This is a genomic window from Nonomuraea sp. B1E8 (genome assembly GCF_039871515.1).
Lineage (GTDB): Bacteria > Actinomycetota > Actinomycetes > Streptosporangiales > Streptosporangiaceae > Nonomuraea.
In genome coordinates, this window is sequence record NZ_JBDPLS010000019.1 from 55,403 (window position 1) to 112,073 (window position 56,671).

At 71.6% G+C, this 56,671-nt stretch carries 50 protein-coding genes and 1 pseudogene (2 of these 51 cut by a window edge); 31 read left to right on the forward strand and 20 right to left on the reverse strand.

From position 1 onward, the window contains the following. Nucleotides 1-1,297, forward strand: partial view of a cobyric acid synthase gene (locus ABGA98_RS40920; protein ID WP_347623864.1) — the 3' portion only. Its footprint begins 185 nt before the window's first position; the window shows 1,297 of its 1,482 coding nt (coding positions 186-1,482); its start codon lies off the left edge, out of view; its stop codon occupies nucleotides 1,295-1,297. Nucleotides 1,298-1,391: 94 nt separating this feature from the next. Here ABGA98_RS40920 and ABGA98_RS40925 read toward each other — a convergent pair whose 3' ends face one another. From ABGA98_RS40925 to ABGA98_RS40935, 3 genes are read right to left on the reverse strand one after another with little or no spacing between them, the layout of a single operon-like run. After that, nucleotides 1,392-2,339: a quinone oxidoreductase gene (locus ABGA98_RS40925; protein ID WP_347623865.1), complete on the reverse strand. Its 948-nt coding sequence runs from the start codon at nucleotides 2,337-2,339 to the stop codon at nucleotides 1,392-1,394. 4 nt (nucleotides 2,340-2,343) lie between these two features. Then, nucleotides 2,344-3,336 (reverse strand): virginiamycin B lyase, encoded by a 993-nt coding sequence (locus ABGA98_RS40930; protein WP_347623866.1) that lies wholly within the window; start codon nucleotides 3,334-3,336, stop codon nucleotides 2,344-2,346. Then, nucleotides 3,330-4,934 carry an ABC-F family ATP-binding cassette domain-containing protein gene (locus ABGA98_RS40935; RefSeq protein WP_347623867.1) on the reverse strand — a complete coding sequence of 535 codons (1,605 nt, stop codon included), beginning with the start codon at nucleotides 4,932-4,934 and terminating at the stop codon, nucleotides 3,330-3,332. Before ABGA98_RS40935 ends, ABGA98_RS40930 begins: the two co-directional genes overlap by 7 nt. 176 nt (nucleotides 4,935-5,110) lie before the next feature. Here ABGA98_RS40935 and ABGA98_RS40940 point away from each other — a divergent pair, with 176 nt between their 5' ends. Then, nucleotides 5,111-5,659: a TetR/AcrR family transcriptional regulator gene (locus ABGA98_RS40940; protein ID WP_347623868.1), complete on the forward strand. Its 549-nt coding sequence runs from the start codon at nucleotides 5,111-5,113 to the stop codon at nucleotides 5,657-5,659. 30 nt (nucleotides 5,660-5,689) lie between these two features. Here ABGA98_RS40940 and ABGA98_RS40945 read toward each other — a convergent pair whose 3' ends face one another. Next, complete coding sequence (locus tag ABGA98_RS40945) at nucleotides 5,690-7,318, reverse strand: protein kinase (protein WP_347623869.1); 1,629 nt, start codon at nucleotides 7,316-7,318, stop codon at nucleotides 5,690-5,692. 235 nt (nucleotides 7,319-7,553) lie between these two features. Between ABGA98_RS40945 and ABGA98_RS40950 the strand changes: the two genes are divergently transcribed. Together ABGA98_RS40950 and dnaE are read left to right on the forward strand one after the other, a co-directional pair. Next, entirely contained in the window at nucleotides 7,554-7,820 is a 267-nt protein-coding gene (locus ABGA98_RS40950; protein ID WP_347623870.1) for a DUF6504 family protein, read from the forward strand. Then, nucleotides 7,820-11,449, forward strand: a complete 3,630-nt coding sequence (dnaE, locus tag ABGA98_RS40955) for a DNA polymerase III subunit alpha (RefSeq protein WP_347623871.1) — start codon at nucleotides 7,820-7,822, stop codon at nucleotides 11,447-11,449. Before ABGA98_RS40950 ends, dnaE begins: the two co-directional genes overlap by 1 nt. A gap of 52 nt (nucleotides 11,450-11,501) precedes the next feature. Here the strand turns inward: dnaE and ABGA98_RS40960 are convergent, their stop codons facing one another. From ABGA98_RS40960 to ABGA98_RS40970, 3 genes are all read right to left on the reverse strand, one after another. Next, nucleotides 11,502-11,675 carry a hypothetical protein gene (locus ABGA98_RS40960; protein ID WP_347623872.1) on the reverse strand — a complete coding sequence of 58 codons (174 nt, stop codon included), beginning with the start codon at nucleotides 11,673-11,675 and terminating at the stop codon, nucleotides 11,502-11,504. Nucleotides 11,676-11,805: 130 nt separating this feature from the next. Further along, nucleotides 11,806-12,528, reverse strand: a complete 723-nt coding sequence (locus tag ABGA98_RS40965; RefSeq protein WP_347623873.1) for a DUF4328 domain-containing protein — start codon at nucleotides 12,526-12,528, stop codon at nucleotides 11,806-11,808. Nucleotides 12,529-12,574: 46 nt separating this feature from the next. Next, nucleotides 12,575-13,222 carry a response regulator transcription factor gene (locus tag ABGA98_RS40970; protein ID WP_347623874.1) on the reverse strand — a complete coding sequence of 216 codons (648 nt, stop codon included), beginning with the start codon at nucleotides 13,220-13,222 and terminating at the stop codon, nucleotides 12,575-12,577. A gap of 91 nt (nucleotides 13,223-13,313) precedes the next feature. Between ABGA98_RS40970 and ABGA98_RS40975 the strand changes: the two genes are divergently transcribed. Both ABGA98_RS40975 and ABGA98_RS40980 read left to right on the forward strand, forming a co-directional pair. Next, entirely contained in the window at nucleotides 13,314-13,991 is a 678-nt protein-coding gene (locus tag ABGA98_RS40975) for an ABC transporter ATP-binding protein (RefSeq protein ID WP_347623875.1), read from the forward strand. Beyond that, complete coding sequence (locus ABGA98_RS40980; protein WP_347623876.1) at nucleotides 13,988-15,919, forward strand: FtsX-like permease family protein; 1,932 nt, start codon at nucleotides 13,988-13,990, stop codon at nucleotides 15,917-15,919. The genes ABGA98_RS40975 and ABGA98_RS40980 overlap by 4 nt, the downstream gene beginning before the upstream one ends. Nucleotides 15,920-15,939: 20 nt before the next feature. Here ABGA98_RS40980 and ABGA98_RS40985 read toward each other — a convergent pair whose 3' ends face one another. After that, complete coding sequence (locus ABGA98_RS40985) at nucleotides 15,940-16,941, reverse strand: LLM class F420-dependent oxidoreductase (protein WP_347623877.1); 1,002 nt, start codon at nucleotides 16,939-16,941, stop codon at nucleotides 15,940-15,942. Between the two features lie 80 nt (nucleotides 16,942-17,021). On the opposite strand from ABGA98_RS40985, the gene ABGA98_RS40990 reads away from it, so the two are divergent. Beyond that, nucleotides 17,022-18,449 carry a sulfatase gene (locus ABGA98_RS40990; RefSeq protein ID WP_347623878.1) on the forward strand — a complete coding sequence of 476 codons (1,428 nt, stop codon included), beginning with the start codon at nucleotides 17,022-17,024 and terminating at the stop codon, nucleotides 18,447-18,449. Here ABGA98_RS40990 and ABGA98_RS40995 read toward each other — a convergent pair. Further along, entirely contained in the window at nucleotides 18,443-19,144 is a 702-nt protein-coding gene (locus ABGA98_RS40995; protein WP_347623879.1) for an FCD domain-containing protein, read from the reverse strand. The two genes, ABGA98_RS40990 and ABGA98_RS40995, sit on opposite strands and share 7 nt — an antisense overlap. An 86-nt stretch (nucleotides 19,145-19,230) precedes the next feature. Between ABGA98_RS40995 and ABGA98_RS41000 the strand changes: the two genes are divergently transcribed. From ABGA98_RS41000 to ABGA98_RS41010, 3 genes are read left to right on the forward strand one after another with little or no spacing between them, the layout of a single operon-like run. Then, complete coding sequence (locus ABGA98_RS41000) at nucleotides 19,231-19,962, forward strand: (Fe-S)-binding protein (RefSeq protein WP_347623880.1); 732 nt, start codon at nucleotides 19,231-19,233, stop codon at nucleotides 19,960-19,962. Further along, nucleotides 19,959-21,359: a lactate utilization protein B gene (locus tag ABGA98_RS41005; protein ID WP_347623881.1), complete on the forward strand. Its 1,401-nt coding sequence runs from the start codon at nucleotides 19,959-19,961 to the stop codon at nucleotides 21,357-21,359. The genes ABGA98_RS41000 and ABGA98_RS41005 overlap by 4 nt, the downstream gene beginning before the upstream one ends. Beyond that, nucleotides 21,346-21,903: an LUD domain-containing protein gene (locus ABGA98_RS41010; RefSeq protein ID WP_347623882.1), complete on the forward strand. Its 558-nt coding sequence runs from the start codon at nucleotides 21,346-21,348 to the stop codon at nucleotides 21,901-21,903. Before ABGA98_RS41005 ends, ABGA98_RS41010 begins: the two co-directional genes overlap by 14 nt. Here ABGA98_RS41010 and ABGA98_RS41015 read toward each other — a convergent pair. Continuing rightward, the gene (locus ABGA98_RS41015) at nucleotides 21,893-22,912 is read right to left on the reverse strand and encodes a Vms1/Ankzf1 family peptidyl-tRNA hydrolase (protein ID WP_347623883.1); all 1,020 of its coding nucleotides are present in this window, start codon (nucleotides 22,910-22,912) and stop codon (nucleotides 21,893-21,895) included. The genes ABGA98_RS41010 and ABGA98_RS41015 overlap by 11 nt on opposite strands. A 1-nt stretch (nucleotide 22,913) precedes the next feature. Continuing rightward, nucleotides 22,914-23,321: a DUF2795 domain-containing protein gene (locus ABGA98_RS41020; RefSeq protein WP_347623884.1), complete on the reverse strand. Its 408-nt coding sequence runs from the start codon at nucleotides 23,319-23,321 to the stop codon at nucleotides 22,914-22,916. A 77-nt stretch (nucleotides 23,322-23,398) separates the two neighbouring features. Between ABGA98_RS41020 and ABGA98_RS41025 the strand changes: the two genes are divergently transcribed. The 14 genes from ABGA98_RS41025 to ABGA98_RS41090 all read left to right on the forward strand — a co-directional run bounded on the left by ABGA98_RS41025 (nucleotide 23,399) and on the right by ABGA98_RS41090 (nucleotide 41,839). Next, on the forward strand, nucleotides 23,399-24,478 hold the full coding sequence (locus ABGA98_RS41025; protein ID WP_347623885.1) for a GNAT family N-acetyltransferase: 1,080 nt from the start codon (nucleotides 23,399-23,401) through the stop codon (nucleotides 24,476-24,478). An 81-nt stretch (nucleotides 24,479-24,559) separates the two neighbouring features. Then, on the forward strand, nucleotides 24,560-25,735 hold the full coding sequence (cbiE, locus tag ABGA98_RS41030; protein ID WP_347623886.1) for a precorrin-6y C5,15-methyltransferase (decarboxylating) subunit CbiE: 1,176 nt from the start codon (nucleotides 24,560-24,562) through the stop codon (nucleotides 25,733-25,735). A gap of 70 nt (nucleotides 25,736-25,805) precedes the next feature. Further along, nucleotides 25,806-26,651: a sirohydrochlorin chelatase gene (locus tag ABGA98_RS41035; protein ID WP_347623887.1), complete on the forward strand. Its 846-nt coding sequence runs from the start codon at nucleotides 25,806-25,808 to the stop codon at nucleotides 26,649-26,651. Between the two features lie 97 nt (nucleotides 26,652-26,748). Continuing rightward, nucleotides 26,749-27,837 (forward strand): nicotinate-nucleotide--dimethylbenzimidazole phosphoribosyltransferase, encoded by a 1,089-nt coding sequence (gene cobT, locus ABGA98_RS41040; RefSeq protein ID WP_347623888.1) that lies wholly within the window; start codon nucleotides 26,749-26,751, stop codon nucleotides 27,835-27,837. A 17-nt stretch (nucleotides 27,838-27,854) separates the two neighbouring features. Beyond that, nucleotides 27,855-28,868 carry an agmatinase gene (speB, locus tag ABGA98_RS41045; RefSeq protein ID WP_347623889.1) on the forward strand — a complete coding sequence of 338 codons (1,014 nt, stop codon included), beginning with the start codon at nucleotides 27,855-27,857 and terminating at the stop codon, nucleotides 28,866-28,868. An 81-nt stretch (nucleotides 28,869-28,949) separates the two neighbouring features. Further along, nucleotides 28,950-30,182 (forward strand): uroporphyrinogen-III C-methyltransferase, encoded by a 1,233-nt coding sequence (gene cobA / locus ABGA98_RS41050; RefSeq protein WP_347623890.1) that lies wholly within the window; start codon nucleotides 28,950-28,952, stop codon nucleotides 30,180-30,182. A 62-nt stretch (nucleotides 30,183-30,244) separates the two neighbouring features. Next, nucleotides 30,245-33,304, forward strand: coding sequence for a hypothetical protein (locus tag ABGA98_RS41055; protein ID WP_347623891.1), 3,060 nt, complete (start codon nucleotides 30,245-30,247; stop codon nucleotides 33,302-33,304). Continuing rightward, complete coding sequence (locus tag ABGA98_RS41060) at nucleotides 33,301-34,926, forward strand: GTP-binding protein (protein ID WP_347623892.1); 1,626 nt, start codon at nucleotides 33,301-33,303, stop codon at nucleotides 34,924-34,926. The genes ABGA98_RS41055 and ABGA98_RS41060 overlap by 4 nt, the downstream gene beginning before the upstream one ends. A gap of 137 nt (nucleotides 34,927-35,063) precedes the next feature. Beyond that, nucleotides 35,064-35,720, forward strand: coding sequence for a single-stranded DNA-binding protein (locus tag ABGA98_RS41065; RefSeq protein WP_347623893.1), 657 nt, complete (start codon nucleotides 35,064-35,066; stop codon nucleotides 35,718-35,720). A gap of 590 nt (nucleotides 35,721-36,310) precedes the next feature. Next, complete coding sequence (locus ABGA98_RS41070; RefSeq protein ID WP_347623894.1) at nucleotides 36,311-37,510, forward strand: GGDEF domain-containing protein; 1,200 nt, start codon at nucleotides 36,311-36,313, stop codon at nucleotides 37,508-37,510. A gap of 161 nt (nucleotides 37,511-37,671) precedes the next feature. Further along, complete coding sequence (gene ettA, locus ABGA98_RS41075; RefSeq protein WP_347623895.1) at nucleotides 37,672-39,336, forward strand: energy-dependent translational throttle protein EttA; 1,665 nt, start codon at nucleotides 37,672-37,674, stop codon at nucleotides 39,334-39,336. A gap of 404 nt (nucleotides 39,337-39,740) precedes the next feature. Next, nucleotides 39,741-40,253: a VOC family protein gene (locus tag ABGA98_RS41080; RefSeq protein ID WP_347623896.1), complete on the forward strand. Its 513-nt coding sequence runs from the start codon at nucleotides 39,741-39,743 to the stop codon at nucleotides 40,251-40,253. A 54-nt stretch (nucleotides 40,254-40,307) separates the two neighbouring features. Next, on the forward strand, nucleotides 40,308-40,715 hold the full coding sequence (locus ABGA98_RS41085; RefSeq protein ID WP_347623897.1) for a Zn-ribbon domain-containing OB-fold protein: 408 nt from the start codon (nucleotides 40,308-40,310) through the stop codon (nucleotides 40,713-40,715). Continuing rightward, nucleotides 40,712-41,839 (forward strand): thiolase, encoded by a 1,128-nt coding sequence (locus ABGA98_RS41090; protein WP_347623898.1) that lies wholly within the window; start codon nucleotides 40,712-40,714, stop codon nucleotides 41,837-41,839. The genes ABGA98_RS41085 and ABGA98_RS41090 overlap by 4 nt, the downstream gene beginning before the upstream one ends. A gap of 82 nt (nucleotides 41,840-41,921) precedes the next feature. On the opposite strand, the gene ABGA98_RS41095 is transcribed toward ABGA98_RS41090, so the two are convergent. Continuing rightward, entirely contained in the window at nucleotides 41,922-43,139 is a 1,218-nt protein-coding gene (locus ABGA98_RS41095; protein WP_347623899.1) for a Cmx/CmrA family chloramphenicol efflux MFS transporter, read from the reverse strand. After that, complete coding sequence (locus ABGA98_RS41100; protein WP_347623900.1) at nucleotides 43,136-43,333, reverse strand: thioredoxin domain-containing protein; 198 nt, start codon at nucleotides 43,331-43,333, stop codon at nucleotides 43,136-43,138. Before ABGA98_RS41100 ends, ABGA98_RS41095 begins: the two co-directional genes overlap by 4 nt. A gap of 321 nt (nucleotides 43,334-43,654) precedes the next feature. Between ABGA98_RS41100 and ABGA98_RS41105 the strand changes: the two genes are divergently transcribed. After that, nucleotides 43,655-44,254: an XRE family transcriptional regulator gene (locus tag ABGA98_RS41105; protein ID WP_347623901.1), complete on the forward strand. Its 600-nt coding sequence runs from the start codon at nucleotides 43,655-43,657 to the stop codon at nucleotides 44,252-44,254. A 113-nt stretch (nucleotides 44,255-44,367) separates the two neighbouring features. On the opposite strand, the gene ABGA98_RS41110 is transcribed toward ABGA98_RS41105, so the two are convergent. Further along, nucleotides 44,368-45,522: an acyl-CoA dehydrogenase family protein gene (locus ABGA98_RS41110; protein ID WP_347623902.1), complete on the reverse strand. Its 1,155-nt coding sequence runs from the start codon at nucleotides 45,520-45,522 to the stop codon at nucleotides 44,368-44,370. Between the two features lie 108 nt (nucleotides 45,523-45,630). Between ABGA98_RS41110 and ABGA98_RS41115 the strand changes: the two genes are divergently transcribed. Beyond that, nucleotides 45,631-46,242, forward strand: a complete 612-nt coding sequence (locus ABGA98_RS41115; protein WP_347623903.1) for a helix-turn-helix domain-containing protein — start codon at nucleotides 45,631-45,633, stop codon at nucleotides 46,240-46,242. On the opposite strand, the gene ABGA98_RS41120 is transcribed toward ABGA98_RS41115, so the two are convergent. Both ABGA98_RS41120 and ABGA98_RS41125 read right to left on the reverse strand, forming a co-directional pair. Next, nucleotides 46,229-47,053 carry a MaoC/PaaZ C-terminal domain-containing protein gene (locus ABGA98_RS41120; RefSeq protein WP_347623904.1) on the reverse strand — a complete coding sequence of 275 codons (825 nt, stop codon included), beginning with the start codon at nucleotides 47,051-47,053 and terminating at the stop codon, nucleotides 46,229-46,231. The two genes, ABGA98_RS41115 and ABGA98_RS41120, sit on opposite strands and share 14 nt — an antisense overlap. 1 nt (nucleotide 47,054) lies before the next feature. After that, on the reverse strand, nucleotides 47,055-47,954 hold the full coding sequence (locus tag ABGA98_RS41125) for an SDR family oxidoreductase (protein ID WP_347623905.1): 900 nt from the start codon (nucleotides 47,952-47,954) through the stop codon (nucleotides 47,055-47,057). 116 nt (nucleotides 47,955-48,070) lie between these two features. Between ABGA98_RS41125 and ABGA98_RS41130 the strand changes: the two genes are divergently transcribed. The 3 genes from ABGA98_RS41130 to ABGA98_RS41140 are packed head-to-tail and all read left to right on the forward strand — an operon-like array spanning nucleotide 48,071 to nucleotide 51,053. Then, entirely contained in the window at nucleotides 48,071-49,450 is a 1,380-nt protein-coding gene (locus tag ABGA98_RS41130) for an MFS transporter (protein ID WP_347623906.1), read from the forward strand. A gap of 14 nt (nucleotides 49,451-49,464) precedes the next feature. Then, the gene (locus ABGA98_RS41135) at nucleotides 49,465-49,893 is read left to right on the forward strand and encodes a thioesterase family protein (protein WP_347623907.1); all 429 of its coding nucleotides are present in this window, start codon (nucleotides 49,465-49,467) and stop codon (nucleotides 49,891-49,893) included. Then, nucleotides 49,890-51,053 carry an MFS transporter gene (locus tag ABGA98_RS41140; protein WP_347623908.1) on the forward strand — a complete coding sequence of 388 codons (1,164 nt, stop codon included), beginning with the start codon at nucleotides 49,890-49,892 and terminating at the stop codon, nucleotides 51,051-51,053. Before ABGA98_RS41135 ends, ABGA98_RS41140 begins: the two co-directional genes overlap by 4 nt. On the opposite strand, the gene ABGA98_RS41145 is transcribed toward ABGA98_RS41140, so the two are convergent. From ABGA98_RS41145 to ABGA98_RS41160, 4 genes and pseudogenes are all read right to left on the reverse strand, one after another. Continuing rightward, nucleotides 51,048-52,556 (reverse strand): glycoside hydrolase family 13 protein, encoded by a 1,509-nt coding sequence (locus ABGA98_RS41145; RefSeq protein ID WP_347623909.1) that lies wholly within the window; start codon nucleotides 52,554-52,556, stop codon nucleotides 51,048-51,050. The two genes, ABGA98_RS41140 and ABGA98_RS41145, sit on opposite strands and share 6 nt — an antisense overlap. Before the next feature lie 24 nt (nucleotides 52,557-52,580). Then, nucleotides 52,581-52,955: pseudogene (locus tag ABGA98_RS41150) on the reverse strand (globin); the annotation flags it as partial. 43 nt (nucleotides 52,956-52,998) lie between these two features. Next, nucleotides 52,999-53,859: a mechanosensitive ion channel family protein gene (locus ABGA98_RS41155; RefSeq protein ID WP_347623910.1), complete on the reverse strand. Its 861-nt coding sequence runs from the start codon at nucleotides 53,857-53,859 to the stop codon at nucleotides 52,999-53,001. Between the two features lie 560 nt (nucleotides 53,860-54,419). Next, the gene (locus ABGA98_RS41160; protein ID WP_132604302.1) at nucleotides 54,420-54,704 is read right to left on the reverse strand and encodes a hypothetical protein; all 285 of its coding nucleotides are present in this window, start codon (nucleotides 54,702-54,704) and stop codon (nucleotides 54,420-54,422) included. A gap of 273 nt (nucleotides 54,705-54,977) precedes the next feature. On the opposite strand from ABGA98_RS41160, the gene ABGA98_RS41165 reads away from it, so the two are divergent. Beyond that, entirely contained in the window at nucleotides 54,978-56,537 is a 1,560-nt protein-coding gene (locus ABGA98_RS41165) for an XRE family transcriptional regulator (RefSeq protein WP_347623911.1), read from the forward strand. Then, on the forward strand, nucleotides 56,534-56,671 hold the 5' end (the start) of the coding sequence (locus ABGA98_RS41170) for a GNAT family N-acetyltransferase (RefSeq protein WP_347623912.1). The gene runs 351 nt beyond the window's last position; 138 of the gene's 489 nt are visible here — the first part of the coding sequence; it begins with the start codon at nucleotides 56,534-56,536; its stop codon lies off the right edge, out of view. Before ABGA98_RS41165 ends, ABGA98_RS41170 begins: the two co-directional genes overlap by 4 nt.

Here is a 56,671-nt window from a genome sequence, read left to right on the forward strand (position 1 = left end):
GCAGGCGCAGGCCGCCGGCGTCGAGCCCGTCGCGGAAATGAACCCCGTCCTGCTCAAGCCGGGCAGCGACCGCCGCAGCCAGGTCGTGCTCATGGGCAACCCGGTCGCCGACGTCGACGCGATGGAGTACGGCGCGCTCAAGGACCTGCTCCGCACCACGGCGCTGGAGGCGCTGGGCAGGCTCAGGAAGCAGTACGACGTGGTGGTGTGCGAGGGCGCGGGCAGCCCCGCCGAGATCAACCTGCGCCGCGGCGACATCGCCAACATGGGCCTGGCCAGGGCCGCGAACCTGCCCGTGATCGTGGTCGGCGACATCGACAGGGGAGGGGTGTTCGCCGCGTTCTACGGCACGGTGGGGCTCCTGGACGCCGCCGACCAATCCCACATCGCCGGCTTCGTCGTGAACAAGTTCCGCGGCGCCCCCGAGCTGCTGCAGCCCGGCCTCGACATGCTCGGACGCCTGACCGGACGCCCGGTCTACGGCGTGCTGCCCTGGCTCGACGGGCTCTGGCTCGACGTGGAGGACTCGCTGGCCCTCGACGGCCGCAGGGTCGCCGCCGGCCCGCCGCACGGCCGGCAGACCCTGCGGGTGGCAGTCGTACGGCTGCCCAGGATCTCCAACTTCACCGACCTGGACGCCCTGGCCGCCGAGCCGGGGGTGGTGGTGCGTTTCGTGACCGACCCGGTCGAGCTGGACGACGCCGACCTGGTGGTGCTGCCCGGATCCCGGGCCACGGTTGACGACCTGGCGTGGCTGCGCGCGACCGGCCTGGCGGCGGCGATCAGCGAGAGGGAGGGGCCCGTGCTGGGTATCTGTGGCGGGTTCCAGATGCTCGGGCGGGAGATCGTCGACACGGTCGAATCAGGCGCGGGCCGGGTCGAAGGGCTGGGGCGGCTGCCGGTGTGGGTCGAGTTCGCGCCGGAGAAGCGGCTCGGCCGGCCGGAGGGCGCCGCGTACGGGCAGCCCGTACGCGCGTACGAGATCCATCACGGCCGGGCGGCCGTGGAGGGAGGCGAGCCGTTCCTCGACGGGTGCCGGGCCGGGCACGTCTGGGGCACCACCTGGCACGGCGCCCTGGAGAACGACGGGTTCCGCCGCGCCTTCCTGGCCGACGTGGCCGATCGCGCGGGGCGGGCGTTCGTCCCGGCTCCGGGCACCGACTTCGCCCGGCTGAGGGAAGCGCGGCTCGACGCGCTCGGCGACCTCGTCGAGCGGCACCTCGACACCGCCGCCCTGCTCCGGCTCATCGAGCACGGCCCTCCCGAGGTGCCCGTCCTGCCCCCAGGCGCCCCCTGATCCACCAGGGTGAGGACGCTCACGGTTCGTCAACCGCGCCGCGGACAAGGCCCAGGTCCAGGCGGCCACCTCGGTTCGGCGGTGTCCAGGTCTGTCAGGGCAGGAGGAGGAGCTTGCCCGTCGTACGGCGGGCAGCGAGGTCCTCGTGGGCCTGCCGCGCCTCGGCCAGCGGGTAGCGGCGCGAGATGTTGATAGCGAGCTGCCCCGCCGTGATCCAGCCGAACAGGTCGGACGCGCGCCACAGCAGCTCCTCGCGTGCCGCGACGTGGTGCACGAGGGTGGGCCTGGTGAGGAAGAGCGAGCCCTGCTTGTTGAGCGTCTGGGGGTCGAGCGGCGGGACCGGGCCGCTGGCGGCGCCGTACAGGGCCATGAGGCCGCGCGGCCGCAGCACCTCCAGCCCGCCGTCGAACGTGGCCTTCCCGACCCCGTCGTACACGACGTCGATCTTGCCGCGCAGGGCGTCGGTGAAGTCGTCGTACCGCAGCACCTCGTCGGCGCCCGCCTGCCGGGCCAGCTTGGCCTTCTCGTCGGTGGAGACCGTCGTGTGGACCTTGGCGCCCTTGAGCTTGGCCAGCCGGATCAGCAGCTGGCCCATGCCGCCCGCCCCGGCGTGAACGAGCACCTGGTCGCCCTCGCGCACCTCGTGGGTGGAGTGGGTCAGGTAGTGGGCGGTCATCCCCTGGAGCATCGCCGCCGCCGCCGCGTCGGCCGGCACGCCGTCGGGCACCGGCACCGCACGGGCCGCCGGCACCACCACCTTGCCGCTGTAACTTCCCATGACGTCAGCCCAGGCCACGGTGTCGCCCACGGAGAGGTCACGCACGCCTGGCCCCACGGCCGAGACCGTGCCGGCGCCCTCCATGCCGATGGACGTGGGAAGGTTGAGCGGGTAGGCGCCGGAGCGATGGTAGATGTCGATAAAGTTGACCCCGGCGGCGGCGACGTCGACCACGACCTCGCCCCCACCCGGCACCGGGTCGGGACGCTCGGCGTATTCGAGAACCTCTGGGCCGCCCTGGGCGGAAACGACGATGCTCTGCATGCCCCTAGTCAACTCCCTCACCGCCCCTCCGATTCCAACCGGCCCTGACCGTGTCGCCGCGACGGGAACGGCCCCCACCCGGAACCGGCTGGGAGGTCAGGCCGGCCGGTGCTGGGGACATGCGGGCCAGGGCGCCCGCTTCCAGCGCCACCCAGATCGCCCCGTCGGGCCCGACCGTCAGCCCGTGCGGCTCGCCCTTGCGTACGCCGTCAGGCCCATGGGCGAGATCCTCGGGAAGGCAGGGGAGCGGATGGTGGTCGATGACGCCGTCGATCGTGATACGGCCGAGGCGGCCGGCGGCCCATTCGGTGAACCAGAGGGCGCCGTCGGGGCCGGTGATGATGGCGTGCGGGCGGGCCTCCCGGTCGGGAAGGGCGAACTCGCTGATGTCGCCCGCGGTGTCGATCCGGCCGATCTGGCCCGCGCCGATCTCCACGAACCACAGCGCCCCGTCGGGCCCCAGCGTGATGCCGACCGGTGCGCCGCCCTCCGTGGGGAGCGGGTGAACGGTCACCTCGCCCGTCATCGACACGCGGCCGATCGCGTTGCCCTGGTTGATCGTGAACCAGAGGGCGTCGTCGGGCCCCACCGTGAGCAGGGCCGGCATGCCGCCCTCCACCGGCACCTGGAACTCGCTCAGCGTCCCGTCGGCCGCGATGCGCCCGATCCTGCCGCTCCGCATCTGGGTGAACCACATGGCCCCGTCGGGGCCGGCGACGATGCCGTAGGGGGAGTCGGCCGCGTGCGCCGTGACCTGCCCGCCGGCGGTGATGCGGCAGACTCGCCCGCCCTTGCCCTCGGTGAACCACAGGGCTCCGTCGGGCCCCGGCGTGATCACGGTCGGCAGGCCGTCGGCCGGGTCGAGCTGGTGGATCACCGGCTCCTCGCCGGGCACCAGTCTGCCGACGCGCCCTTCGTGGACGAGCGTGAACCACAGGGCTCCGTCCGTCCCCGTCGTGATGCCGTACGGTGCGCCGGCGCTGATCCTGGTCAACATATGGTTCCCCCCATGAGTTCGATTGCGTCGCCTCGGAAGCGCCGGGTGAGGGCGCGGTCGTGTGACACCACGACGAGCGTGCCGTCGTAGGCGTCGAGCGCCTGCTCCAGCTCCTCGGCCAGCACCGGCGACAGGTGGTTGGTCGGCTCGTCGAGCAGCAGCAGGTCGTGCTCCCGCCCCAGCAGCCTGGCCAGCGCGAGCCTGCGCTGCTGCCCGACCGACAGGGCGCCCACCTTCTGGCCGAGAGTGTGTGGCCGGAAGAGGCCGGTGGCCAGCAGGGCGGCCCGGCGCTCGTCGGCGTGGCCGAGGCCGTAGGCGTCGAGCACGGTCTGGCCCGGGTCGAACGTGACCTCCTGCGGCAGGAACCCGACCCTGCACCCGACTGTGCACCCGGCGTGCTCGGCGATGGTCTGCAGCAGCGTGGACTTGCCCGCGCCGTTGGGGCCCCGGACCAGCAGGCGGTCACCGGCCCTGATCGTCAGCGCATCGACCCGCAGCCGCTCGCCGACCCGTACGTCGCGCAGCTCCACGACCACGCGGGCCACCGCGCCGCCATGCTCGCCCGCCGCGGCCCCGGCCGGGCCGGAGGAGACGTGTGCCGTCGGCGCGGTCTCATGCTCGCCCACCGCGGCCCCGGCCGCGCCGGAAGGGATGTGTGCCGCCGGCGCGCCGCCGAAGGCGCCGCGGAAGCGCAGCGGCTCCGGCGGGCGGGGAACCGGGTCGGCCTCCAGCCGGCGCAGCCGCTCGTGGGCGTTGCGGACCCGGCTGGCGACCGAGCTCTGCACCCGCCCGGCGTCGCGGTCGTAGGCCACCTTGTTGTTGTCGCGCATCATCCGCCCGGCGGCCACCCGGTGCGCCGTGGTGGCCGCGCGCTCGCGCACCTGGCGCACCTCCTCGCACCACGCCGCGTAGGACTGCTCCCAGCGCGCCCTGGCCGCCGCCTTGGCGGCGAGGAAACCGGTGTAGCCGCCGCCGAACCGGGTGATGGCGCCCCGCTCGACCTCGAGCACCGCCGTCGCCACCCGGTCGAGGAAGATCCGGTCGTGGGACACGGCGACCACCGCGCCCCTGTGCTCGCGCAGGCGGTCTTCGAGCCAGGCGAGCGCCGGCGCGTCGAGGTGGTTGGTCGGCTCGTCGAGCAGCAGCACGCGGGGCGAGGCCGCCAGCACGCAGGCCAGGCCGAGCCGCGCCTGCTCGCCGCCCGACAGGCTCGACAACACCCGGTCGCGGCCCACGTGGGCCAGGCCGAGCCCGTGGAACGCCTTGTCCACCCGCGCGTCCGCCTGGTAGCCGCCGCGCAGTTCGTACGCGGTGAGCAGCTCGCCGTACTCGCCCATGACCTCGTCGGTGAGCGACGACTCCAGCTCGCGCATCCGGCGCTCCATGGCGCGCAGACCGGCCAGCGCGGCGTCGATCGCCTGCTGCACCGTGTGGGACGGCGGCAGGCCGAGCGTCTGGCCGAGGTAGCCGGCGTCGTCGGGCACGGTGACCTCGCCGTCGTCGGGCGCCTCGACCCCGGCCAGCAGCCGGAGCAGCGTGGACTTGCCCGAGCCGTTGTCGCCGACGACGCCCGCCCGTTCGCCGGGGCCGACGGACATGGATGCGCCGACGAGCACGGCACGGTCGCCGTAGGTCTTGGAAACTTTGCGGAGGCTGATCAGGATAGAACTCCAATCGCAACTGCTGTAGCTTTAGTGTGGCATGCGGGGGACAGTTAATGCAACTGGAGTAGATTTTGCAGTCGAACAAGCGTCCAGGAGGGCGGAGCGCGCGCGTGCGCGACGCCGTACGCAGGGCGACGCTCGCCGAGCTGGGCGAGCGCGGCTACGCGGGCTTGACGGTGGAGAACATCGCCGAGCGGTCAGGGGTGCACAAGACGACGGTCTACCGGAGATGGGGCAACGTCGAAGGGCTGATCTCCGACGCTCTCGAGCTGGCCACGGACGAGCCGTGGCCCGTCCCCGACACCGGTTCGATCGAAGGCGATCTGCGGGGCATCGTGCAGTTGGTGCGCACCGGGTTCGACGATCCGGAGCTGGGGCCGGTCTCGTCGGCGTTCGTGGCGGCCGCCATGCAGAATCCCGGCGCGGCGCGGGCGCTGCACGACTTCTTCGAGGCGCGGCACGAGCAGTCGGCCGAGGTGGTCCGGCGGGCGATCACGCGGGGGGAGCTGCCCGACCTCATCGACGTGCGCGAGGTGATCAGGGTCGCGGTCGCCCCCGTCTACTACCGGCTGTTCGTCGCGCACGAGCCGGTGACAGAGCAGGACGCCGACCGCGCCGCCGACGCCGCGCTCGCCGCCGCCCGCGCCGGCGTCCTCTGAGCGAGGCCACGGCCCGCTGGATGGGCGCGCTCAGGGCTCCTTCTGGGCGCGCAGCTCGAAGTCGTCGAACGTCGTCTTCAGCAGCGACGTGCCGTCCTTCGCCGTACGCGCGAACAACCCCACATGGCCGTTGCCGATTCCGTTGGGGTCGTCCACCTGGTGCACCCGCTGGTCGTTCACCCACATCGTCAGCCGCACCACCGTCCCCCGTTGCTCGCACGACGCCACGATGCGGGCGGGCTTGCCGGGCAGCCCGTCGACCTGCACCGGCTGGGCCAGCGTGCCGCCGGCGCCGTCGAAGATGCGCCGGATCCTGGCCTGCCCCTTCGTGTCGAGCCCGAACTCGTAGTAGGTGTCGTCCTCGGGGTTGTGGCAGTAGACGCCGTACTCGCCGGCGCCCGCCGACTTCTTGACCTCGGAGGTGACGGCGACCACGACGGACGACGGCAACATCGGCGTGGGCGTGGCCGAGGGGGCGGGCGTGGTCGTGGGCTCGGCGATGAGGAAGGGGATGGGCGCCTCCGCCCAGCGCTCCTCGTTGTACTTCTCCACGTCCAGCCCGTAGGTGCCGTCCGTGCGGTATCCGTAGCTGGAGCTCTGGTCCGGGTCGTAGGTGCCGTTCCAGCCGCCGGTGGTCTGCGTGAAGTCCTCGCGGTAGAGGACGCGCAGGTCGTCGGGCGGCCCATCGGGGCCGAGCAGCGCCCACGCGGTCACCCCGCCGGCCACGACCAGCGCCGTGGCCGCCGCGATCCCCGCGATCAGCTTGCCGCGCCCCTTCGCCGCGCCCGGCCGCACGCCGGTGTAGGCGGCGGTGGCGGCCTGCTGCCAGGTCACCTGTACGGTCTGCGCCGCCTGCTCCGGCGCGGCCGAGCGCCCGACGAGATGGTCGAGCAGCTGCTGCGCGGTCGGCTGGGCGGCCGGGTCCTTCCGCAGCGCGGCCCCGACCAGCTCGCGCAGGCCGGGTTCGACGGCGTCGAGGTTCGGCTCGGTGTTGAGGACCTGGTAGACGATCGACGGCAGCGTGTCGCCGCCGAAGGGCGCCCGCCCGCTGGCCGCGTACGCCACCAGGCACCCCCACGAGAACACGTCGCAGGCCGGCGACACCGGATCGCCGCGCAGCACCTCGGGGGCCATGTAGCGGGGTGTGCCGACCAGCTCGCCGGTGCCCGTGACGCCGCCGAGCGTGTCGAGCGCCCGCGCGATGCCGAAGTCGATCACCCGCGGGCCGACGGGGGACAGCAGCACGTTGGACGGCTTGAGGTCTCTGTGCACGACCCCGGCGCCGTGGATGGCGGTGAGCGCGGTGGCGACGCTGACGGCCAGCGCGTCGAGGCTGGACCCGCGCAGGGGCCCTGACCGGTGTACGGCCTCCTCGAGGTTGGGGCCCGGCACGTATTCGGTGACGACGTAGAGCTGGTCGCCGTCGAGAGCGGCCTCGATCACCGCGGCCGTGCAGAACCTGCGCACCCGCCGGGCCGCGTCGGCCTCCCGGCGGAACCGCATGCGGAACTGCTCGTGCTGGGTGAGCTCCGGGTTGATCACTTTGACGGCGACGCGCTGCCCGGCGGGATCCTCGGCCAGGTGGACCGTGCCCATCCCGCCTCGGCCCAGCACGTTCAGCAGCCGGTAGCGCCCGATCTGGGATGTTTCACCGCTCACGGCGCGCTAGCTTACCGATACCGGCCTGCTCGGCCCAGATCCGCACAAATCCCGTGTGCGCCGCACGTCCCCATGGGGAGGCGTTCCCTTCCCCCGTTCGAGGGAAGAAGGGCCGCCTCGGGGGCAGGGGCGAACGACTTGCGTTTCGAGCGCTGAGAACATATGTTCGATAGGTAAGCGCCCGTCTTCCCCCGGGCGGCTCCACATACAGACCAGAGCCGCGGGGAGAAGCGTCTTGAGCAGACTCTATGGCGATCCGATAGAGGTGTGGACCAGAGACGGGGAGCCGACCCAGTTCGTCTGGCGCGACCGCCTCTATCTCGTGCGCCGGATCCTCGACCACTGGGTGGTCGCGCGCGAGTGGTGGAAGACCGGCGAGGGCGATCCGGGCGAGCGCCGGTTCTGGCGGGTCGAGGCGGGCCCCGGCCGCGAGGCAGGCTCCTACGAGCTGCGCTACGACACCGCCGGCAACGGCTGGCTGCTGCTGAGGGCGTGGGACTGATGGCGCCCCCGTTCCCGCACCTCAACGTGTGCTCGGCCTACTCCATGCGCTACGGCACCGCCTTCCCGCGCGCGCTGGCGAGCCGGGCGGCCGAGCACGGCATGGACATCCTTGCGCTGACCGACCGCGACGGGCTCTACGGCGCGATCAAACACGTCCAGGCGTGCGCCGAGGCCGGCATCGCGCCGGTGCTCGGCGTGAACCTCGCGCTCGACGTCCCGGCGCCCAGCCTGCTGCCGGGGCTTCCGCCACCCCGCCGTCCCAGGACCGGCCCCGGCGCGGAGGACCGCGTCACGGTGCTGGCCCGCGGGGGCGGCTGGTCCCGCCTGTGCCGCCTGGTCACGGCCGCCCACCACGCCGGCGAGCGGGGCGAGCCCAGGCTGACCCGCGAGCTGGCCGGCGAGTGGGCGGGCGGGCCGGGCGGCGAGCACGGGTTCGGCGCCGACGACGGGCTCGTGGTGCTGCTCGGCCCCAGGTCCGACGTGGGCCGCGCGGTGGCCGAACGCCGCGACGAGCAGGCCAGGACGCTGCTCGGCCTGTGGCGCGCCGCGGTGCCCGGCGTGGTGATCGAGCTGGTCGACCAGTACGGCTTCCGCGACGCCATCACGGCCGTGCGCATGCTCGGGCTGGCCGAGTCGATGGGCGTGCCGGCCGTGCTGACCAACGCCGCCCGCTACCTCGATCCGGCCGACCACCAGGTCGGCGACGTGCTCGACGCGGCCCGCCAGCTCGTCCCGCTGCACCCTCGTCACCTCGACCGCACCACCTCCCATGCCTACCTCAAGAGCGGCAAGGAGATGGCGCAGGTCGCGGCCAAGGTCTGCGGCGCCGACCAGGAGCGGGTGGCGAAGGTGCTGGCCACCACCAGGCGGCTGGCCGAGGCGTGCGCCATCGACCCGGGCCGGCTGCTCGCGCTCCGGAACGACCCGCCCGACCTGCACCTGCCCGAGATCGGCCGCGACCCGGTGCCGCTGCTGCGCCACCGCGTCGAGGACGGCCTGCTCGCGCGCGGCCTCGACCGCTCCGCCGAGGCCAGGCGGCGCGTCCAGGACGAGCTGGCCATCATCGAGAAGAAGCGCCTGTCCGGATATTTCATCGCTGTGGCCGGCATCACCGACATGATCCGCGGCATGGGCATCCGCTGCGCCATCCGCGGCTCGGGAGCGGGCAGCCTGGTCAACCACCTCATCGGCATCGGAGAGGTCAACCCGCTCGACCACGGCCTGCTCATGGAGCGTTTCCTGTCGGAGGGCCGCATCGGGCTGCCCGACATCGACATCGACGTCGAGTCGGCCCGCCGCCTCGACTGCTACAAAGCCATCTTCGAACGCTACGGCGAGGCGCGCGTGGCCTGCGTGTCCATGATGGAGACCTACCGGGCGCGCAGCGCCATCCGCGACGTCGCCGGCGCGATGGGCCTGCCGCCGCACGAGATCGACGCCATCGCCAAGGCGTTCCCGCACATCAGGGCCAAGCAGATCACCGCGTCGCTGAACGACCTGCCCGAGCTGCGCGAGAGCCGGCTCGGCGACGCGGGGCTGGAGCGGGTGTTCCGGCTGGCGGAGAAGTTCGACGGCCTGCCCAGGCACATCGCGCTGCACCCGTGCGGCGTGCTGGTCGGCAACGCGGGGCTGCGCGACAGGACACCGGTGGAGCGCAGCCTGCTGGAGTTCCCGATGTCGCAGTTCGACAAGGAGGACGTCGAGGAGGCCGGGCTGCTCAAGCTCGACGTGCTGGGCGTGCGGATGCAGTCGGCGCTGGCGTACGCGCTGGGCGAGATCAAGCGGGTGGACGACGTCGTGGTCGAGCTGGACACCCAGCGAGGGGACGACCCGGAGGCCCAGTACGTCCCCCACGACGACCAGGACACCTACGACATGATCAGCGCCGGCCGCACCCTCGGCTGCTTCCAGATCGAGTCGCCCGGCCAGCGTGAGCTGGTCGCCAAGCTGGAGCCGCGCAGGATGCACGATCTGATCGTGGACATCTCGCTGTTCCGCCCTGGCCCGGTCAACTCCGACATGGTCACCCCCTACCTGGAGGCCAGGCACGGGTGGCGCAAGCCGCACTACCCGCACGAGAGGCTGCGGGGGGCGCTGAAGGAGACGCACGGCGTCGTGGTGTTCCACGAGCAGGTGCTCAAGATCATCTCGGTGATGACCGGGCGCGACCTGTCGTTCGCCGAGCTGCTGCGGCGCACCCTGGACACCCCGGAGGGGCGCGAGCGGGTACGCAGGACGTTCGTGCCCATGGCCAGGGCCAACGGGTTCGGCGACGCGGCCGTCGAGCGGGCCTGGAAGGTGCTGGACGCGTTCGGGGCGTTCGGGTTCTGCAAGGCGCACGCGGCGGCGTTCGCGCTGCCCACCTACCAGTCGGCCTGGCTGAAGCGGCACCACGCGGCGGCGTTCTTCGCCGGCGTGCTCACGCACGAGCCCGGCATGTACCCACCGCGCGTCATCATCGACGAGGCCAGGCAGTGCGGCGTCAAGATCCTCCCGCTGGACGTCAACCGGTCGGGCAAAGACTGGCTGGTCGAGCGGCTCGGGCCGCGCGTGCAAGTGCGCGTGCGCCCGTCCGAGCTGGGCGACGGCCCGGCCAGGCGGCGGGGCTTCCACCAGGAGGAGATCGGCAAGGGGTACGCGTTGCGGGTGCCGTTCTCGGCGGTCAAGGGGGTGAGCGAGGCGGAGGTCGAGCGGATGGTCGCCGGCCAGCCGTACACCTCGCTGGCCGACTTCTGGGACCGCGCCCGGCCCTCCCGGCCCACGATCGAGCGGATCGTCCAGGTCGGCGGCCTGGACGCGCTCCACGACCTGCACCCCGGCGGGCCCCGCTGGCGTCCGGGCGAGCTGACCCGCCGCGACCTGATCGCCCAGGTCGGCGCGCTCGACCGGGCCTCGGCGATCGGCGTGCGGGCGGGCCCGCGCAGGTCCAGGCGCTACGCCGCCCCACCCTCCCGGGAGGAACACCCGTCCGTGCAGCTCCCGCTCGGTTTCGGCGAGCACCTCCCGCCGGGCGAGCTGCCCGAGATGACCGAGACCGAGATGGTCGAGGCCGAGCTGGAGATCCTGGGCATCGACGTCAGCCGGCACGTCATCAGCTTCCACGACGAGCTGCTCGACGCGCTCGGAGTGGTACGTTCCAGAGACCTTCTCGCCCAGCGCAACGGCGCGGAGGTGCTGGTCGCGGGGGTCAAGGTGGCGACCCAGACGCCTGCCGTGCGCTCGGGCCAGCGGGTCATCTTCGCCACGCTCGACGACTCGACGGGGCCGGTCGACCTGACGTTCTTCGAGTCGGTGCAGGGGCGGTGCGCGTCGATCGTGTTCGGCTCGTGGCTCATGCTGGCCAGGGGAGTGGTCAGGCGCACGGGCACGCGGGCGGTGTCGATGCGCGCGGTCGACTGCTGGAACCTGGTGGATCTCGACGCGCTCTGGCGCTCCCAGGGCATCGAGGCGGTCCGCGCCGTCATCACCCGGACCCCGGACGACCGCGCTGGGGTCGGAGGCCGCGCCATCGAATATGCCAACGGGTTCAGGCTCTCGCCCTACTCCGACCTCGGCCCGGCCGTCACCGAACCGCCCAGGCGGCTCTGGCACGCCAGCCCCGGCAGCTCAGGCCCCACGGCCGCCTAGGCCGATGTCTCCTGAAGAACGATCAGCGGACCGGAGTCGCAAAGGAGCGGTTTCATGCACTTCGCCGGGCGGAGTCGATAGCCTCGACGATCATTCGGTCGCGGTGCGCCTCAGCCATGATCTCGCGGTATCTGGACGAGAGGCCAGGCTGGTCGATGCTGGCCAGGCCGACCCACGGAAAACGTCGCCGGACAGCCTCGAGATCGATGAGTTCCTCAGGGTCCATGACTGTCAATCTAGACGATACGGTTCTCACTCGCCCGATTCGCTGTGAAGAGAATGTCTGCTCTTCGCTCATGGTGCGCTACTTTACGTGATGGCACCAGCAGGAGACGACGGAATTGACGTTCCCGGTTCTAGCCCGTGCGTCCGATCGGGGTGGAGCCGGAGGCCGGGCGGGGTTGGGGAGCGAAGGCGCGTACGGTGCCGGGCTCCGCCGGCAGGGGAACGCGGGGACCCCGCTGGAGCCGGGTGAGCTCGCGTACGGTGGCCGCGCACAGCAGGGCGGCCAGTGCCGAGCAGGACAGCTCCAGCATCCCCACCCCCGTCAGGTCGAGCTCCGACGAGCCGAGCGGCAGCCGCACGGTCACCAGCGCCAGCATGGCCAGCCAGCTCAGCCACCAGCCCGTCAGCAGCGCCAGCCACCGGCCGCGGCGGCCGGCGGGCGGCCGGGCGCCGCGCCACACCTCGTCGACCAGCACCGCGGGGGCGATCAGGTTGACGCCGGGGATCAGCCAGGCGGCCGCCACGGGACCGGTGGCGGCCGAGCGGTCGTTGGCCTGCCTGGCCCGCACGAGCCAGGTGACGTAGGCCGCGGCGACCGCGACGGAGGTGCCCGCCACCAGCATCATCAGCACCGCGAACACCGTCACCGCCCCGACCACGGCCTCCGCGTCGGCCCCTGTGGGCCGGCCGCCGAACGCGGCGAGCTGGACGGCGAGGTCGCGGCCCCGCGCCTGCTCGAAGATCACGAGAGCGCCGATGGAGAGGACCTGGGCGACCAAGGTCACGTGTACGGCAAGGGCGGCTCTCGCGGGCGATGCCTGGGTGTGGCGCACGTTGTTCTCCCCCATGGCCATGCGCTGAGGTTCTGACTCACTTGTATCCCGCCAGCCCTTCGCTTAATCAGCTCACCACGCCGGATTCCCACGCCCACGCCGCGATCTCCACCCGGTTCCTGACGCCGAGTTTGGCGAAGATGCTGCCGAGGTGCGTTTTGACCGTCGACAGCGACACGAACAGCTCCGCGGCCACCTCCTGATTCGTGCGTCCCCTGGCGATCAGGCGCACGACGTCCAGCTCTCGCCCGGTCAGCGGGTCGTTCACGGGGGCCGGGGCCGGCCGGGGCCGGGCCACGTGCTGGAGCAGCCGTACGGTCACCGACGGCGACACCAGCGCGTCGCCCGCCGCCGCGGCCCTGACGGCTTCGATCAGCAGCGCGGGCCCGCTGTCCTTGAGCAGGAACCCCGTCGCGCCGGAGCGCAGCGCTCCGTAGACGTACTCGTCCAGGTCGAAGGTGGTGACGATGACGACCCGCAGCGGGTTCTCCACGCCCGGGCCGGCCAGGACGCGGGTCACCTCGAGGCCGTCGAGCTTGGGCATCCTGATGTCGAGCAGGCACACGTCGGGCCTGAGTCGGCGGGCCTCCGCCACGGCCTCGGCGCCGTCGGCCACCGCGGCCACGACCTCCATGTCCGGTTGTGCGTCCAGAATCATCTGGAAGCCGGTGCGTACCAGTTGCTGATCGTCGGCGATGAGAACCCGAATAGTCACGCACCAACTCTAGAGATCGGCCGTTCGGCCGATGCGGTCCTGGCCGCCCGGCCGATCCGCGGCACCCCCTGCCGGCCCGAGGCTGGACGCCATGAACGACGTACTTGTTGGACGAGCCCTGGCCAAGAGGTTCGGGCAGACGGTCGCCCTGGGCGGCGTGGACCTCGCGGTACGAGCCGGCGAAGCTGTGGCGATCATGGGCCCGAGCGGGTCCGGCAAGTCGACGCTCCTGCACTGCCTGGCCGGGATCATGAAACCGGACTCGGGCGAGGTGCACCTGCTCGGCCAGCGCATCGACGCCATGTCCGAGCGCCGGCGCAGCGCCCTGCGCCGCACCCGCTTCGGCTTCGTCTTCCAGTTCGGCCAGCTCCTGCCCGAGCTGCCCGCCGAGGAGAACGTGGCGCTCCCGCTCATGCTGGACGGGGTGCCGCGAGCGCAGGCCGTGCGCCGGGCGCGCGAGTGGTTCGGGCCGCTCGGCCTGCGGTCCATGGAGACCAGGCGGCCCGGTGAGCTGTCCGGCGGCCAGGCGCAGCGGGTGGCCATCGCCAGGGCGCTGGTGAGCAAGCCGGCCGTGGTGTTCGCCGACGAGCCCACGGGCGCGCTCGACCAGCGGACCGGCCACGACACGATGCGGCTGCTCGCGGAGGCGGCCAGGCACAACGACGCCTCCCTGATCGTCGTCACCCACGACCCGGACGTGGCCGCGTGGTGCGACCGCACGGTCGAGGTGCGCGACGGCCTGCTCCTGCCGGACGGGGTGCGCGCGTGAACCTCGGCCTGACCTGGCGGCTGCTGAAGGGCGGCGGCAAGGGAATGCTCGGCACCTGGCTCACCCTGGGCGCCGTCGCCGTGTCCACGGCGCTGCTGCTGTTCGCCGTGGCCGCGAACTTCGCCTTCGAGGCCAGGGGCGAGCGCGGCGCCTGGCGCAACCCGGTCCCCGCGGCGTCCGGCGCGGTGGCCGTCCAGGCGTCCCGTTTCGACTACGTACGCGACCAGGCGATCACCGTCGTCGACCTGGGCGCGCTCGGCCGGGCGGCGCCCGCGCCTCCCGGCATGCCGCGCTTCCCCGCCCCTGGCGAGGTGTGGCTCTCACCCGCGCTGGCCGAGCTGGCCGCGCGGCTGCCCGCGGCCGAGCTCGCCGGCCGGTACCCCGATCCCGCCGGCGTGCTCGGCGACGAGGCGCTGATCCATTCGGACGAGCTCGTCGCCGTCGTCGGCCACGAGCCTGACGCCCCCGCGCTGACCGCCGCCCGCAGTGCCGACTGGGTCATCGCCAAGCCGCCGGTCAAGGTGGCCGACGTGGCGGGCACGCCGAGCGAGGACTCGGAGGCGTACCGGGTGCTCGCGCTCATCGCGAGCGTGCTCATGGTGGTGCCGCTGCTGGTCTTCGGCGGCGCCGCGGCCAGGCTCACCGTGGCCAGGCGTGACCGGCGGCTGGCCGCGCTGCGCCTGGTCGGCGCGACGCCGGGGCAGGTCGTCGCCATGACCGTGGCGGAGGCGATGATCGTCGCGCTGGCCGGCGCCCTCGTGGGGACGGTCGCGTTCGCCCTGGCCGTGCCGTTGCTGGCGGGCATCGAGATGCAGGGCGGCCCGTGGTTCGCCGCGGACCTGTTCCCCGGCCCGCTGGTCCTGGCCGCGGTGCTGGTCGCGGTGCCGCTGCTGGTGGGGCTCTCCGCGGTGATCGGGCTGCGGCGCGTCGTGGTGAGCCCGCTCGGCGTGGCCAGGCGGGAGACCCCGCCCGCCATGCGGTTCGTACGGGTGCTCGCCCTGCTGGCGGCGCTGGCCGTGTTCCCCATGCTGAGCCGGGACTCCAGCGTCGCGATCGTCGCCGCGGCGCTCGGCCTGGCGTTCCTCTGCGTCAACCTGGCCGGCCCCTGGGTGGTCGGCATGATCGGCAGGATCACGGCCGCGAGCGCGCGCGGGCCCGCCCGGCTGCTGGCCGGCCGGCGGCTGGTGGACGACCCGCGCTCGGCCTGGCGCACGGTGAGCGGCGTGGCGCTGACCGGGTTCGTGGCGGGCTTCCTCGGCCTGCTCAGCCCGGGGGCGTTCGAGGGCGAGGCGGGGCCGCCGCAGCTCCGGGTCACCGCGCCCGCCGGGCAGGCGGCGAAGGTGACCGGGCAGGCCCGCGAGCGGCTGGCGACGGCCAAGGTACCGGCCACCGTGAAGGCGTCGGACGGGGTCGTCGTCGCGGCCCTGGGCAGCACCGCCGACGCGGCGACCGTCGATCGGGCGCGCACCGCGCTCGCCGGGCTCGTCCCCGGCCGCACCCCCACGACGAAGGACGACGACCAGCGGTTCGGCGCGCAGATCCTGGCCGACGTCCGCGTCGGCACGGTCGTCGTGCTGTCGGTGTCGTTCCTCGTGGCCATCGCCAGCGCGGGCATCACGGCCGCGTCGGCGATCCTGGACCGGCGGCAGACGTACGGGCTGCTGCGCCTGGCGGGCACGCCGCTGGAGGTGCTCGACAGGGCCCGCCGCGCCGAGACGCTCATCCCACTGGCGGTGATGGGCGGCGGGGCGATCCTGGTGGGGGTGTTCTGCGCGACGCCGTTCATGCCGGGCGGGATCAGCACGGTGGGCGCGGTCACGCTGCTCGCCTGCGTCGCGGTCGGCTTCGCCGGCGTGATCGGGGCGGGGGCGCTGAGCCGGCCGCTGCTGCGGTCGGTCACCACCGACCCGGCGCCCCGTCCCGACTGACCGGCGTTCCCGTAGGGCTGTCAGCCCAGCACGAGGTCGCGCACCAGCTTCAGCGAGGGCTCGTCGCGCGGGCCCATGACCAGCAGGCTCGTGACGGGGCTGGCGCGCCAGAGCTCCAGGCGTTCCTTGATCCGGCCGGGCGGGCCGACGAGCGAGATGCCGTCGGCCAGCTCGTCCGGGATCGCCCGGAACGCCTCGTCCTTCTTCCCGGCCAGGTAGAGCGACTGGATGTGCTCGGCGGCCTCGGCGTACCCCATCCTGCCGATGATGTCGGCGTGGAAGTTGCGCTGCTTCGCCCCCATACCGCCGATGTAGAGGGTCAGCATCATCTTCACGCCGTCGAGCGCGGAGCGGACGTCGTCGGAGATCACCACCATCACCATGGCCGCCACGTCGAAGCCCGCAGGGGCGCCCGCCAGCGACGCGCCGTACATCTCCTCGATCTTGGAGGGGAACGCGAACAGCGGCAGCCAGCCCTGGGCGACCTCGGCGGCCAACGCCACGTTCTTCGGGCCCTCCGCCCCCAGGTAGACGGGGATGTCGGGGCGGAGCGGATGGGTGATGAGCTTGAGCGGCTTGCCCAGCCCGCCCGCGAGCGGCAGCGGGTAGTGCGGGCCGTCGCTGGTGACCGGCTCCTCGCGGCGCCAGACCCTGCGCATGATCTCGACGTACTCGCGGGTCCTGGCCAGCGGCTTCGCGAACGGCTGGCCGTACCAGCCCTCCACGACCTGCGGGCCCGACGCGCCCACGCCGAGCAGCAGCCGGCCGCCGGTGAGGTGGTCGAGGGTCATCGCCGTCATCGCCGTCGTGACGGGCGGCCTGGCCGAGATCTGGGCGATCGAGGTGCCCAGCCTGATGCGGCTGGTGCGCGCGCCGTACCAGGCCAGCGGGGTGAAGACGTCGCTGCCGTACGCCTCCGCGGTCCACACCGAGTCGTAGCCGAGCCGCTCGGCGGCGAGCACCGACTCCGTCGCGTCGTCGGCGCCGCGCTGCCAGTAACCGAGATTCAGACCGAGCTTCATGATCCACCTCCGGAGGTACATTCCATTCACCCCGGGGCGCTCCTCCGTGTCAACGGACATCTCAGGGGAAGTGGACGCCTGTGCTGAAGGCTCTGTCACGACTCGTCTGCCTGCTGCTTCTCCTGCCGGCGGGCGCGATGGCGACGGCCGAGGGCGGCTCCCGGCCGAACATCGTGTTCGTGCTGGCCGACGACCTCGAAACCGGGACGCTCGGCTATTTCCCGAACATCACCCGGCATCTCGTTCACCGGGGCGCCTCGTTCGAGCGGTATTTCGCGACCAATCCCTGGTGTTGCCCGTCGAGGGCGTCGACGCTGCGCTCGCAGTACGTCCACAGCCATCGCGTATGGACCAACACCGCGCCGGAAGGCGGCTTCGACCGCTTTCATCAGCAAGGGCTGGAACGTTCCACGGTCGGGACCTGGATGAAGCAGGCCGGCTACCGCACCGCCCTCATGGGTAAATATCTCAATCACTATCCCGGCGCCACGGCCCAGGAGACGTACGTGCCGCCAGGCTGGGACGAGTGGGCCGTGCCGGTGCGCGAGCTCTACCAGGAGTACGGCTACCGGCTCAACGAGAACGGCCGCGTGGCCGACTACGGCTGGTCGGAGAACGACTACCTGACCGACGTGCTGTCCCGCAAGGCCCGCGACTTCGTCACGAAGTCGAAGCAGCCGTTCTTCCTCTACCTGGCGCCCATCCCGCCGCACAACCCGGCCAACCCCGCGCCCCGGCACGCCGGCGCCTTCCCCGCCGCCAAGGCGCCGCGGACCCCGTCGTTCGACCAGAAGGACGTCAGCCGCGAGCCGCTGTGGGTGCGCGAGCTGCCGAGGATCGGGCCGGCCGGCGAGGAGCGGATCGACGAGCGGTTCCGCGCCAGGCTGCGGGCCATGCTCGGCGTGGACGACCTCGTCGGCTCGCTGGTGAAGACCCTGCGCGAGTCGGGCAAGCTCGACGACACCTACCTCTTCTTCGCCTCCGACAACGGCTTCCACCTGGGCACTCACCGGCTCAAGCGAGGCAAGACCACCCCGTTCGAAGAGGCGGTCAGGGTGCCGCTCGTCGTCCGCGGCCCCGGCGTGGCCGCGGGCTCCAGGGTCTCCTCGCTGACCTCCGTGGTGGACCTGCCGGCGACGTTCGCCGCGCTGGGCGGGGCCCCGCTGCCGCCGTTCGCCGAGGGGCGCTCGCTGGTGCCGCTGCTCGGCGGCCGGCCGCCGGCGCAGTGGCGCAGGAACGTGCTCGTCGAGTTCACCAGGCCGGCCGACAGGGCGTCGGCCCGGCAGACCCCGGTGCCGGGCTATCGGGCGTTGCGCACGGAGCAGTACACCTATGTCCGGTACGACACGGGGGAGCGGCAGCTCTACGACCTGCACGAGGATCCGTACCAGCTGGACAACCTCGCGGGGAGTGCCGATCCCGCGCTGGTGGCCGGTCTGGAGCGGCGGCTGCAGGCGATGACGGCCTGCTCGGGCGCCACCTGCCGGCAGGCGGACATGGCTCAGTGATCGAACAACGACGGATACGCGTGCGCCAGGTGCTCCGAGACCGCCCTGGCGGCCTCCTCCGCGTCGCCGGCCTCGATGGCCCGAAGGATGCGTACGTGACCGGCACGCAGGATCGTGGTGTCCCCGAGGCGTTCGACCGCTTCGACCGCGTACCTCCGCATCGAGTCGCGTAGCGAGCGCATGATGGCCGCGATGAGCCGGTTGCCGGACGCGTCCGCGATCGCGCAGTGGAAGGCGGTGTCGTGCTCCACGAACTCCTCCGCCGTTCTCGCCCCGTCCATGCCGGAAAGCGCGGCGGCCAGCGCGGACGTGCCGGCCCGTGCCGAGGCCGCGTGGGAGGCGGCCCACTGCTCGATCATGTGCCGGGCGTCGATCACCTCGCGCAGCTCCAGGCCCGCCATGCCGAGGTGCAGCCGGAGCAGGTCGGTCAGCGCCGTGTCGGGGCGGGAGGTCAGCACCGCGCCCGCGTCGGGGCCCCGGCCCACCTGCGAGGACACCACGCCGAGCGACTCCAGGACGCGCATGGCCTCGCGTACGGACGACCGGCTGACGCCGAGCTGCTCGGCCAGCTGGCGTTCGGCGGGCAGCCGGTCGCCCGCGGTGAGGCCGTCCTCCGCGATGCGCCGCTCGATCTGGGCGAGCACGTCCTCGAACGTCCGCGTCCGCTTCACGGGACGCCAGCCGCCGTCGTCCAACGGAACCTCCCCATGGTGGCCGGAAAGAGTGTAGTTCGATATGGTCTGACCATACTGTGGTCGGACCATACCTCAGAGGGAGAGTTGTGCGAGTCGCCCTGTTCATCACATGCGTGAACGACACGCTCTTCCCCGGCACGGGCAAGGCCGTCGTGTCGCTCCTGCGCAGGCTCGGCTGCGACGTGGACTTCCCGGCCACCCAGACCTGCTGCGGGCAGATGCACGTCAACACCGGCTACCGGGAGGAGGGCGTGCGGCTCGCGCGGCACTTCACCGAGGTCTTCGCCGGATATGACGCGGTCGTGGCGCCGTCGGGGTCGTGCGCGGCCATGGTCCGCGAGCAGTACCCGAAGCTGGCCCGGCCGGGCAGCAAGGGAGCGGCGGCGATCGCCGAGGTCGCGCCGAAGGTGTACGAGCTGTCGGAGTTCCTGGTCGACGTTCTGAAGAAAGACGATGTAGGCGCATATTTTCCGCACCGGGTGACATATCACCCGACGTGTCACTCGCTCCGCGGCCTCCGCCTGGGCGACCGGCCGGCCAGGCTGCTGCGGAACGTCCGCGGGCTCGAGCTCGTGCCGCTGCCCGGCGCGGAGGAGTGCTGCGGCTTCGGCGGCACGTTCGCCGTCAAGAACCCGGCCGTCTCCGCCGCGATGGGGGCCGACAAGACCCGCAACATCCTGGACACGGGGGCCGAGGTGATCTGCGCGGCGGACAACTCGTGCCTGATGCACATCGGCGGCACCCTGAGCCGCCAGAGGACGGGGGTCAGGACGATGCACCTGGCCGAGATTCTCGCATCGACGGAGGAGGCCCAATGAGTGCGACGTTCCTCGGCATGCCTGGAAATTTCCCGAAAAACGCCTCGCAGGCCGTACAGAACTCCCAGCTCCGCTACAACCTCCGCAAAGCCACCCACACCATCCGGGGCAAGCGCGCCGGCGTCGTCGCCGAACTGCCCGACTGGCAGGAGCTGCGCGCGGCCGGCAAGGCCATCAAGGATCACACGCTCCGCAACCTCGACCGCTACCTCGTCATGATGGAGGAGGCGGTGACCAGGGCGGGCGGCACCGTCCACTGGGCCAGGGACGCCGCCGAGGCCAACCGCATCGTCACCGGCCTGGTGCAGGCCACGGGCGAGCGCGAGGTCGTCAAGGTCAAGTCGATGGCCACCCAGGAGATCGGGCTCAACGAGGCGCTGGCCGAGCAGGGCATCGCGGCGTACGAGACCGACCTCGCCGAGCTGATCGTCCAGCTCGGCGACGACTTCCCCAGCCACATCCTGGTCCCCGCGATCCACCGCAACCGGTCGGAGATCCGGGAGATCTTCCTCGACAAGATGCCCGAGGTCCCGGAGAACCTCACCGACGACCCACCCGCGCTGACCGAGGCGGCCCGGCTTCACCTGCGCGAACGCTTCCTCAGAAGCAAGGTCGCCATCTCCGGCGCGAACTTCATGGTGGCCGAGACCGGCACCCTCGTCGTGCTGGAGTCGGAGGGCAACGGCCGCATGTGCCTGACCCTCCCCGAGACGCTCATCAGCGTGGTGGGGATCGAGAAGCTCCTCCCCTCATGGCGGGATCTCGAGGTGTTCCTCCAGCTCCTGCCGAGAAGCTCCACAGGCGAGCGGATGAATCCCTACACGAGCATGTGGACGGGCGCCGTCGAAGGCCAGGACTTCCACCTGGTCCTGCTCGACAACGGCCGCACCGACGTGCTCGCCGACGAGGTGGGCCGCCAGGCGCTGCGCTGCATCCGCTGCTCGGCCTGCCTGAACGTCTGCCCGGTCTACGAGCGCGCGGGCGGCCACGCGTACGGCTCGGTCTATCCCGGCCCGATCGGCGCGATCCTCACCCCGCAGCTCAGGGGCATGTCGTCCGAGCTCGACGCCTCGCTGCCGTTCGCCTCCAGCCTCTGCGGGGCCTGCTACGACGTCTGCCCGGTCGCCATCGACATCCCGGAGGTCCTGGTGGACCTGCGCTCCAAGGCCCCTCACGCGGCCGCCGAGCGGGCGGGCATGAAGGTCGCCGGCTGGATACTCAACGACCACGTACGGCTCGCCGGGGCCCAGCGCGCGGCCACCCGCCTGCGCGGGCTGCTGCCGAAACGGCTGCCGGGGCCGGCGTCGGCGTGGACGGACACCCGGGATCTCCCCGAGATCCCAGCCGAGTCCTTCAGGGACTGGTGGAAGCGAGGAGGGCCGGATGAGCGCGCGTGACGAGATCCTCGCCAGGATCGGCCGGGCCGTGGCGGGCGCGGAGGACGTCGAGATCCCGCGCGGCTACCGCACGACCCAGCGGGTGGACGATCTCGTGGGGCTGTTCGCCGAGCGCGTCGACGACTACCGCGCGATCGTGCACGTCATGCCCGAAGGCGAGGTGCCCGGCAGGATCGACGAGCTCGCCGGCGACCGGCGGATGATCGTCCCCGACGGCTTCGACCGCGCGGGCGGCTGGCCCGACCTCGGCACGGCCGACGGCGTGATCACCGGGTGCGCCGTGGCCATCGCGGAGACGGGCACGATCGTGCTCGACCACGGCCCCGGGCAGGGAACGAGAGCGCAGACGCTCGTCCCCGACTACCACCTGTGCGTGGTGCGGGCCGGCCAGATCGTGGCCGGCGTGCCGGAGGCCGTCGCCCGGCTCGACCCGTCGCGCCCGCTCACCTGGATCAGCGGCCCCTCGGCCACCAGCGACATCGAGCTCAACCGGGTCGAAGGCGTGCACGGCCCCAGAACGCTCGAAGTGATCATCAGTACCTGAGCACGGCCGCCACGTCGGCGACCGCGTCGGTGAACCACAGCTCCGCGTCCGTCATCGCGGTGGCCCTGACCAGCGCGGAGTCGGAGCGCTCCCGTACGGGCTCGGGCACGCCCCAGCGCCGCAGCTCGTCCGGGTCGGTGGCGAGCTGGGTGCCGCCCTCGCCGATCCAGACCGGCTTCGGCAACTCGCCGGGCGTGAGCACGGCCTGCACCCGGCCCTCGCGCAGGGCGTGCGCGACCCTCGCCATCCCGGTCGGCCCGTCCGTCTCCTGGTGACGTTCCAGCAGCTCGGCCCGCTTGCGGTCGAGCCAGCCGTCCAGCGCCCGCTCCACGTCCTCCTCGAACTGGCCGTGGTTGGAGCGGCTGCCGTGCTCGACCATCAGCACCCTGTCGGCGGTCTTGGTGCCGAGGTGCTGCAGCAGGTACGACCGCGACTTGGCCTCGCCCGCCACCAAAATCAGCTCGGGACCGATGCGGCGCGCCTGCTCGTCGATCTCCTGCGCGACGGCCACGGCGTTCTTCTCCCATGCCTCGTCCACCGCCCGCTCGTACCGCTTCTGCGACCAGCCGCCCTGGGAGGTCTTCTGCAGCGGCCACGAGGCCGCCTCCACGACGGTCCTGCGCGGCGACCCGGCGCCGAACACCGTCACCTCCGCCCCCGCGTGGTCCACGATCACCCGGATGTGCGGCACGTTCTCGCCTCGCCGCGCCAGCATGGGCGTGACGCACGGCAGCGGCGACCACAGAGCCATCAGGGGAGGCGGCTCCGCCAAGGGCTCGGCCAGCACCACGTCTTCGTGGGCGGCGAACAGCGCCCGGCCCGGCGTGGCCAGGCGTGCCTCCTCCTCCAGGGCGTCCAGGGTGGCCTTGCGGCTCTCGCCGTTCACCTCCAGCCGGTCGCGCAGGCTGCGCCACTGGGCCTTGCGCTCGGTGATGGTGAGCGCGCCCAGGTAGACGGAGGCGTACGGGCCCTTCCGCTCGTACAGCGGGCGGATGAGGTCGAGCCGCACGTCACCACCTCCGCTTTTCCACGCCGAGCCCGAGCGCCTCCGCCACCTCCGCCACATTCGTGAAGCGGCGGCGCTCCGGAAGGGAGTCCACCATGTCGGCCACCTGGTCCGGCGCGTCCACACGTGCGAGGTGCCGAGCCAGGTCCTGCTTCGACGCGGGCCAGTGCGCGTCGCTCAGCCACTTGGCCAGATCGCTGCGGACGTCGGCCCCGCGTCGCGTGATGCCCTCCGGGGTGCCGGGCTCGTGTCCTGGCGGGTACGACTGCGACTCCTCGCCGGGTGCGGGCATGGCCTCGGGCTCCTTCCACTCCTCGGCGTGCGTCGTGCCACCGCCGCGGACCATGCCCTCGGTCTCGTGCTTCTGCTCTTCGTCCAGCCGGGGACCGTGCTTGTCGCTCCCACGTTCCATGGTGCTCTCACTCCTCTCAACTGCGCCCCTACCCCTGCTTTCGTGGGCAAACATCGCGAGTGTGTACCCTGCCGAGGGTGTTCGATCCCGACGTGAGCATCGCGACGGAACGGCTGACGCTGCGTCCGTTCGGCCTCCAGGACGCCGCGCGGATCCGTGCCATCGTCACGTCGCACGCCCGGTTCCTGCCGCCGGGCGCGCCCGACAGGGCCTCCGGCGTCCCCGCCTGGCTGGCCAGGGGCGTGCACGAGCTGCGCCGCTCGGGGCAGGGCGTCCACCTGGCGATGATCGACGCCGAGGGCCTCGTCGTGGGCGCCATCAGCCTGTTCAAGACCTCCTGGAGCGCCGGCACGACCGAGGTCGGCTACGGGGTCCACCCGCTCTACCGCGGCCGCGGCTTCGCCACGGAGGCCGTACGCGCGCTGGTGGCCTGGACCTTCGAGGCCACCGCACTGCGCAGGATCGACCTGACCGCCGACATCGGCAACATCGCCTCGCTCCGCGTGGCCCAGAAAGCGGGCTTCACCTGGGAAGGCGTGCTGCGGGCCGCGGTGCTGGGCGACGACGGCCCGCACGACCTCGTCATGTTCGGCCTGCTGCGCGAGGACCGCCGCGTTCCGACCGACACCCTGCCCAGGACGGAGCTGCGCACGGAACGGCTGCTGCTCAGGCCGCCCGCCCCCGGCGACGTCCCCGACCTGGCCGTCACGGCCGCCGACCCGGTCACCCAGGCCAGGACGGGCGTGCCGCGCGGCTACACCGAAGAGCACGCGCGGGAGTTCATCGACTTCTGCGAGCGCACCCGGATCAGGGGCGCGGGCATCGCCTGGACCGCGGTGGAGCAGGAGACCGGCCGCTACGCCGCGACCGTGGACCTCAGAGACGTCGACTGGTCCCACCGGACCGCGGAGATCGGCTACATGACCGCCCCCCGGGCGCGGGGCATGGGGTACGCGGGCGAGGCCGTGCTCGCGATCGCGCGCTGGCTGTTCGAGCGGCACGGCTTCAACCGGCTCCAGTTGCGCGTGGCCGTGCCGAACACCGCCTCCCAGCGCGTGGCGGAGAAGGCCGGCTTCGTCCGCGAGGGCGTCGCCCGCGCCTCGCTCGGCGGCGACGACCTGGTGGTCTACAGCCTCATCCCGTCCGACCTGGCCTGAAGGCACACCGGACTTTCCCCTCCACCCTTTGTGAAACCACCCGGTAGCCGTCACCCTTGAGATGAGGGACGGTGAGGCGTGATGATCACGGTGGTCGGCTGGGACGGATCGGAGCTCTCCCCCAGGGCGGCGGAGAAACTGCGCGAGGCCCGGCTCGTCATAGGTCCCGACGCCATCCTGGGGCAGCTCGAGCTCTCCGCGCCGGCCGTGTCCGACGGCTCGCTGCTGGAGACCCTCGACGACCATCTCGAACACGGCGAGGGGCCCGTGGTCGTGCTCGCGGAGGGCGATCCCGGCTTCTTCGGCATCGTACGCACCCTGCGGGCCCACGGCGCCAAGCCGGCCGTGCTGCCGGCGATGTCGCTGGTCACCCGCGCCTTCGCCTGCGCCGGGCTCAACTGGGAGGACGCGCTCGTCGTCGCCCCGTCCGGCCCCGCCGAGCTCGGCCGCGTCGTCAACGCCTGCCGCGCCCACCCGAAGGTGGCGCTGCTCGTGGCCCCCGGCGTCGGTCCCGGCGAGGTCGCCAGGGAACTGGCGCCCACCACGCCGCGCGCGCTCCTGGTGTGCGAGGACCTCGGCGGGCCCGACGAGCGCGTCACCCACAGCCGCATGGGGGAGGCCACGACCCGGCCGTGGAAGGACCCCGACGTGGTGCTCGTCGTCGACCCGCTCCACCAGCCCAAGGAGCCGAGCTGGGTCGCGGGGGCGCGGCCAGGGCCGGCCGAGTGGGCGCTGCCGTTCGAGGGCGCGCTGCCCGCGCAGGCCAGGGCGTACATCCTGGCCAAGCTCGGCCCCCGCCTCGGCGACCTGGTCTGGGACGTGGGCGCGGGCGCCGGCGAGATCGCCGTCGAGTGCGCCAGGCTGGGCGCGGCCGTCGTGGCCGTCGAACGCGACGAGGACTCGTGCGCCAGGCTGCGCGCCAACGTGCTGCAACATGGCGTCAAAGTGGCTCTGACCAGGGGACAGGCGCCGCCGGCACTGGAGCCGCTGCCCGATCCCGACGCCGTCTACGTGGGCGGCGGCGGCCCCGACGTCATCGTCGCCTGCGCCGCCCGGGGCCCCCGCTCGCTCGTGTGCGTGGTCAGGAAGTTCGAGCAGGTGCCCGCCGTGCTCGGCCGCCTGCGCGAGCAGGGCTACCGCGGCGAGGGCACCCAGATCCTGGCCTCGACGCTCACCCACGACCCCGACGGATCGCACCACCTGACCGCCGCCGAGCCGGTCTTCGTCGTGCACGCGACACCCGCGCACACAACGTGACCTGTTCCCTACCGCTGTGCATCGGTTATCCTCGCGTGACTTTGTCTAGCGCACCGGAGAATCCCTCACAATGAAGCCGCCGCTCCTGCTGATCGGGCAGGGCTCACAGGATGACGCCTACGCCGCGGAGTTCGGCAGGTTCGTACACCGGCTCCGCTGCCGCCTCGACCAGACGGGCGCCGACGTCTCGGGCGGCTACCTCGAGCGCGCCACGCCCAGGCTGAGCGACTCCGTCGCCTCCCTGGTCGCCAGGGGGCACCACCGGCTCGTGGCGCTGCCGCTGAGCCTCAGCAGGGTGAGCGACGACTTCCCCGCCGCGATGGCCCGTGAGCAGCAGCGCCACCCCACGCTCATGTGCGACCACGGCCGTCCCCTCGGCCCCGACCCCCGCGTGCTCGCGCTGCTGGCCGAGCGGCTCAACGACGCCGCCACCGAGATCTCCAGGCCGCGCGCTCTCGAACTGGCGGGCGCCAGGCCGAGGCTGCGGGCCGTCGACTCGCTGCCCGCCGAGGAGCACCACGCGCACGTCGAGCCGGGTGACACCGCTGTCGTCCTGGTCGGCGAGGGCTCGACCGACGCGGCCGCCAACGCCGAGATCCACCGGGTCTCGCGGTTGTTCTGGGAGACGCACGCCTACGACTTCATGACGGTCGAGACCGCGTTCGTGTCCGTCACCCCGCCCGGGGTGCCCGGCGGGCTTGAGCGCTGCCGCCGCCTGGGGGCCAAGCGGGTGATCGTGGTGCCCTATCTGCTGTTCGCCGGCGGCCTGCTGGAGCGCGTGTGGGCGCAGGCGCTGGCGTACGGCGCGGGGCACCCCGATCTCGACATCCGCTGCGCCGAGGTGATCGGCGACTGTGAGACCCTGGCGGACGTCGTGATCGACCGATACGAGGAAGCACTCCAGCTCGTTCCGTGACCCGCCGGTCCACGGCCGTTCGACACAGGTTCGCCCCCTCCAGCTCGTCCCGCTCCCGGAGGTCCGCTCCAGCTCGTCCATTGACCCGGAGGTTGCCGTGCTCGCAGAGACGCTCGCCGCGATCCGCCCCGCCGACCGGCGGGCACTCGCCGAGGCCCGCGCCCACCAGGACCGCCTCACCAAGCCGCGCGGCTCGCTCGGCGCGCTGGAGGACGTCGCGATCCGGCTCGCCGGCGCGGCGGGCGCCTGCCCGCCGCCCATGCCCGCACCCGCGGCGCTGGCCATCTTCGCCGCCGACCACGGCGTGCACGCCCGCGGCGTCTCCCCGTGGCCGCAGGAGGTCACGGTGCAGATGGTCGCCAACTTTCTCTCCGGAGGCGCGGTCGCCAACGCCTTCGCCGCCCAGGCGGGTGTGCCGGTGACGGTGGTCGACGTCGGGGTCGCAGCCGACCTGCCCGACGCGCCCGACCTCATCAAGCGCAAGATCGCGTACGGCACCGCGGACCTGTCCCGAGGGCCCGCGATGACCGTCGACCAGGCCGTCAGGGCGCTGGAGGCCGGCATCGTCGTGGCCAGGGGCCTGGTGGCCGAGGGCGCGCGCTGCCTGATCGCCGGCGACATGGGCATCGCCAACACCACGGCCTCGGCGGCCCTCGTCTCCGTCTTCACCGGCAAGGACCCTGCCGAGGTGACCGGCAGGGGCACCGGGATCGACGACGGCACCCACGAGCGCAAGGTCGCCGTCGTCCGCGAGGCGCTGCACGTCAACGGCCTGTCGCACGAGGAGCTCCAGCCTGACGCCGGCTCGTCGCCCAGTGAGGCGCTGCGGGCCCTGGCCGCCGTCGGCGGGTTCGAGCACGCCGCCATCGCGGGCTTCATCCTGTACGGAGCGGCGGCCCGCGTGCCGGTGATCCTCGACGGTGTGATCGCGGGCGCGGGGGCCCTCGTGGCGGCCGCGCTCGACCCCGCCGCCACCGACCACTGCGTGGCCGGGCACCGCTCCGCCGAGCCCGGCCACGCCGCCACGCTCGCCCACCTCCGCCTGCGCCCCCTGATAGACCTGGACATGCGGCTCGGTGAGGGCACCGGCGCGCTGCTCGCGCATCCCATGATCTGCGCGGCCGTGCGGATGATGCACGACGTGGCCACGTTCGACGCGGCAGGGGTGACCGAGAAGCCCGTGTGACACCTGGAGGTGTGAGCTTGTCCCGCTACGGCTCCATGTACGGCCCCGACATCACGTTTCTCGGCGTCGACCGCTGCGACGTGGCCGATCCGGCGAGCTACGAAGGCGCCGACGTGGTGATCGTCGGCGCCCCGTTCGACGGGGGCACCTCCAACCGCCCCGGCGCCAGGTTCGGGCCGATGGCGCTGCGCCAGGCCTGCTATCTGCCGCACGACGGCTCCAGGCCCAGCCTGGCGCTGCGCGTCGACGCCCTGCGCGACCTGCGGGTGCTGGACGCGGGCGACGTCGAGTGTTACTCGGGCGACGTGGAGGGTTCGCTGGCCGCGATCGAGGAGGCGGTGCACCGCGTCGCCGCCTCGGGCGCCGTCCCGCTGGTGCTCGGCGGTGACCACACGGTCGCGCTGCCCGACGCCAGGGGCACCGCCAGGGCGTACGCGCCCGGCCGTACGTCGATGATCCACTTCGACGCGCACGCCGACACGGGGAACATCTCGTTCGGCCACCTGTACGGGCACGGCCAGCCGATGCGGCGCCTCATCGAGTCCGGCGCCATCAGGGGCGACAGGTTCCTGCAGCTCGGGCTGCGCGGCTACTGGCCGGAGCCGGAGACGCTGGACTGGATGGCCGCCAGGAACATGCGTTCGTACGAGATGACCGAGATCGTCGCCCGAGGGCTCGAGGAATGCCTGACGGAGTCGTTCCAGATCGCACTCGACGGCTGCGACCAGGTCTTCCTGTCCGTCGACATCGACGTGTGCGACCCGGGTCACGCGCCCGGCACCGGCACGCCCGAGCCCGGCGGGCTGACGGCCAGGCAGCTTCTCGACGCGGTCCGCAGGATCTGTTACGAGCTGCCCGTGGCGGGGATGGAGGTGGTGGAGGTGGCGCCTCCGTACGACCACGCAGACATCACCGCCTACCTCGGTAACCGGGTTATCCTTGAGGCCTTGTCAGCGATGGCCAGACGCCGCAAGGACGGTCAGGGCGGGCCGCGCTGGGATCCCCGTCAGCCGCTCCTTGACGGTCGTTAGCCCGCGCGCAGCACTTCGACGCAGAGACAGCCGGTAGGTTTTACCTCCTAACACAACCTTCGCGAATGGGAGATTCCCCCCATGGGTCCCTACCTCCTCGGCCTGCGGCTTTCCGGCCGCCGGGTCCTCGTGGTGGGCGGCGGGCGCGTCGCGCAGCGGCGGGTCCCCGCGCTGCTGGAGGCCGGCGCGGAGGTCACGGTCGTGTCGCCGGGCGTGACCCCGGCCCTCGACGACCTCATCGCCGCGGGCAGGATCACCTGGCACGCCCGGCCCTACGAAGTCGGCGACTGCGACGGCGCCTGGCTCGTGCAGGCCTGCACCGACGACAGAGCGGTCAACACGGCGGTCGCCGCCGAGGCCGAGGCCAAGCGCGTGTGGTGCGTGCGGGCCGACGACAAGGACGCCTCCGCCGCCTGGACCCCGGCGACGGGCCGCGTCGGCGAGATCAGCGTGGCCGTCACCGCGGGCGGCGATCCGCGCAGGGCCGCCGGCATCAGAGACGCCGTCGTCGGTGCGCTGCGCGACGGCACGGTCGACGCCCGGCGCAACCGCACCAAACCCGTCGGCGTCGCCCTGGTCGGCGGCGGGCCCGGCGACCCCGGCCTGATCACCGTGCGCGGCCGCCAGCTGCTCGCGCAGGCCGACGTGGTGGTGGCCGACCGGCTCGCGCCCCGCGCCCTGCTCGACGAGCTCGCCCCCGACGTCGAGCTGATCGACGCGGCCAAGGTCCCCTACGGCAGGGCGCTGTCCCAGGAGACGATCAGCGAGCTGCTGGTCGACCGCGCCCGGCAGGGCAAGTTCGTGGTCCGGCTCAAGGGCGGCGACCCGTTCGTGTTCGGGCGCGGCGGCGAGGAGATGATCGCCTGCGCCCACGCGGGCATCCCGGTGCTGGTGGTGCCGGGCATCACGAGCGCCGTCGCGGTCCCCGCCGCGGCCGGGGTGCCGGTCACGCATCGAGGCGTCAGCCAGGAGTTCCACGTGATCTCCGTGCACGTGGCGCCCGGCGATCCCAAGTCCACCGTCGACTGGCCCGCGATGGCCCGTTCGCAGGGCACTCTGGTGCTGCTGATGGCCGTCGAGCGGCTCGCGAAGGTCGCCGAGGCACTCGTTCGAGACGGACGTGCCCCGGAGACTCCCGTAATGGTGGTGCAGGACGGTACCCTTCCGACGCAGCGGGCGGTCACCGCTTCGCTTTCCACCGTGGCCGACCGCGTGTCCGCGGCTGGGATCCGCCCGCCGGCGATCGTCGTCGTCGGTGACGTCGTGAGGGTCGGCCAGGAGGTCGAGATGGTTCGAGCGGAGCGCTTGCCGTGAACACGGCCATGGATGACGGGCGGCGAGAGTCCCCCGGGGAGCAGACGATGAGCTTCCGCCCGGTGACTGACGATGACCTCGACGAGGTCCGGGACGACAGCGCCCCGGAGAGGGCGCGAGAGGAGCCGGAGGCGGTGGACGGACGCGCACGTGAGCCGTCGGCCTCGCAGCAGCCTGCGGTGGCCGAGAATCCTTCCATTGCGCTCGAGCCCGCCGAGGAGCCGTCAGGACGGCAGTCCCTGTTCGAGAAGCCGGCCGCCCTGCGCGCCCCTTCGGCTCCCGACGACCCCGGCGCCGCCGAACGCCCCTCCCTCTTCGTCAAGCCCGCCTCGCTCGGCGGCCAGGGCCCCCGCAAGACCCCTCATGACGGCCCTTCCGGCCGCGGCCCTGCCGCCCGCGAAGAGCAGCCCGCGGACGAGGGGTCTCCTGCCGTCGGCGGCCTGTTCACGCGTCAGCCCGCCGCCCGTCCCGGGCCCGCCACCCGTCCGGGGCCCGGCGCCGGTTCCGGTCCTCAGCCGGATTCCGGTCAGGGAGCCCGTTCCGTGCCCTCTGACCGTTCCGGAGCCGACGCCGATTCCGGGCTCGAGGCCGGTGCCAGGCCCGCAGCCGGATCCGAAGCCCCGGCGCAGGACGAGCCACCCGCGCGCCCCAGCCTCTTCGCGCGCAGGCCTGCCGTCCGGGGCACACCCCCCGCACGTGCCGCCGGTGACACGGAGACGGAGGGGCCGGGCGGCGAGGGCCCGGCCCCGTCGAAGGGCGCGGTCACCACGGAACGCGCCACCAGAGAGTCACCCACCGAGGCGGCAGCCCAAGCCCGCGATGGGGAATCTCCCGGCGTGCGGCCCGCCGACGAGCCCGCCGGGGTGCGGCCTGCTGACGAAGAACTCGCCGGTGAGCAGACCGCCGGTGCGCCGCTCTCCGGCGAGGATTCCCCTGCCGGCCGGTCGTCCGGCAAGCGTTCCCCCGGCAAGCGTTCACCCAGCGGACGGCGGCCCGGTAAGCGGACCGCCGGCGGGCGACCGTCGAATGAGCCGCGCTCCGGCGAATCGCCGGCCGACGAGCCGGAGCCTCAGGCCGGCGACTCTCCCAGGAAGGCGAAGGCGCCGGCAACGACCGACGACCCCGCGAAGCCCGGTGCCTCACTGACGGGTGACGAGCCGGGAGCGGTCGACGTGCCCGCGGAGCCCGGCGTACCGGGAACGAGTGGCGAGCCGGGAGCGGCCGGCAAGCCGGAGCCGACCGCCGAGGCGGCGGCGATCGGTGACGCGGGGTCGCGCGGCGAAGCCGAGACCGCCGGAGGCGTCGCGACCGGTGGTGGTCCCGAGACCGTAGGCGGTGTCGCGACCGGCAAAAGTGGCGAGGAGATCGTCGACGCGGTCGCCGGGTCAGGCGCGTCCGACGCTGCCGGTGACGACGAGGCGCTCAGTGGGGCCGAGCAGGCCGGTGGTCAGGAAGCGGGCGGGCAGGCGGCCGGTGAGGAGTTGCCGGCGGAGGCGGCCGAGGCGCTCACGAACGCCCTCGACACCCTCCGCGAGAGCGTCGCCGACCTGCACTTCGGGCTCGATCTGCCGGGCGTGGACGAGGCCAGGCAGGCCCAGGCCGATCTGCTGGCCCAGCTCGAGGGCTACGTGCTGCCCCGGGTCAGGACCAGCGCCGCTCCCGCGCTCATCGTGGTCGCGGGTTCGACCGGCGCCGGCAAGTCCACCCTGGTCAACACGCTCGCCGAGAAGACCGTCTCGCGCACCGGCGTACGCCGCCCGACCACCGGCACCCCCGTCCTGGCCTGCCACCCGGACGACCGCGCGTGGTTCGCGGAGGGCGAGTTGCTCGGCGGTCTCCAGCGTCTCGACGCGCCCACGCCCGACGCCGGGCCGGGCAGCCTGGTCGTCGTCTCGACCGAGAAGCTCCCTCAGGGCGTCGCGCTGCTCGACACCCCCGACATCGACTCGGTCGTGGAGGAGCACCACGACATCGCGCACCGCATGCTCGACGCCGCCGACCTGTGGATCTTCGTGACCACGGCGGCCCGCTACGCCGACGCCCCGGCCTGGAATCTGCTGCGCCTGGCCAAGGAGCGGGGCGCCCGGCTCGCCATCGTGCTGTCGCGCGTGCAGCCCCGCTCCGCCGACGTCGTGCTCAAGCACTTCGTCCGCATGCTCACCGAATACGGCATGGGCGACATCGACAGGTTCGTCATCAACGAGGCGAAGGTGGCGGACGGCAGGCTGCCCGACAGCGAGGTCACCGAGTTGCGGCTCTGGCTGGCCGAGCTCTCCGTCGACGAGGATCGCCGGGCGCAGGCCGTACGCGAGACGCTCAACGGCGTGCTGGACAGTTTCCGCACCCGCGTACCCGCGCTGGCCAAACATCTGGAGGGACAGGTCGCGTTCAGGACCGAGCTGCGCAGCGACGTGGAGGCGGCCTTCCGCGGCGCGTTGATGGAGATCGACAAGGCGTACAAGAACGGCTCGCTGCTGCACGGTGAGGTGCTGGCACGATGGCAGGACTTCGCCGGTTCCGGCGACCTCATGCGCTCCCTGCAGCTGCGCAGGCGCGGGAAGGCGGCCAAGCAGGCGCCCGAGCGCGTGCTGGCGTTCAAGGCGGCGATCCGCACGGGCCTCGAGTCAGTGATCGTCGCCGCCGCCCACCGGGCCTCCGAGGAGGTGGTGGCGCGATGGCGGCACCGCTCTGAGCTGGGCGCCAAGATCTCGGAGGGCCTCGACAGCCCTTCTGACAACCTCATCCGCCACACGGGCCGTGCCATCGCCTCCTGGCAGGATCACCTGGGCGAGCTCGTACGCACGGAGGGTGTGGCCAAGCGGTCGGTGTCGAAGCTGGTCTCGTTCGACCCCGACTCGCTCGCCCTGATCTTCATGGTCGCGATGTTCAGCGGGAGCAACGGCGAGGGCGTGCCGCACCGGCTGGTCAACGCCCTGCTCGGTGCCGAGTCCCTGCGCGGCATCGGCGCGAAGGCGCTCAGCGACCTGCGCACGAGGATCAGCATGCTGTTCGACGAGGAAGCCATGCGTTACGTGAAAGCGCTCGACTCCGCGGGCATCCCCGACGAGTCCGTCGCAACCCGCCTTTACCAGGCAACGTACAACCTCGAGGTCGCTCGATGACCACCACCACGACCACCAGGCCGGGGCTCGCTCCACGGTTGACCGCGCTCACCAAGGTGGTGGAGCTGGGCCCGGGGCGGCTGGACAAGAAGCTGCTCGACGAGGCGAGCGGGGTGCTCCTGCGGGCCGGAGACCGGCTCAAGCTGTCGTCCGAGCACACCGTCGTCGCTCTCGCGGGCGGCACGGGCAGCGGCAAGTCGTCGCTGTTCAACGCGATCTCCGGGCTTGAGCTTTCGCCCACCGGCGTACGCCGGCCGACCACCGCCCGCACCCACGCCTGCGTGTGGGGGCTGGAGGGCGCCGGGCCGCTGCTCGACTGGCTGCAGATCCAGTGGCGGCACCGCTTCTCCCGCGCCAGCGCCCTAGACAAGGGCGACAGCCAGCTGCACGGGCTCATCCTGCTCGACCTGCCCGACCACGACTCCATCAGGGCGCTCACCGACACCGAGGCCGACCGGCTCATCGGGCTGGCCGACCTCGTGGTGTGGGTGCTCGACCCGCAGAAATACGCCGACGCCTCCACGCATCGGCGCTACGTCACGGACCTGGCGGGACACGACGCGGTCACCGTGTTCGCGCTCAACCAGGCCGACCGGCTCACCACCGAGGAGCTGGCCGAGCTGGTCATCGACCTCAACGACCTGCTGCGCCGCGAAGGCGTCGACCACCCCAGCGTCGTTCCCACCTCGGCGGTCACCGGGCGGGGCGTCGAAAGCCTCAAGAGCGTCATAGCGACGGCCGTCTCCCGGCGGCGCGCCGCCATCCAGAAGCTCGAGGCCGACCTGCACCGTCTGGAGCAGCGCCTCGGCGAGGCCATGCCGCTCGGCGAGGCGCTCTCCGCGCCGTCGTCGGTCGGCGAGGCCCGCCGGATGGGGCTGACCGACGCGCTCTGCGACGCCGTGGGCGTGCCCGCGGTGGGTGAGGCCATGGAGAACGTCTACGCGGAGCGGTCCGGCCAGTGGGTCGGGTGGCCGTACCCTCGGTGGTTCGCCAAGCTGCGCCCCGATCCGCTGAAGGCCCTGCGCCTGGAGGACGTGAGCGCGGAGATCCGCGGCATCACGACCGGTTCCGTGAGCGCCCAGTCGGCCGAGGTCGCCAACGCCGTGCAGGCGCTCGCCGACGGGCTCTCCGCCGGGATGCATCCGGTGTGGCGCTCCGCGGTGCACCAGGCCGCCCGGTCGCGCTCCGGCCAGCTCCCGCAGGCGCTGACCGAGGACCTCACGGAGGTGGCGCCGCAGCTCGACCGGATACCCGGCTGGTGGCGCGCGCTCAAGGTGTGGCAGTACACCCTGGTGGCGGCGTTCGTGGCCGGGGTGGTCTGGCTGGTGGCCGGGCTGCTCGTGCCGGGACAGCTGCCTCCGCAGCTGGAGCTGCTCGGCGAGGGCGCGGCGCTCCCCTGGGTGGGGCTGATGATGGCCTCGGTGCTGGGGCTGGGGGCGCTGTCGGGCATCGCCGCCCGCAACTTCGTCGAGCTGGGCGCGTCCCGGGAGCGTGAGCGGCTGGAGCGGGAGATGAGGCGCAGGGTGGCCGCCGTGTCCGCGACGATGGTGGTGGAGCCGGTCGAGCGGGAGCTGGGCCGCCATCACTCCTTCTTCACCGCGTTGCGGGACCTGTCGGTCTGACCCTCCGTCCACAGGCTCTCCCGCCGCCCTTCCCTCTGTCCACAGAACCGCGTTCCGTACTCCGCCGCCACGCCTCCCCGCGGCACTCTGGGCCCCAGATCGCGGGCACCCGGCCCGCCACATGGGGAGGCAAAGGGATGAATGACATCTACGTCACGCTCACCGGAAACGTCGCAGCGGAGCCGAGGCAATACAGCTTCGACGAAGGCACCAAGGTCACCTCGTTGCGGGTGCTCACCTCACACCGCTACTTCGACAGGAAGACGGGCCAGTGGACAGACGGTGAGAAGGTCTGCTTCACGGTTCGCTGCTGGCGTGCCCTGGGAGACAACGTCGCAGCCTCCATCCGCGCCGGCCAGCCCGTGGTGGTGTCGGGCAAGCTGCGCATCCGCGAGTTCGGCGCGGAGGGCGACCGGCGCTTCGTGCCCGAGATCGAGGCCAGCGCGGTCGGACACGACCTGCGCTGGGGCACCGGCGTCTTCGCCAAGCCGGAGCGCGGCGGCGGGCTCGGCTCGATGAGCAAGGAGATGCGCGAGCGCCTCGACGAGGAGACCAGCGACTGGGCCATGGGCTCGCGCCCCTTCCGGCCCCTGTCCCGCCCCGAGCCCACCCCGGGAACCGACACCACCGGCGCCGTCACTCCGTCGAAGGATGACACCGCCGGAGTTCCAGCCCGGTCGAAGGGCGGCACGGTTCGCATCCTCGGGGCCGAAGCCGACCGCTCCGCTACCGGAGACGAGCGCTCTGGCGACGAGGAGCGCCAGGTGAAGCTGGAGGAACGCGCGGCTGCGTAGACCCGCACGCAGGGGGCATCGACGCCGCCCGATGCCCCCTGTCCAGCACACCCGGCACCGCCGCGCCCGGGGTTCAGCGTGGGCGGCGCGGAGGGTGTCCCCGAGGGGCGCGCGCCGATGGTGGCCCGGGAAGGCGGGCGTCGCCGGGAGGCCGGTCGGGCGGTTGCCACATGCCACGCAGACGGCAAGGAGGAGATGGTCACACGCTGGGAGAGCGGGCAGGCGTGGCTTGAGCGGAGGGGGAGGGGACACCGGCGTGGCCCGAACTGGCACCCCGAGGGCGGCCGATGGAGTGTAGCTCTGATCAGGTGGTCAAGGCACCTGATAGGTCCAGGTCACGCCCCGCACCATGGCTGCTCCTTTCCAGCACGGCTCCACAACACCGCCCGCTCATGGACTGAGCGGGAGTTGGGTCCATATCAACGTATCGGTTCCCATCGCGCAACGCACACTCCGCAATTATTGTGTTACACATCGTTAGTGAGGGAGGAGATGCGATGGCGGCGACTGGTCACGCCTCGATCAAGTCTCATGACGGTGTGTCAACACTCGCTGGTCGATGGCCGTTGCTTGGGCAACGCCGCCCGCTTGTGATCTATCTGTGCGCGATCGTCGGTCTCGATCTCATCGCGATGGTGGTGCTCGGGGCGTCCACCTCGTTGCGGTGGCGGGATCTGCTGATGTTCTGCGCCCTCATGGGGTGCGGCGCGGTGTGCATCGAGGCGACCAGGCGTCTCGGCATGCCCGCGGGAGTCGCGCGAGACCTGCTGTCCGCCTGGTGGCTGCCCGTGGCGCTGCTGCTGCCGCCGGTCTACGCCCTCTTCTCGCCGATCGTGCTGCAGATCCTGCTGCAGGTGCGTGTGAGGGCGACGGTGCTCTATCGGCGGGTGTTCAGCTCGGCCGCCATCGGCCTGGCGGGGTGTGTGGCCTCCCTGGCGTTCCATCGTGTCGTCGACGACCCGTGGGCGCTGTCGCAGGGCGACGGCGGGCCGATCTTCTACGCGGTGGCGGCGGCCGCGCTCTTCTCGCTGCTCAACATCTCCCTGATCGCGATCGCCGCGCACACCGCCGACCCCGAGACACCCTGGCGCGAGGTGTTGTGGAACAAGGAGAGCCTGCTGCTCGACATCGTCGAGCTCTGCCTCGGCGTCACGGTGTCGATCGGCTGCGGCGTCAACCTGGTGCTGCTGCTCCTCGCGCTGCCGCCGGTGGTGCTGCTGCAGCGCAGCCTCCTGCACGCCCAGCTCCAGGCCGCCGCCCGCACCGACGCCAAGACCGGTCTGCTCAACGCGGCCGCCTGGCAGCGCGAGGCCGACACCGAGATCGTCCGGGCGCGCCGCACCGGCGACACTCTGGCGCTTCTGATCATCGACATCGACCATTTCAAACGTGTCAACGACGCCCATGGCCACCTGGTGGGCGATCAGGTGCTGGTGGGGCTGGCGGCCACGCTCCGCAGCCAGCTGCGCGACTACGACGTGGTGGGCAGGTTCGGCGGTGAGGAGTTCGTCGCGCTCCTGCCCGGGGCCGACATCCACGAGGCGCGCCGGGTCGCCGAGCGCCTGCGCACCCGCATCGGCCACATGGCCGTCCCCGCCGACGACGCCCTGATCAGAGTCACCATCTCGGTCGGCGTGGCGTTGATGAGCGTGCACGGCGACGACCTGATCGAGCTGCTGGCCGCCGCCGACCTGGCCCTCTACCGAGCCAAGGAGCTCGGCCGTGACCGCGTCTGCGTCCCCGTCATGCAGCCGCCCTCACGACCGCTCCCCGACGACCCCGCCCCGTGATTGCCGTTCCGGGCCGGGTGGTGGTGTGCTCGCGTTCGAGATCAGGCGTGCCGCCGTCCGGTCGCAGCGCGAGGACGTCGGCGGGCCGGCCGGGTGCCAGCCTGCGCGCCGGTCGGAGGGAGCGGCGGAAGCCTGGGCCAGGAGCCCCTAAGCTAGAGAGCATGCCGGAGTACATCTACACGCTGCAGCGCGTGCGCAAGGCGCACGGCGACAAGGTTGTCCTTGACGACGTCACCCTGTCGTTCCTGCCCGGAGCCAAGATCGGTGTCCTGGGGCCGAACGGCACCGGGAAGTCGACGCTGCTCCGGATGATGGCCGGCCTGGAGCAGCCGTCCAACGGCGAGGCGAAGCTCATGCCCGGCTTCTCGGTGGGCATGCTCCAGCAGGAGCCGCCGCTCAACGAGGAGAAGACCGTCCTCGGCAACGTGCAGGAGGGCGTCGCGGAGACGATGGCGATGCTCCAGCGCTACAACGAGATCGCCGAGCAGATGGCCACCGACTACAGCGACGAGCTGCTGGAGGAGATGGGCAAGCTCCAGGACCAGTTGGAGCACCGCAACGCCTGGGATCTCGACAGCCAGCTCGAGCAGGCGATGGACGCCCTGCGCTGCCCGCCGCCCGACGCCGACGTGACCAAGCTGTCCGGTGGTGAGCGCCGCCGGGTCGCGCTGTGCAAGCTGCTGCTCGAGGCGCCCGACCTGCTGCTGCTCGACGAGCCCACCAACCACCTCGACGCCGAGAGCGTGCAGTGGCTGGAGCAGCACCTGGAGAAATACGCGGGCACCGTGCTGGCCGTCACCCACGACCGCTACTTCCTCGACAACGTCGCCGGCTGGATCCTTGAGCTCGACCGGGGCCGCGCCTTCGCCTACGAGGGCAACTACTCCACCTACCTGGAGGCCAAGGCCCAGCGGCTCAAGGTCGAAGGGCAGAAGGACGTCAAGCGCAAGAAGCGCCTGGAGGACGAGCTGGAGTGGGTCCGCTCCAATCCGAAGGCCCGCCAGACCAAGAGCAAGGCCCGCCTCCAGCGCTACGAAGAGATGGCGGCCGAGGCCGACAAGCACCGCAAGCTCGACTTCGACGAGATCCAGATCCCGCCGGGCCCGCGCCTCGGCACCACGGTGATCAGGGCCGACGACCTCACCAAGGGGTTCGGCGACCGCCTGCTGATGGAGAAGCTGACGTTCGACCTGCCCCGCAACGGCATCGTCGGCGTCATCGGCCCCAACGGCGTCGGCAAGACCACGCTGTTCCGCATGATCACGGGCTCGGAGACGCCTGACAGCGGCTCCATCGTGGTCGGCGACACCGTCAAGATCTCCTACGCCGACCAGACGCGCGGTGGCATCGACCCCGGCAAGAACGTGTGGGAGGTCGTCTCCGACGGGCTCGACCACATCAAGGTCGGCAACGTGGAGATGCCGTCGAGGGCCTACATCGCGGCCTTCGGCTTCAAGGGGCCCGACCAGCAGAAGAAGGCGGGGGTGTTGTCCGGCGGCGAGCGCAACCGGCTCAACCTGGCGCTCACCCTCAAGCAGGGCGGAAACGTGCTGCTGCTCGACGAGCCCACCAACGACCTCGACACGGAGACGCTGTCGTCGCTGGAGAACGCGCTGCTCGAATTCCCGGGCTGCGCGGTGATCACCTCGCACGACAGGTGGTTCCTCGACCGCATCGCCACCCACATCCTGGCGTGGGAGGAGGGCTCGAACTGGTTCTGGTTCGAGGGCAACTTCGCCGACTACGAGAAGAACAAGATCGAGCGACTGGGCGCCGACGCCGCCCGTCCCCACCGGGTCACCTACCGGAAGCTGCACCGGGAGTGATCCGCCCGGACGGGGATCTGTAAGACGGGATCGGTCCGTAACGGGATCGGTCCGGAGAAGAGCTTCATCCTTTACGGCACAGCCAAGGTCACGCCATCCGCCGACCGTGGCTGGTGGCCTCCAGGGTGACGCCCGCTGACCCGCACGACGGGCCCGCCGTTACGGCGGGCCCGTCGGCCGTCTGGGTGGCGACACGGCAGGGATTCGGGTGTGTCTCTTGGGCATGTGCCGTCCGTGCTCTTCTGCCCGGGTGCGAAGTCAGCCGGTTGCGGCGTTTCGTGTCGCGCCTGGTGGCCGGCTCCGGACATCCCTGGCCGTGATGGCGCTCGGACGCCTGCCAAGGCGGTGCGAACCGCGACCGCTAGAATCGCATTCTAGGATCGCCCCACCTAAGGAGCCCCGCGTTGGATCTCGAACTCGACGGCCTCGACGTGTCCTTCGACCACACCGCCGTGGCCGCTCCCCGGATCAGGGATCTGCTGCCGATCTACCGCGACCTGCTGGGCGGCCGGCATCTGGGCGGCGGTGGCGACCACCGGATCGCCGGCTACCGCACGCTGCAACTCACGTATGCGAACGGCGGCAAGGTCGAGCTCATGGAGCCCTTGTCAGGCTCGGCGTTCTTCGACAGCTTCTTCGAGCTCACCAGAGGCAGGGGCGGCGTTCACCATCTGAACTTCCATGTCCGCGACCTGGACGAGGCGGTGGCCAGGCTGACCGCCCGCGGCTACCGCCTGCACGGCCTCAACACGGCCGACCCGCGCTGGCGTGAGGTGTTCCTGCACCCGAAGGAGGCGCATGGGGTGCTGATCCAGCTCGCCCAGCCGGGGCCGCGCCTTCCCGGCGACTCCCGTCCGACGCTCGAAGACGTGCTGTCGGGCCGGGGCAGGGACGGCGACGGCGTCCCGAGCCCTTGAAGGGCTGCCCGAACTGGATCTAGAGTGAGATTCTAGAACCAGATAGGGGAGCCGATGAAGCCGGTACCCAAGCCCACGCCCGAGACCCAGCCGTTCTGGGACGGCACGGCCGCGGGCGAGCTCAGGATCCAGCGTTGTCAGACGTGCGCGCGGCACTACTTCTATCCCCGGCCGAGCTGCCCCCACTGCGGCGGCGACCAGGTCGAATGGGTACGCGCCAGCGGCCGCGCGACCCTCTACTCGTACGTGATCAATCATCGGCCCGCCCCCGGTTTCGGGGACGATGCCCCCTACACGATCGCGGTGGTCGAGCTGGAGGAGGGCGTGCGCATGATGAGCAACATCGTGGGAGTCCCCGGCACCCCCGAGAACCTGCCGCTCGACATGGAGCTGCGGGTGGTGTTCGAGCAGCGGGGGGACGTGCACGTGCCCCTCTTCGAGCCCGCCGGAGGCCGCGGATGACCGTCGTGATCGCGGGCGCCGCCGAGACCGATGCGCTGGGCCGCCTTCCCTGCCACTCGACCATGCAACTCCACCTGGAGGCCGCAAGGAACGCGCTCGCCGACGCGAGCATGACGAAGGACGACATAGACGGCATCGCCACAGTCGGAACCCCGGGCCCGATCCAGATCGCCCACGCCCTGGGCATCACCCCCGCCTGGCTGGACGGCACGGGCGTGGGCGGCTCGTCGTTCCTCTTCCACGTACGCCACGCCGCCGCCGCGATCCGCGCCGGCCTGTGCCGGACGGTGCTGATCACCCATGGCGAGTCCGGCAGATCACGGGTGGGCGCGGGCCGCTACGGAATGGGCCCCGACTCGCTGATCGGCCAGTTCGAGCTGCCGTACGGGGTGGCGGGCCCGACGACGTCGTTCACGATCACGGCCCTGCGCTACATGAAAGACACCGGCCTGACGCACGAGCAGCTGGCGGAGGTCGCCGTGGCCCAGCGCCGGTGGGCCCATCTCAACCCGCGCGCCCTCTACCGCGACCTGATCACGGTGGACGACGTGCTCGCGTCGAGGATGGTGGCGTACCCGTTCCACCTCCTGGAGTGCTGCCTGGTGACGGACGGCGGCGGTGCCCTGATCGTCACGTCGGAGGAGCTGTCCCGCCGGCCGCCGGTCTACCTGCTGGGCTCGGGGGAGTCGGCGGAGTCCCCGATCATCTCGCAGATGGAGGACTTCACCACGTCGAAGGCGTTCCGGCTCTCGGGCGAGGCGGCCTTCGCCGAGGCCAAGATCGGCCATGACGACGTGGACCACCTCATGGTGTACGACGCCTTCGCCCACGTGCCGATCTACGGCCTGGAGGACCTGGGGTTCGTCGGCAGGGGAGAGGCCGGCGCCTTCATCGCCGAGGGCCACACGTCACCGGGCGGCCGCCTCCCTCTGAACACGAACGGCGGCGGCCTGTCGTACACGCACACGGGGATGTACGGCATGTTCGCCATCCAGGAGTCGGTGCGGCAACTGCGCGGTGAGGCGGCGGCCCAGGTGCCGGGGGTGGAGGTCGGTGTGGTGCTGGGGAACGGCGGCATGTTCGCCTCGGCCGCCACCCTGATCCTCGCCAACCGCCTCCCCTGACCCCGCCGTCCTCGCCGAGCGCCCGCCCTCTTCGACGCCACCTGCCTCGTCGAGCGCCCGGGCCCAGCAGCGCGAGGCGGTGTCACGGCGACCTCCAACCCTGGCGCGGCCCGCGACGCGAGATCATCCGGTCGGCGAGGACGGCCGGCACGACGGCCGCCGCCAGGCCGGCGCCGATCCACGTGACGGAGGTGATGCCCGCGCCGGCGTTGAGCGCCGCCCCGGCGAGCGCCGGGACGAGGCTGATGCCGAGCTGGAACGCGGAGACGGTGGTGGCCCCGGCAAGCGTGGGCGCGTCTGACGCGATGGTGAACACCCGCGCGTAGATGGCCGGGTTGAGTACGAAACCGGCGATCCCGAGCAGCAGGACGAGGGGGATGACGGCCGGCGCGTGCCGCGCGAGGACCGCGAGCAGGACGGAGCCGGCCAGGATCCCGGTCGCCCCGATGAGCAGTGCGCGAGTGGGCCACCGATCGGCGATCCGGCCTCCGATGGACAAACCGATGAAAGCGCCCACGCCGAACAGCGCGAGCACCGCGGGGACCCACACGCCGGGAATGCCGGTGACCTCGGTCAGGAACGCCGCCAGGTAGTTGAACGAGATCATGTAGGCGGCAGTGCTCAGGACGGTGGCGGCGTAGACCACCCACAACTGCGGTTGCCGCATGGTGCGAAGCTCGCGTCTGACGCTGGGCTCCTTGGCCGCGGTCGTCGCGGGCAACGTCAGGAGGGTCAGTACGGCCCCGGCCACGGTGAGGGCCACCACGCCCCAGAATCCGCCCCGCCAACCCGTGAAGTAGCTGAGCGACGCGCCCGCCGGGCCGCCGGCGATCATCGCGAGGCTGAGCCCGCTGACGACGACCCCCGAGGCACGTGCGGTGCGGTCCGGCGTGACGAGGCCGATCGCGGTGACGGCCGCCACCGCCCAGAACCCCGCGTAGGCGAGGCCGCAGAGGAAGCGGGTGGCCAGCAGCACCGGGTAGCTGCCGGTGAGCAGGCCGATCGCGACGGAGCCGGCGAAGACGGCCTGGGTGCCGATGAGCGTGGTCCGTCGTGGCCAGCGCAGTGTCATGACGGCCAGGGGAGGGCCGCCGATGACGACGCCCACGGCGAACGCCGAGATCAGCGCGCCGGCCGAGGGGAGCGTGATGCGCAGGTCGTCCGCGACCGCCGGCAGGATCCCCGCGATCAGGAATTCCGCGCTGCCCATCGCGAAGAGGCTGAACGCGAGCAGGTAGACACCGAGCGGCAGCCTCCCTCGGGTGGCCGTCTTTCGCGGCCGTGCCGTGTCCACGCTCATCCCGCGTCATCCCCTTTCCTCAGGGCCGGGACCACCTGCTGCTCGACGACGTGCCGGGCGGCCAGGTGTTTCCGGCAGGAATGACACCAGGTGGTCCAGAACCGGATCAGAACGGGGCGCTCGGGCCGGAGGACACGTTCGGCGAATGTTCGCTCGGTCACGGTGTCCACCGGGCTCCGGGTGGGTGCTGGCATGTGCGGAACTCCTTGTCAGGATGGCTTGGGGGTGGTGGCGGTCTGGGCGCGGTGCTGGTGGAGGGCGCGGTCGACGTCCTCGTCCGGCAGGTCGGTGTCGATGGCGAAGGCGGCGCTGATGACCTGGGCGTGTGGGATCGGCGGTGTTGCCCGCCGCCCGGACGCCGGTCCGACCGGTGGAGACCGGGCCGTCGAAACCGGCGGTGCGCCGCGGGTCCTTCGTGATCTTGACGATCACCTCCGCGTCCGATGATGCGTTCGCCAGTGCCGAACCGACAACTGGCGTTGCCATTTCTGGGACGAAGGCGGTGAGATAGGGACATGGACGGACAATCTGCGATCGCTGCCACGCTGGCCCAGGTCGGCTCCCGCCTCAAACGTGTGCGCACCTGGCGCGGCGTGACGCTGTCGGCGCTGGCCGAGGCCACCGGCATCTCCAAGAGCACGCTGTCGAGGCTGGAGGCGGGTCAGCGCCGCCCGAGCCTGGAGCTGCTGCTCCCGATAGCGCAAGCTCATGGGGTGCCGCTGGACGAGCTCGTCGGCGCGCCGGAGGTGGGCGACCCGAGGATCCGCTGCAGGCCCCGCGTCCGCGACGGCCGTACGGTGATCCCGCTGACCACTCAGCCCGGGCCGCTCCAGGCATGGAAGTCGATCATCCCGGCCGAGCAGACCCGGCCCGATCCGTGCACGCATGAGGGCTACGAGTGGATGTACGTCCTGTCCGGGCGCGTACGGCTCATCGTGGCCGGTCACGACCTGGTCATGGGGCCGGGTGAGGCCGCGGAGTTCGACACCCGCCTGCCGCACTGGTTCGGTCCCGCGGGTGAGTCTCCGGTGGAGGTCCTCAACCTGTTCGGGCGTCAGGGGGAGCGCATGCACATGCGGGCCAGGCCGCGCGCTCGGGAGGAGGCGTCGCTCTGAAGGGCAGGCCGCTTCCGGGGCGCGTCACGCAGCGCCCCGGCACGGCGGTGGCTGCACGCCGCTGCCCTCCAGCGTAGGTGGGACCGGGCTCCGGGCCGGCCCAGGGGCCGCGATCACTCCCCGATCAGGCCGAGCCTCGCGTGTCCCTTGATCAGGTTGCGCGCGATCGTGCGCCGCTGGATCTCGTCGGTCCCCTCGAAGATGCGCAGCAGCCGCAGCTCCCGGTACCACCGCTCGATCGGCAGTTCCTTCGTGTACCCCATGCCCCCGTGGATCTGCAGCACCCGGTCGACCACCTGGTTCGCCATCACGGCCCCGTTGAGCTTGGCGATCGACGAGGCGTGCCGCGCGTCCAGCCCTTCCCGCACCCGCCATGCCGCGTACAGCGTCAGCCACTTCGCCGCCTCGATCTCGACCTGGGAGTCGGCGATCATCCACTGGATGGCCTGGTACTCCGCGATCGCCCGCCCCATGGACTTGCGGATCTTGGCGTAGTCGACGGCCATCTGCACCATGCGCTCGGCGGAGCCGATGGCCCGGGCCGGGATCATGTAGCGTCCCTGCCCGATCCACTCCATGGCCAGCTCGAAGCCTCTGCCCGGCTCGCCCAGGATGTTCTCCTCCGGCACCCTTACGTCCTCGAACACCAGCGAGGCCGGTCCCCACTGCCCCATGGTGGGGATCGGCTCGGAGCGCCAGCCCATGTCCCGGTCCACGAGGAAGCACGTCACGCCGTACGGCTCGGCCACGGCGAACACCATGACGAAGTCGGCCTCGTTGCCGCCCGTGATGAAGGTCTTCTCGCCGTTGAGGACCCACTCGGCGCCGTCCCTGACGGCACGGGTGCGGATGTTGCGGGCGTCGGAGCCCGCTCCCGGCTCGGTGATCGCGAAGCAGGAGCGGCGCTCGCCCTCGATGGTGGGGAGCAGGTAGCGGCGTTTCTGCTCCTCCGTGCCGGCGTAGAGGATGTTGTCGGCGCTGCCGCCGAACGAGAACGGCACGAAGGTCCTGCCGAGCTCCATGGCGATGATCGCGGACATGACCGGGCCCAGGGCGGCGCCGCCGTACTCCTCGGGGGTGTTGATGCCCCAGAAGCCCGACTTTCTGGCCTTGGCCCGCAGGTCGCGAAGGGCGTCCGCGTCCAGCGCCGGGCGGCCCTCTCGCTCGTTGCGCAGGACCTCGGGCTCCAGCGGCATGACCTCCTTCTCCACGAAGGACCGTACGGTGTCGCGGATCTGGCGTTCCTCGGTGGTGAGCGAGAAGTCCACGGCCGCCTCCCGGAAATTTCTAGAATATTTCTCTAGGAAGAGGTTCTAGCCGATGAGGTTCCGTGTCAAGAATGAAATTCTAGAATTACGCGCGATAGGATGGCCTGCATGGCACGCAAGTCCTCGTGGGAGTGGAGCCGTACGGCCCAGACCCGCAAAAGCATGTTGCGGGCGGCTCGCGAGGTCTTCAGCGAGCACGGCTTCGCCGAGTCCAACGTCGCCGAGGTGGTCGCCCGCGCCGGGTCCAGCGTCGGCAGCCTCTACCACCACTTCGGCGGCAAGACCGAGCTCTTCCTGGCCCTCTACGAAGACCATCAGGCGGCGCACGAGCAGGCGTCGGCCGCCAGCGTGGCCAAGGCCAGGAAGTCCGGCGTCGACGACCCGGTCGAGCTGCTCATCGCCGGCGCCCGCGCCTACCTCGACGGGGCGTGGGAGCGGCGCGACCTGGTCAGGCTGTTCATCGACGGCGATGGGCCGCCGGGGTTCGAGCTGCTGCGCCGTACACGAGGCAGGGAGTGGGTACGCCAGAACGCCGTCCTGCTCGGGGCCGGCGGCGACGCGCTCGCCCGGTTCACCGTGGCGGTGCTGACCAGCATCATCGGCGAGGCCGCCCGCGAGGTCGCCACCTCCGACACGGAGGAGGAGGCCAGGGAGGTCATCGAGGCGGCGATGAAGCTGATCCGCCGCCTCGATCCCCTCAAGGACATCACCGACGACTGATCGTGGCGCGGCCCCGGTCGATCACCACGGTGCCGTCGTCCTTGGCGGTCCTGAAGTGCACGTCCTCGCCGTCCACCCAGATCGACACCGTGAGCGACTCCCCGGGGAAGACGGGGCTGGTGAAGCGCCCCGACATCGCCCGGAAACGGCCGGGGTCCGAGCCGGCCACGGCGTGCAGCAGCGCCCGCCCGCTCACGCCGTACGTGCAGAGCCCGTGGAGGATCGGCCGGTCGAAGCCCGCCCTGGCGGCGAACTCGGGGTCGCTGTGCAGCGGGTTGTAGTCGCCGGACAGCCGGTAGAGCAGCGCCTGCTCCGGCAGCGTCCGATAGGTCACCTTGTGGTCGGGCGCCCGGTCCGGCGGAGCCCACGCGTCGCGCGGCCCACGGTCGCCGCCGAACCCGCCCTCGCCCCTGATGAACACCGCGCTGCGGCTGGAGACGACCGGCTCTCCCGTGTCGAGGTCCACGGCCCGCGCCTCGGAGGTCACGAGCGCGCCCGAGCCCTTGTCGTAGATGCCGGTCACCTTCGAGGTCGTCCGCACGCCGCCCTCGGAAGGCAGCTCCCTGTGCAGCTCGAAGCCCTGCTCGGCGTGGACCAGCAGGGCCGGGTCGAAGTCGCCCAGCCGCCGCCCCGGCAACTGCGCGGCCAGCACCGCGAACGTCGGCAGCACCCGCTGCCCCTTCTCCGTGGTGAACTCCAGCTCCGAGGTGCCCGCGCCGACGCCGAGGGCGTACAGCATGGTGTCCCTGGCGGTCCAGGTGCGCTCGTGGGCGGGGCCCTCGACACCGACGATGGAGTGGTCGAGCGGCATGTCAGTCCTCCCGTCCGGGGATGCGGCCGTTGGTCATCGCGTTGGGCGCGGCCTTGTCGACCAGGGCGGGGATGACGCCGCCCAGCTCGGCAGGGTCCCACCGGGAGCCCTTGTCGACGCCCGGCCCCGCGTGCCAGCCCTCGGCGACGCTGATGGCGCCCCCGCGCACGTTGAACACCCGGCCGGTGACGCCGCGGGCCTCGGCGCTGGACAACCAGACCACCAGGGGCGCGATGTCGTCGGGGTCGGCGCCCGTGACGCCGGCGGGCATGAGGTTCTCGGTCATGCGGGTCAGCGCGGCGGGGGCCACGGCGTTCACGGTCACGCCGTAGCGCTCCAGCTCCTTGGCCGCGATGACGGTGAGGCCCGCGATGCCCGCCTTGGCGGCGCCGTAGTTGCCCTGCCCCGGGTTACCGTAGATGCCGGAGGACGAGGTGGTGTTGATGATCCGGGCATCCACGTGTTCGCCCGACTTCGCCTTGGCCCTCCAATAGGCGGCGGCATGGCGCAGCGGCGCGAAGGTGCCCCGGAGGTGCACCCTGATCACCGCGTCCCATTCCTCGGCCGTCATGTTGACGAGCATCCGGTCCCGCAGGATGCCCGCGTTGTTGACCAGCACGTCGAGGCCGCCGAAGTGGTCGACGGCCGAGCGGATCAGCCGCTCGGCGCCGTCGAAGTCGGAGACGTCCTCGCCGTTGACGACGGCCTGGCCTCCCATGGCCTCGATCTCCGCCACCACCTCGGCGGCCGCTCCGGACGAGCCGGTGCCGTCGACCGCGGCGCCCAGGTCGTTGACCACCACCTTCGCTCCTTGCCTGGCGAACTCGAGCGCGTGCCCGCGCCCGATGCCCCTGGCCGCACCTGTGACGATCACCACGCGGCCTTCGACGATCCCGCCCATCCGACACCTCGCTCCTCACTGGCTGACGAAATAAGATTCTAGTATGTAAATCTAGAAAGGACAGGCCCTTGCCGGCTGCGACCCCCTTAGGCCATGCGTGGCGGACATTATCGGTCGTGAGCCTGGCGAGCGTGCTGACCGGTCTCGGCGGCAGCGCGATGAACGTCGCCCTGCCCGAGATCGCCAGGCACACCGGCGCCGACGCGACGGCCGCGGGCTGGATCCTCCTCGGCTTCCAGTTGACCACGACCGTGCTCATGGTGGTGTTCGGGCGGCTGGCGGATCTGTTCGGCCGGCGCCGTCTGTACCTGCTCGGGCTGGCCACGTACACGGTGGCCGCGCTGCTGGCGGGCCTGGCGCCGAACGCGTGGGTCATCGTGGCCATGCGGGTGGTCCAGGCGGCGGGGGCGGCCATGCTGCTCACCAACAGTGCCGCCCTGGTCAGCGACGCGTTCCCGCGCGAGCGGCTGGGGGAGGGCATGGGGGTCTACGTGGCCTCGTTCTCGATCGCCGGGCTGATCGGGCCGACGCTGGGCGGGGTGCTGGCCGACGGTCTCGGCTGGCGCTGGGTGTTCTGGTTCAACGTGCCGATCGGGGTGATCTGCCTGGTGTGGGGCGCGCTCGTGTTGCGCAGGACCGTCCCCGACCGCCGCGACCGCGGGCTCGACCTGCCCGGGAGCGTGCTCGTGCTGGTCACCCTGGGCGGGCTGCTGCTGGCGCTGTCGGAGTTCACCCGGCTCGGCTGGGGGCACCCTGTGGTGATAGCCGGGCTCGCATGCTTCGCCGTGGGGCTGCCGTTGTTCCTGGTCAGGGAGCGGCGGGCCGCGCATCCGGTCGTTGACCTGGGCCTGTTCCGCGACCGGGCCTTCTCCTTCGGCACGCTCGCGTCGTTCCTCAACGCCGTCGCGCGTATGGGCATGGTGTTCCTCGTCGCCCTCTACTTCCAGGCGGTGCGCGGCGACGATCCCGTACAGGCGGGGCTGAAGGTGCTGCCGCTGGCCGTCGCGGCGATGACCGCGTCGGTGGTCTCGGGCTTCCTGCAGCGCCTGATGAGCGCCCGCACCCTGGCCGTGGCCGGGGCCTCGGTGACCACGTGCGGGCTGGTGGTCATGCTGGTGGTGATGTCCTCGACCATGCCGTACGCGGCGGTGGCGGCGGGGCTGGTGCTGATCGGGCTCGGCTCGGGCGTGTTCATGCCCTCCAACACCACCGCCATCCTGGACGGCCTGCCCTCGGCGCGGCTCGGCATCGTCAACGCCATGCGGCTCATGCTGCAGAACACGGGGAACGTGGTGGGCACCGGCCTCGTCCTGTCGATCATCACCGCGCCGCTTCCCGCCGCGCTGCACGAGCAGGTGTTCGCGGGCACGCTCTCCCACCTGCACGGCGGCGCGGTCGAGCAGCTCGTGACCGGCTACCGCTGGGCGCTCGCCGCCATGGCCACCGTCTCCGTGCTGACCGTGCTCGCCTGCCTGGCCCGCCGCAGATCCTCCTGACCGGGGCAGGTACGGTGACTGACGTGGTTGAACGCACTGCGGCCCAGCGCCACCGCTACCCCCGAACGGTGAGATTCGCCGACGTCGACTCCCAGGGGCACGTGAACAACGTGCGCTTCCTCGACTACCTGGAGGACGCCCGTTTCGGCATGTTCCACATCGATCCGCACAACGCGGGTGACGAGCCGTTCAAGGGCCTGGTGGTCACCCGGCACGAGATCGACTACCGCCGCCCGCTCGGCTTCCGCGCGGAGCCGGTGAGCGTCGAGACGTGGGTGACGGAGATCAGGCCGGTGCGCTTCACCCTCGCGTACGAGATCCGCGACGACGACGCGGTCTACGTCACCGCCACGTCCGTGCTCGCGGCCTACGACGTCGAGCGGGCCGCCCCGCGCAGGCTCTCGGAGAGCGAACTGGCGTACCTCAAACGTTTCTCCGCATGAAACGCTGGCTGATGCTGGCGCTGGGGGTCAACGCCCACGCGAGCGTCACGCTGGGGCTGTTCGGCCTCCCCCTCGTCATTCCTGAAATAGAGCGACATTTCGGCGTTCCGTTGGCCGTGGCGGGGATCATGGCGAACGCGCCGTCCCTGGGTGTCCTGTTGGCGCTCGTGGCCTGGGGCGCGCTGGCCGACCGGCACGGCGAGCGGGTGATCCTGGGCACGGGCGTGGGCCTGGCCGCCGTGTTGTTCGCCGCCGCCGCGTTCGCCGGCCAGATCTGGGCGGTGATCGGGCTGCTGGCCCTGGCCGGGGCCGGGGGCTCGGCCGCGATGGTCGGCGGCGGGCGCATCGTGCTGCGCTGGTTCGAGCCGCCGGAGCGCGGCCTCGCCATGGGGCTGCGCCAGGTCTCCTTCACCCTCGGCATGGCCGCCGGGGCGTTCGTGCTGCCGCCCGTCGCGCAGGCGCACGGCCTGGCCGGCGTGCTGTTCGTGTGCGCCGGCACGAGCCTGCTGGCCGCCGTGCTGGCGGCGATCTTCCTGGCCGAGCCGCCGCGGGCGATCTCCGGATCAGGCGCGGCGCCGCAGGGCTCGCCGTACCGGCAGCAGGCGTTGTGGAGGGTGCACGCCACCAGCGCCCTGCACGTGCTGCCGCAGATCGTGGTCAGCACGTACGGCGTGACCTGCCTCGTACGCCTGTACGGATGGGACGAGGTGGCGGCCGGGCGCCTGTTCGGCGTGGCGGCGATCGCCGGGGCCGGGGTGCGCATCGCGGCCGGCCGCTGGTCCGACAGGGTCGGCCTGCGCATGCGGCCCCTGCTCCTGATCACGGTCTGCAATCTGGGCGTGATGGCGCTGCTGGTGACCGGTACGCTCTCGGGCACCTGGCTCGGGCCCGCCGCGCTCGCGGTGGCCGCGGTGATGACCGTGGCCGGCAACGGGCTCGCCTACCTGACGGCGGGCGAGCTCGCCGGGCCCACGTGGGCGGGCCGGGTGCTCGGCACCCACAACACCGTCCAGAACGTCGTCTCCGTCGTCGTCACGCCGATGGCCGGCGTGCTGATCACGAACATCGGCTATTGGGCCGCCTTCGCCGCAGGGCTGGGAGGCGCGCTGCTCTCGCTGCCCGTCATCCCCTTTCGCGGCGAGGACGGCGAGCGGTTATGACGTGCGGCGCAGCCACACGGCCGTGTCAGGCGGCAGCAGGTCGCCCCTCAGCGGCCCGCTCGCCAGCAGCACCTCGTCGTGCTCCGGCAGGCGCACCGGCCGGGGGCCGCAGTTGAGTGCGCAGATCAGCGGCCCGCGGGTGAAGAAAAGCACTCCTTCGGGAGACTTAAGCCACTCCAACGTATAAGGAATGGATCGCGCCAGGTCACGGCGGCAGGCCAGGGCCCTGCGGTAGAACTCGAGCGTGGATCCGGCGTCCCCTGTCTGCTTCTCGACGCTCAGCTCCGCGAACGTGACCGGCTGCGGCAACCACGGCCGCACCCCGCCGGGCGCGAACCCGTGGGAGGGCGGATCGACCGTCCACGGGATCGGCACCCGGCACCCGTCACGCCCGGGCAGCTCGCCGTTCGACTGGAAGAAGATCGGGTCCTGCCTGGCCGCGTCGGGCAGATCGCTCACCTCGGGCAGTCCCAGCTCCTCGCCCTGGTAGAGGTAGGCCGAGCCGGGCAGCGCCAGCATCGTGAGCACCGCCGCCTTCGCCCGCGCCAGCCCGGTGACGGGGTCGTCGGGCGCGTACCGGGTGCGGTGGCGTACGACGTCGTGGTTGGACAGCACCCACGTCGCGAACGGGACGGCGGACAGCGTGTCGTCGATCACCTTCCGGAACGCCGCCGCCGACCAGGGCGCCTGCAACCAGGCGAAGTTGAAGCTCTGGTGCAGTTCGTCGGGCCGCACGTAGAGTGCGAGGTCCTCGGAGCTGTCGGTCCACACCTCGCCGACGGCCATGCGCTCGCCCGGATAGCCGTCCAGAACCCTGCGCCAGTCGCGGTAGACGTCGTGCACCTCGGGCCGGCCCCACACCGGTGAGGTTCCCTTGAACGACTGGTCGCCGACGTCGGGCAGCCCTTCCGCCTTGTAGAGCCCCATCGCCACGTCGATGCGGAACCCGTCGACCCCGCGGTCCAGCCAGAACCGCAGGATGTCGAGGAACTCCCTGTGCACCTCGGGGTTGCGCCAGTTGAAGTCGGGCTGCTCCGGCGCGAACAGGTGCAGGTAGTGCTGGCCGTCCTCGACCTGCGTCCAGGCGGGCCCGCCGAAGGTGGACTGCCAGTTGTTGGTCCGGTCGCGGAAGAGGTAGCGCTCGCGGCCCTCGCCGCGCAGCGCCGCCTGGAACCAGGGGTGGGCGGAGGAGCTGTGGTTGGGCACGATGTCCACGACCACCCGCAGCCCGTGGTCGTGCGCGCCCGCGACCAGCGCGTCGAAGTCGGACAGCGTGCCGAACAGCGGGTCGACGCCGCGGTAGTCGGCGACGTCATAGCCGCCGTCGGCCATGGGCGAGGGGTAGAACGGCGTCAGCCAGATGGCGTCCACCCCCAGATCGCGCAGGTAGGGCAGGCGCTCGCGCACTCCGGCCAGATCGCCGACGCCGTCACCCGAGGCGTCGGCGAAGCTGCGAACGTAGATCTCGTAGACGACGGCATCACGCCACCAGGGGATATCCATGTGGCGTGTCATGCCCCGTTACGTGGGTGAGTTCACCAGGCTGTGGGCCGCGTAGACCAGATAGTCCCAGAGCCGGGTCTCCAGCTCCTCCGGCAGGTCGAGCGAATCGACCGCGTCGCGCATGTGCCGCAGCCAGGCGTCGCGCTCGGTCTCGCCGATCACGAACGGCATGTGGCGCATGCGCAGGCGGGGGTGCCCGCGCTGCTCGCTGTAGGTCTTGGGGCCGCCCCAGTATTGGATCAGGAAGCCCCGCAGCCGATCTTCCGCGCCCGTCAGGTCGGGCTCGGGATAGAGCGGCCGCAGCACCGGGTCGTCCGCGACCCCCTCGTAGAAGCGCTGAACGAGGCGCCGGAAGGTCTCTTCGCCCCCGACGGCGTCGTAGAAGGAGGTCTCAGTCACGCTCACCAGCCTAGGGTGTGCCTCGTGTGGTGGTGCATCGCGCTCACACCGCGACCATGGTGATGCCCGCGTCGTCGAGGGCCGCTTTGACCCTGATGCGCATCTCCCTGGCCACCTCGGCCTGCTCGTTGGGCAGCGTCTTCACGGTGATGCGGAACACCACCGAGCTGTCGGAGAGCTGCTCCACGCCGAACACCTGCGGCTGCTCCACGATCTTGGTCTCGCGCAGCTCGGGGTCGGCCCAGACCTCCTCGGCCAGGTGCTCGAGCAGCACCCGTACGCTGACGATGTCGGCGTCGTAGGCCACCGGCACGTCGACGTAGGCCCGCGACCAGCCCTGCGACTCGTTGCCGACCCTGGTGATCGTGCCGTTGCGGACGTACCAGACGCGCCCGTCGGCGTCGCGCAGCCGCGTGATGCGCAGGGTGACGGCCTCGACCGTGCCGACCGCGGAGCCCACGTCGATCACGTCACCCACGCCGTACTGGTCTTCGAGCAGCATGAACATGCCGGCGATGAAGTCTTTCACCAGTTCCTGCGCGCCGAAGCCGATGGCCACGCCGAGAATGCCGACGCTCGTCAGCAGGGGAGCGATCGGGATCGTCAGCCGGTCGAGCACGGTCAGCACCGCGGTGCCCAGGATGACGATCGAGGCGACGTGCTTGAGCACCGAGCCCATGGTCTCGGCCCGCTGCTTCCTGCGTTCGCGGAGCAGCGCGTCGATGCTGTCGGTGGCGGCGCCCTTGCGGAAGCGGCTGGCGATGGAGCTCTTCGCGGCCGCGCGGAGGACCACCCTCGTGATCATCCGGTGTGCGATCTTCCGGAGCACGATCGCCAGCATGATGATCAGCACGATGACGATCGCGCTGGCCGCCATGGGGGCCCATACCGCATTGTCGAACATCCCGACGAGGGTAGAGCAAACAGGATCCTTGGTACAGATCCCGGCCATGTCCTGGACGACCTTCTCCGGATCCGGCAGCCCGCTCGATGGTGAGGCGGGCGGTGGCGACGGCGTCACCAGCAGTAACAAAGGTGGATCCCCCTCCAGAAGCGGTTCAGTCGGGCTCTTTGGACCGTTGCGATCCAAAATACCGCCGACCGAACCGCCCGCCGTCACATCACGCCGGGGAAGACGGGGTCGTCGGCTCTCTGGGCCGCGGAGGGAGAGAGCGACGCTCCGATGACGGACGGCTCGGCAAGGGACAGGCACCCGGAAGCATGTCCCGTACCGGTTCCGGGAGGGATCCCCCCCAACACCCGCCCGGCGGACCGGGAGGGTGGCTTCGCGGGTACGGCGTGCGGGCCGTACCGGCCGCAGTCAGATGTGAGGTCAGAACCGGCGGAGTGGCCAGGACCCCACAGGTGCGGGACCCTCCGCACCGGTCACTCCGCCGGCCCTGTGATGCCGCCGTGGATGCGGTGCGCCGTGGTGGCTGCGCTCCACCCGGCCCACCGCGTCGATCATTCCGCCACGGCGGCCAGCACGCGGGCGACTTTCGTCGCGGCACCGGCCGGGTCGTCGGCCGTGTGCATCCGTTCGCCCCAGGACCAGCAATACCACCAATCCGGCATATCGGACACAGTGGCCGGCCTGCAGGTGACGTTCTCGGACAGGCTGGTCGCGTTCGGGTTGATGACCCGTACGAACCTGCGACCGCTCTGGCTCTGGACCACTCGTGCGAGCAACCCGTGAGCGCCCAGTTCGGATACGAGTCGCTCCAGGTGCTCGAAGTCGTCGTCCCCCACCGTTAGTCCTCCCTACCAATCGCCGCTGGTGGGCCAAAGATGTCTCATGTCAACGGTGAACGCAACGAGCTTGAGCGGCTACAGGCAGTTGCTCTTCTCCCGAAGGGGGGAAGAAACAGCCCCGGGGAGGACGATCCTTAACCGTAGGTCGGCGGAAGGCGTTTTCAAACCTGTCGTCTCTGGTTCATAGTCATGGGTAGGCGCACAGCGATCTGAGAGCTACGCTGAGTCACCAGTTGCGGACCGGTCGAGACGTGTTTGGAAGGGGCCGGGATGTCCGGCAGACAGCACAGGGAAACCGAGATCGCCCGGCGGATCAGGGCCAAGGGCCTGGCCGCCGGGCGCACGTCGGCCCAGATCGCGGATGAGATCCACGAGGCTTGCGCGTCGCAGTTCAGCACGACCCGCATCAAGGCGCACCGGTTGTCCTACGGGATCGCCTTGGCCGATGTCATCGAGCAGGTCAGGGCCCTGTTCGAGCGCGACTCCAAGCCGACGCCGGGCATCGGCGAGACCCTGCTCTCGGCGTACGAGAGCGGGCTGAAACGCCCGGGGCCCGAATACCTCCACTACTTGTGCACGGTCTACCGCGTCGAGCCCGCCGCCCTCGGCTACGACGGGCCCTGCATCTGCGGCCACGGCCACGCGCACCGGGCGGCGGGGGCACTCGGCGGCTCCGAGTCCAAGGACCCGCCGCCGCTGCTGCCGACGGAGCGTGAGCTCAACATCCAGCCCATGGTCACCGAGCCTGAGGCGCAGGAGGACGAGAACATCCTCCGGCGCACGATGTTAAATCTGCTCCACACCGACACGAACCTCAACACAGCCCTCGACGGGGTCATGCTCGGAGCGTGCGAGGGCATCAGGCGGCGCATGGACGAAACCCTCGTCTCGGCCACGGTGTCCGCCGCGATGCTCGACCAGTGGGAAGAGGCGACGCTCAGCTTCGGCCGCCAGTACACGACCACGGCCCCCCTGAGACTGCTGTGCGACGTGCTGCTGGAGCTGAGCGCGGTCCGTACGGCGATGTCCCGCCGCCAGCCCATCGACCTGCAGGAACGATTGTGCAGGATGGCCGCCCAGCTGTCCGGGCTGAGCGGCATGATCATGATCAACCTCGGCGACCACCGTCTGGCCCGCTCGTTCTTCCGTACCGGGCGCACCGCGGCCGACGAGACCGGCGACCGCGCGTTGCGCGCCTGGATCACCGCTCGCGAGTCGCTCGTTCCCCTCTATTTCGGCGACGCCCGCGAGGCGCTCACCCTCGCCAAGAAGAGCCGCGACCTGGCTGGCTCGATGCCGTGCGCCGCGCAGGCCATGGCGCCGGTCGTCGAGGCCAGGGCACTGGCCATGATGTCGGGGGCCGACAGCAAGAAAGAGGTCGTCGACCAGGCCAAACGCGCGCTAACGAGGGCGCGCAGCGCCTTCTCCCACCTGAAGAGCGAGGACCAGGAGGACGTCGCCTTCGGCTACACCGAGAAGCAGCTCTACTTCTACCAGGGCGACGTGCTCACCAAGCTCGGTCAGACGATCGAGGCGGAGGTGGTGCTCGGCCAGGCGCTCACCAAATACCAGGACCACATCCTCGACCAGACGCTGATCAGGCTCGACCAGGCCCAGTGCCGGCTGATCGACGGCGACGTCGAAGCCGCACTGGCGATCGGCACCAAGGCGCTGCGCCTGGTGAGCGACGAATATCTCACCGACTTCATCGTGCGGCCGGCGCTGGCGCTCGAGCAGGCGATCGCGTCCCGCGACGCCAACGCCCCAGGGCTCGAGGGCTACCGCGCCGAGTTGCGGCGATCGCGAGCCCAGCTGAAAGGGGGCGCATGAAACTGAAGATCCGGCGCTATCGGTGGTCCGATCTCGACACCGTCCTCACCCTCCACCAGATCTGCCTGGCGCAGGTGGGCCTGGTGCCCGGCGACGGCGTCTACTACGACGACGATTTCCCCCGCATCCAGGAG

Coding starts and splice junctions, on each gene's coding strand:
- ABGA98_RS40925 (WP_347623865.1), bottom strand. CDS start 2,339: ATGCAGAGCATCGTCGTTTCCGCCCAGGGCGGCCCAGAGGTTCTCGAA.
- ABGA98_RS40930 (WP_347623866.1), bottom strand. CDS start 3,336: ATGTTGACCAGGATCAGCGCCGGCGCACCGTACGGCATCACGACGGGG.
- ABGA98_RS40935 (WP_347623867.1), bottom strand. CDS start 4,934: ATGTCCGTCGGCCCCGGCGAACGGGCGGGCGTCGTCGGCGACAACGGC.
- dnaE (WP_347623871.1), top strand. CDS start 7,820: ATGGCGCCCCCGTTCCCGCACCTCAACGTGTGCTCGGCCTACTCCATG.
- ABGA98_RS40960 (WP_347623872.1), bottom strand. CDS start 11,675: ATGGACCCTGAGGAACTCATCGATCTCGAGGCTGTCCGGCGACGTTTT.
- ABGA98_RS40965 (WP_347623873.1), bottom strand. CDS start 12,528: ATGGCCATGGGGGAGAACAACGTGCGCCACACCCAGGCATCGCCCGCG.
- ABGA98_RS40975 (WP_347623875.1), top strand. CDS start 13,314: ATGAACGACGTACTTGTTGGACGAGCCCTGGCCAAGAGGTTCGGGCAG.
- ABGA98_RS40985 (WP_347623877.1), bottom strand. CDS start 16,941: ATGAAGCTCGGTCTGAATCTCGGTTACTGGCAGCGCGGCGCCGACGAC.
- ABGA98_RS41005 (WP_347623881.1), top strand. CDS start 19,959: ATGAGTGCGACGTTCCTCGGCATGCCTGGAAATTTCCCGAAAAACGCC.
- ABGA98_RS41010 (WP_347623882.1), top strand. CDS start 21,346: ATGAGCGCGCGTGACGAGATCCTCGCCAGGATCGGCCGGGCCGTGGCG.
- ABGA98_RS41020 (WP_347623884.1), bottom strand. CDS start 23,321: ATGGAACGTGGGAGCGACAAGCACGGTCCCCGGCTGGACGAAGAGCAG.
- cbiE (WP_347623886.1), top strand. CDS start 24,560: ATGATCACGGTGGTCGGCTGGGACGGATCGGAGCTCTCCCCCAGGGCG.
- ABGA98_RS41035 (WP_347623887.1), top strand. CDS start 25,806: ATGAAGCCGCCGCTCCTGCTGATCGGGCAGGGCTCACAGGATGACGCC.
- cobA (WP_347623890.1), top strand. CDS start 28,950: ATGGGTCCCTACCTCCTCGGCCTGCGGCTTTCCGGCCGCCGGGTCCTC.
- ABGA98_RS41060 (WP_347623892.1), top strand. CDS start 33,301: ATGACCACCACCACGACCACCAGGCCGGGGCTCGCTCCACGGTTGACC.
- ABGA98_RS41065 (WP_347623893.1), top strand. CDS start 35,064: ATGAATGACATCTACGTCACGCTCACCGGAAACGTCGCAGCGGAGCCG.
- ettA (WP_347623895.1), top strand. CDS start 37,672: ATGCCGGAGTACATCTACACGCTGCAGCGCGTGCGCAAGGCGCACGGC.
- ABGA98_RS41085 (WP_347623897.1), top strand. CDS start 40,308: ATGAAGCCGGTACCCAAGCCCACGCCCGAGACCCAGCCGTTCTGGGAC.
- ABGA98_RS41090 (WP_347623898.1), top strand. CDS start 40,712: ATGACCGTCGTGATCGCGGGCGCCGCCGAGACCGATGCGCTGGGCCGC.
- ABGA98_RS41095 (WP_347623899.1), bottom strand. CDS start 43,139: ATGAGCGTGGACACGGCACGGCCGCGAAAGACGGCCACCCGAGGGAGG.
- ABGA98_RS41100 (WP_347623900.1), bottom strand. CDS start 43,333: ATGCCAGCACCCACCCGGAGCCCGGTGGACACCGTGACCGAGCGAACA.
- ABGA98_RS41105 (WP_347623901.1), top strand. CDS start 43,655: ATGGACGGACAATCTGCGATCGCTGCCACGCTGGCCCAGGTCGGCTCC.
- ABGA98_RS41115 (WP_347623903.1), top strand. CDS start 45,631: ATGGCACGCAAGTCCTCGTGGGAGTGGAGCCGTACGGCCCAGACCCGC.
- ABGA98_RS41120 (WP_347623904.1), bottom strand. CDS start 47,053: ATGCCGCTCGACCACTCCATCGTCGGTGTCGAGGGCCCCGCCCACGAG.
- ABGA98_RS41125 (WP_347623905.1), bottom strand. CDS start 47,954: ATGGGCGGGATCGTCGAAGGCCGCGTGGTGATCGTCACAGGTGCGGCC.
- ABGA98_RS41140 (WP_347623908.1), top strand. CDS start 49,890: ATGAAACGCTGGCTGATGCTGGCGCTGGGGGTCAACGCCCACGCGAGC.
- ABGA98_RS41145 (WP_347623909.1), bottom strand. CDS start 52,556: ATGGATATCCCCTGGTGGCGTGATGCCGTCGTCTACGAGATCTACGTT.
- ABGA98_RS41155 (WP_347623910.1), bottom strand. CDS start 53,859: ATGTTCGACAATGCGGTATGGGCCCCCATGGCGGCCAGCGCGATCGTC.
- ABGA98_RS41165 (WP_347623911.1), top strand. CDS start 54,978: ATGTCCGGCAGACAGCACAGGGAAACCGAGATCGCCCGGCGGATCAGG.